We start from the raw sequence: 56,786 nt of genomic DNA on the forward strand, positions 1-56,786 counted from the left end.
TCCGCATTGGATAGCGTTGTCGCCATGAGCACCTCCGAGATCGCCACCGTCCTCGCGTGGCACGATGCACTCAACTCCCAAGACGTCGACACTCTGCTGCAGTTGTCGAGTGACGACATCGAGGTAGGCGGCCCCAAGGGCGCGAGCCAGGGACTCGCTGCCCTGCGCGAGTGGGCCACCAACGCCGGCATCACGCTCGTCCCCGGAAAGATGTACGTCCACCACGGCGTGGTCGTCGTCGAACAGACCGCAACGTGGGCGGCCGAACCGGACAAGTCAGCGACCCTGGCCTCTGCTTTCCGAGTCGTGGCCGACCAGGTGACGTCGACGTTCCGGCATCCCGATCTGGCGACGGCGCTCGCGGCGACGGACCTGTCCGAGAACGATCTGGTCTCCGACAACTGAGCGGACTCGACCGAGAAAGGGCGCTCGTGCTTCGTGCACGGGCGCCCTTCTGTGTGTGATAGGTCAGGGCCTCAGCTGAACTCGGTCCGCAGCGCCGCCACGACGTCGCGGGCGTGTGCCTCGACGGCGTCGTTGCCGGCGAGCTGAGCCGAGCGTGCGAGCCTGGCCCAGCGTCCGACCAGTGCGTCGGCGCGTGGAATCGAGAGATAATGTTCGCGGACGGCGGCGATACGCGAATGATCCTCGGGCAGGTACAGATAGGTACTGAGCCAGACCCAGATGAGTTGGGCCTCGACGATCCTGCGCCCCAATTCGGCCTCGTCGGCCAGGGCGGGCCACATCCCCACGACCTCGGCCCGCCAGGCATCGACCATCGCCGACGCCCGCTCTTCGGTCAGGTCGATGTTGCACAGGCAGCCGGGAAAAGACACCAACGCGTAGGTGATGTCGAGGAGGGCGTCGCGGTAGCCACCCCACTCGTAGTCGAGGAACTGCACGCCGTCGTCGTTGACGATGATGTTGTCGGGGCACAAGTCCGACGGACTGAAGGCACGGAACCGACCGCCACTGAACAGTGTCTGCGCGTGCTGAACCTGCTCGAGAATGTCCGAACTCACATCGATCCCGAGACTTTCCACCAACATCGCGGGAACACCGGTCACTGCGCGTCCCACCTGATCCGCAACTTCATCGGAGCAATGGGCAACCTCGGCTCGACGCAGCAGTGCGGTGAAGTCGTCCTCACGGCCGACGGTCGCGGCGTGCATGCGTCCCATTGCCTGAGCCATGGCCATCAACGTGTAAGTGACGGTGTCCGGGTCGGAGTCTTCGAGTCGGACGCTGATTGCGGTGGCGTCGCCGAGATCACTCAGGATCAGGAGGCGAGCATCGAGGTCGGACGCCAACAGTTCGGCGCCGGGGCGTGCGTCCTTGGCAAGCGCGTTGGCGAACTGATACGACACCGCTTCACGAAGGAATGCGGTCTCGACGTCGAAGTCACCTTCGGACGCGGCCGGGAGCGCTATCGCTGTTTTGGTAGCTCCCTGGAAGTTGTCGCGGACCTGCTTGATCACCAAAGTTCGGGGCAGGGAGAACGGGTTCTCGGCGACGCGAACGCGCAGCACGACGGTGCGGCCACTCCCCCCGAGATCTACGGGATCCACCAGGGTTACGGGTGCCCCTGTGCGGCGTGTCAGCAACTGCTCAGCAGCTGCGACGACTTCGGAAACGGGGTCTGCCAGTAATGCGGTCATCACCGACCAACTTACCCGTTAGTGACTCCGATCATGCCCAGCTCGTCCGCTCGCAGCGGAGAATTCAAGGCCTCACAGCAACAGAAATTGCCGACTACCTGCGGTGATGACAAAAGTCCCCAATCGCCACACCGGCACACAGTTCTCTCGAGAATTTTGCTGTCGGTGAGCAGAACTCCGAACCTGCGACGTCATGGAGTTTTGTCCTCGTCGACAAATCGAGAAATGCCTTTCAACGCTGCTTCGAATTCCTCGTCGGCCCGGGTTCTGAGCCAGAGAACAAGCACGCAGGCAGTGACGATCCCGAGCAGGTTGACAGCCAGTTGCAGAGACGACAACCCGGCGATCCGCCATTCTCCGTTTGCTGCCGCAACCACCGCGAAACCGGCGGCAGGAACCGTGGTGACAGAGATGAACACCCCGACCAAGGCAGCGGACTTCGACGAGACGAGTGCCAGCATCCCAGCCGCACCGGCAAGAAGCGCGACGACAAACGAAATGGGCCCGACCTTGTATACGAAATCGACCTCGTGGAGTGACTCGAGACTGACGACGTCCATCCATCCGAAGAACTTCACCACGAACGTTGCGGCAAGCGTCACGCCCATCGCGATGGGGAATCCGACGGCAAGCGCGAGAATCGAACGCCGACGCAACCGTCGATCCCGCCGTACGAGTGCGACTGCCAAAGCAGCCAGCGGACCGAACTCCGGACCGACGACCATGGCGCCGACGATCGTGATCTGAGAGTCGGTCACGACGCCGATCGCGGCCAGCAGACACGCAATGGTCAGGAACGCGACGAACAATCCGTTGAGAGTCGACTCTTCGCGAGTGCGGGACAGCAATTCCTCCCACACGACGGAATCCGCGGGATCACCAGGCACGTCACGCTCGGCTTTGCGCGCCGCCGCCGACAACACCGTCTCGACCGGTACGAGCGTCATTCCGCCGTCCTCGGCGACGCCGAGTTCGTTCAGGGCATCGACGACGTCGTTTGCCGCCTCACGGGCGACGTCGGCCTCCACCATGTCGCCGGCAGGATGAACCGCGACATCGCGCATCACGACGATGTGTGTCGCGCCCCGCTGCGACGCGAGCGCACCGAGAACTTGCTCGGTGCGCTCGGTCGGGCAGATCACCCGCAAATGCAGCATGGCGATCCGGTGTCGGCTCTACTTGGCTTCGCCGGTGTCGCCTTCGGACTTCTTGTCCTCTGACTTCTTCTCGGGCTTCGCGTCGATACCCGATTCCTTGCGCTGCTGAGCCGAGATCGGTGCCGGAGCATCCGTCAGCGGGTCGACGCCGCCGCCGGACTTCGGGAACGCGATGACCTCACGGATGGAATCCATGCCGGCGAGGAGCGCGGTGATGCGGTCCCAGCCGAATGCGATTCCGCCGTGCGGCGGCGCACCGAAGGCGAAGGCGTCGAGGAGGAAGCCGAACTGCTCCTGCGCCTCTTCCTCGGAGATACCCATCACCTTGAACACTCGTTCCTGAATGTCCTTGCGGTGGATACGAATACTGCCGCCGCCGATCTCGTTGCCGTTGCAGACGATGTCGTACGCGTAGGCGAGAGCGGAATCCGGATCGGTGTCGAACGTGTCGAAGAACTCCGGCTTCGGCGACGTGAACGCGTGGTGCACGGCGGTCCACGCGGAGTGGCCGAGAGCGACGTCACCGGATGCAGTGGCGTCGGCGGTCGGCTCGAACATCGGAGCGTCGACGATCCACACGAAGGCCCACGCGTCAGGATCGATGAGGTCCTTCTTGCGGGCGATCTCACCACGGGCAGCGCCGAGGAGAGCGCGCGTCGACTTCGTCGCGCCCGCTCCGAAGAAGATGCAGTCACCCGGCTGGGCTCCGACGTGAGCCGCCAGGCCCTCGCGCTCGGCGTCGGTCAGGTTCTTGGCAACGGGACCACCGAGAGTGCCGTCTTCACCGACCAACACGTACGCCAGACCCTTGGCCCCACGCTGCTTGGCCCATTCCTGCCAGGCGTCGAGTTGCTTGCGCGGCTGGCTTGCACCGCCGGGCATCACGACGGCGCCGACGTACTCCGCCTGGAACACGCGGAACGTCGTGTCCTTGAAGAAGTCCATGCACTCGACGAGTTCGATGTCGAAACGCAGGTCCGGCTTGTCGCTGCCGTAACGACGCATTGCCTCGGTGTAGGTCATGCGGTCGATCGGCGTCTTGATCTCGTGGCCGACGAGCTTCCAGAGCGCCGTCAGGATTTCCTCGGCGAGCAGGATGATGTCGTCCTGGTTGACGAAAGCCATCTCGATGTCGAGCTGAGTGAACTCGGGCTGGCGATCGGCGCGGAAATCCTCGTCGCGGTAGCAACGTGCGATCTGGTAGTAGCGCTCGATGCCGCCGACCATGAGGAGCTGCTTGAACAGCTGCGGGCTCTGCGGCAGTGCGTAGAAGCTACCGGGCTGAAGGCGCGACGGCACCAGGAAGTCACGGGCACCCTCGGGCGTCGAGCGCGTGAGCGTCGGAGTCTCGACCTCGACGAACTCGTGATGCGCGAGAACGCCGCGCGCTGCAGCACTTACCTTGGAGCGCAAGCGAATTGCGGAGCCGGGGCCTTCACGACGCAGGTCGAGGTAGCGGTACTTGAGGCGCGCTTCTTCGCCGACCTGATCGTCGAGCTGGAACGGAAGCGGTGCGCTTTCGTTGAGAACCTCGAGTTCTGTGGCGTTGACCTCGATCGCTCCGGTGGGGATCTCGAAGTTCTGGTTGCCCTCTGGGCGAACCTCGACCGTTCCGGTCACGCGAACGCAGTATTCCGCGCGCAGACGGTGCGCCTGCTCGGCCACGTCACCTGCCCGGAAAACTACCTGCGCAACTCCGGATGCATCACGGAGATCAATGAAGATCACTCCGCCGTGATCACGACGCCTGGCTACCCAACCGGTGAGCGTTACGGTCTGCTCTGCCTGCTCGGGTCGCAATGAACCGGCGAGATGTGTGCGCAGCACGGGATTCCTTTCGAACTACTTCCAATAACCGACGACCGACTACTTTGCCTGCGATCCTACGGAGCGAACTGCACAGAGCGGAAACGCGGACCCGCATCGCATGCGAAGCTATCTCCAGAAGTGACGGCAAGCACTTGTTCACGACAGCAGAAAGCGGACATAGATGACCTTCAACGAGGGGGCCCGCGGCGAAGCGGGACGCGTTCAGGTTCAAGGCGGCGGGGGTGGCGGTGGCCGCGGCGGCAAAATCGCGATCGGCGGTGGCGCGGGCGGCATTATCGTTCTGATCCTGGCGCTGTTGTTCGGCGGTGACCCCGGCTCACTCCTGGGTACGTCTACCGAGACTTCGAGTTCGTCGACCGGACTGTCGTCGGTCGACGAGTGCACCGGCGCTCAGGCAAACGCCGATGTGAACTGCCGCGTCACACTGACCGTCGGAAGCCTCGACGACGTTTGGGAACAGCAGTTGGTCAAGCAGACCGGCACGGCGTACGTGCGACCCGAAGTCATTCTGTTCAGCGGTTCGGTCAACACCGGTTGCGGCCAGGCGTCTAGTGACGTCGGTCCGTTCTACTGCCCGGCCGACCAGACTGCGTACTTCGACACGAGTTTCTTCCAACTACTCGTCGACCGTTTCGGTTCCAGCGCCGGACCGCTCGCACAGGAGTACGTGGTCGCGCACGAGTTCGGACATCACATCCAGAATCAGCTCGGCGACATCGGCCGCGCGCAGGCCGACCCGCAGGGTGAGCAGTCGGGTGCGGTTCGCACCGAACTCCAGGCCGATTGCTACGCAGGCGTCTGGGCACATTTTGCGGACACGATTCCCGATCAGGCGACCGGTCAACCGTTCCTGAAGCCCTTGTCAAAAGACGACATTCGCGACGCGTTGTCCGCCGCCTCGTCGGTGGGCGACGACCGTATCCAAAAGTCCACGACCGGTCGGGTCAACCCTGAAGGTTGGACACACGGCTCCTCCGCACAGCGTCAGGCGTGGTTCATGACCGGATACCAGACCGGCCAGATTTCGTCGTGTGACACGTACTCGGCGCGGGATCTGAACAACCCGCCCGACCTCAAGCGATAGCGAATCTCCGAAACCATCCCACCGACAATTTTTTCTGTCTTGACAGATTTAGTTGTCGGTGGGATGGTTTTCTCATGTTGGACGTAGCAGTCATCGATCGCCCCGGAGCTGCCGAGGCGTCGCTCGATCCGATTCGGCAACGGATTCTGGCCGAATTGGCGGTGCCGGGATCGGCATCCTCGCTGGCGCCCCGGATCGGGCTGACACGCCAGAAGGTGAACTACCACCTGCGCACTCTCGAAGACCACGGACTTGTCGAGCTCGTCGAGGAACGCAAGCGAGGCAACATGACCGAGCGAATCATGCAGGCCAGTGCCGCGTCGTACGTCATATCCCCTGCCGCCATGTCGGCGCTCGCCCCGGACCCGGGCCGGTTCCCCGATCAACTCTCGGCGCGCTGGCTCGTCAGTCTCGCAGCGCGGATCGTCCGAGAGGTCGGCGAACTGATCGCCGGAGCAACTGCAGCCGGAAAACCGTTGGCGTCCTTTGCCATCGACAGCGACATCACCTTTGCCACGGCGGCCGACCGTGCCGCCTTCGCCGGCGAACTCGGCGAGTCGATCAACTCACTCGTCGCCAAGTATCACGACGGCAATTCCGAAGGCGGACGCAAACACCGCCTCGTTGTCGCCCTGCATCCCAGCCTCACCACACCCCAAACCATCACAACCCAAGCGATCGACGCGCCCGAAACGGAGAAGTAGCAATGTCCGAGAAATTCGAAATCCGCCGCGAGGTGGTCGTCCCAGGAACCCCCGAGCAGATCTGGGCCGCCATCTCGGCCGAAACGGCCGGCTGGATGTTCCCCTCCCCTCTCGAGATCCCCGCCGACGGCAGCCGCCCGGACAGCCCGATCATCGCCACGTGGGAGCCACCCCGCGAACTCGCCATCCACATGCAAGGCCCCGACGGCTGGTTCAACAACCTTGAATACGTCGTCGAGGCCCGCGACGAGAGCACCGCCGTTGTCCGCTACGTCCACGCCGGAGTGTTTGCCGATGACTGGGACAACCAGTACGACGGCGCGAGCAAGCACACGGACTTCTACCTGCACAGTCTCGGCCAGTACGTGCGGTACTTCGCCGGCAGGCCCACCACCTATGTCTCGGCTGAAGGCCCGGAATCCTCTTCCGCGCCGCAAGCGATGGGAACGCTTCGCAGCGCCCTCGGAATCACCTCGGGCGCCGCTGTCGGTGACTCCGCGTCGGTGGAAGTCCCCGGAATCGGAACCGTCGACGCGATTGTCGACTACATCAACGACTGGTTCATCGGCTTGCGCACCCAGGACGCATTGCTGCGGTTCTACGGCCGAAATGCTTTCGGCGGCACCGTCGACGCGGCCCATCACCTCTTCGCAGAGGGTGCTGACGGTGGATCAGCAACGGCAGCGTGGCAGGGCTGGCTCGACGGCGCGTTCGCCTGAGTCGTCACACTCCCCGCTCTGCTGACACGCGACCGTCGTCGATCGCGGTCAGCAGAGCGGCGTGATCGCGAGCATTGCGCTTGGCGTAGGCAGCCGCGAACTCCCCGATCGCGAAATCGAATTCGGTTCCGTCACCGAGATATTCGGCGATCGCTATCCGATCGGACGAGCGAGCGTGTGCGTAGGCAAGGACCCTGGCGCACAGGCGCCCGTAGAGTTCCAGCCCCTGCGGCACCATCTCTTCGATGACTGCCGACCCTTTACCGTCACGCAGTTGACGAATGTAGAAATCGTGCTCACCCTCGTCGAGCCCCGGCCCTCGTTCCCAGCCGAGAAAGATGTCGCTTGTCGCTTGCATCAAGCGTTGCCCGTTGACGACGCGTTCCCCTTCGTTCTTGAAGGTCGGACCATCGACGTAGCCGGACAATACCGAGGGTTGCGCTTCCTTGACCTGCAGGATCAACGGATCGTCGTCGTCGACGCCTTTCATGAGGATCATCCATGCGCGTGTTCCGACGCTCCCGACACCGACAACCTTCCGCGCAATGTGCGTCATCTCGAAGCTTTCGAGCAACACCCGACGGTCCCACTGCAGCGTGCTCCGATACGACCGAACGCGCTGACGTAGCAACTCCTCGATCTGCGTGAGATCGGTCCCTGCGAACAACTCGTTTGCGGGCACGATCAGCGGCGGATCACTGATGAATTGCCGCCGGCCGTCGACGATTTCGGTGAACTTGCCTGCCGCCTGCACACTGTCGCGGCGACGAGCCTTGTCCAGCGTCGCTTGTGTGCGAGCAAGCATGCGCTTCTTCAGGTCGATCTGGAGAGCCTCGAGCCCGTCCTCGGGTGCGATGTGCGAGTACCAGACTGCAAGATTTCCCAATCCTGCCTGGGTGATCATGGTTTCCCGATACTCGGCCGCGCATCCGCGAACGATCTTCTTCCGCTCCTTGCCCGAAAATCCGTTGTCCTTTGCGGCGATCACCAAACTTGCGGCCAGTCGTTTCACGTCCCATTCGAACGGTCCCGGGTACGTTTCGTCGAAGTCGTTGATGTCGAACGCGAGCTTTCGCTCGGGCGTCGCATAGATACCGAAGTTGCTCAGGTGCGCGTCGCCGCAGAGTTGGCTGGCAAGACCCGAATCCGGACTGCGTGACAAATCGTCGGCCATCACCAGAGCAGCGCCGCGGAAGAACGAGAACCGCGATGCCGACATCCGCCCGTATCGGATGGGCACCAGGTCCTGTACCCGCGACTTCGCCTGCAATTCGAGCAGTGATATCGGATCACGGTCACTCTCTGCCAGATCCGCGAGCGCGGCCAATGGCGTATCTCTACGCGCCTGACGGCCGCGCGCCCGCCTTTCGTCGACCGTGAGATGCTCGGTACGCACTGCTGTCATCTGCCCGACCTTTCACTCGCAACGGCTATCGCTACGAACTCGACGCGTCGGGCGTCGTGCGGCCTCCTGATCCGCGCGCTGCGCGTACCAGGAGTTCCGGACTTGACACCAACGCCTTGCGCCACGGAAGTACCCCGTCGATCTCGATCTGAATCGACAGGCTCAGCACGGTCCGAATAAGAACGATCATGCCCAGAACTGCGGCGTCTGTCAGCGACGGCGACGACGTCACCGTCTTCACCAGATCAGCGGCGACAAGGATCTCGAGGCCGAGAAGGATGACCGCGCCCATGGTCTCGCGCAGAGTACGAAACGCCGAACTACCGTCCCGCGTTCGACTCCATGCGCGCACCGCGATCACGAATGCGAACACGAACCCGAGAACCATGGCGACAACACCGAGTACCTCGAACCATTCGGTGACCAGCTCGAAGAACCTGATTTTGTCCATGGTCATGATTCTCGAGGTAATGCACCGATAAGTCGAGGTGACACGACGGCGTCAGCTGAAGATCCGCTCGATGTCGTCGAGTCGCAGCTCGGTCGCGCGGGGAGAATAGCCCGAGCCCCACAGGCTGTCGTCGACGTAATGGACGTTCCCCGAGCGGACAGCGGGAAGACGCTCCCAGAGCGGGTTCATCGCCAACTGCGCGCGGACGTCCTGCTGGTCCTGGAATGCGCCCACGATGATCACGTCGCTGGTCACCTGATCGAGTTGCTCCGCTGTGAGTGTGCGCGTGAACTCCTCCGATGTAGCTCGTTCGCCGGGGAAACCGAGGGCGTCGAGAAGAGCGTCGACCTGGTTGTAGACGACACCGTTCTCGCCGGTGCGGAGGAGGGTCACCGACGGCAACGAACCGAGGGCGGAGAGTCGATCCTTGATTGTGAGGAGGCGGTCTTCCGTTCGCGCGTTCAATTCGGCCGCCGCGTCTTCGCGTCGGACCGCGACGCCCATCGAGGTGACCAATTTCTTCATCTCGTCCCACGTGAGGAACCCGTTGAAGCCGGCGAACACCGGCACGCCTGTGGCAGAGAGTTCGTCGTAAGACTTTGCTGCGTAAGCATTTCCGGCCGTCAGGAGCATGACGATCAGATCCGGCGACACGCCGATGATTGCTTCCTTGTTCCACGTTCCCGCCGTGCCGAGGTTCGGGATGTTCGCAGCCTCCGGCATCGTGCGCAACACCGCGTCACCGCTCACACCCTCGAGACCGAAGAAGCCGCCGACGATCTTCTCCGGCGGCACACCGAGGTCGAGCACCGTCGCCATGGCGCTGACATGGGCGATGACCATTCGCTGCGGATCCGAAGGGATCTCAACACTGCCCGTCTCGTCCTGCACCGTGACGAGACCGCCTGACTCCAAGCCATTTTCGTCACTGCTGCACGCTGCCAGCAAGGTCGCGGCCGCGGCACCGAGCCCGGCGCCGAGGAAACCCCTGCGCGTCAGCGCATCGACGATGCGTTTCCACTGCTCCTCTGTATCGAGTGCGGTGTTATCGAGTGCGGGCGCCAGGCAGATCGAGTTCGGCACAGTTCGGTCCATTCGTTCGAGCGGTCGAGAATCACCTCGATTGTGGCTATCGAACCGTCGAAACTGAACAGGATTTCGAGCCGACAACTATCGCTGTCCGGTCACACCTTCTTGACGACGCTCGACTTCAATTGCATCGGTCCGATGCCGTCGACCTTGCAGTCGATGTCGTGGTCACCAACACCCTGAACAAGACGGATGTTGCGAACTTTCGTACCTGACTTGATGCCGGTCGGACTGCCCTTCACCTTGAGCGTCCTTGACGACCGTCACCGTGTCGCCGTCCGCAAGAATGTTGCCTACGGCATCTTTCACCACACCCAGGTCCTCGCCGGCACTATCGGTCGGCGCCCACTCGTGCGTGCAGGACGGGCAGACCATCAACGCGCCCATCTCGTAGGTGTATTCGCCGGCGCATTCAGGGCAAGGGGGCAAGGTGTCTTCCACGCGGTTCATCCTATCCACCAGGCACCCGATCCCCATTTTTGCATTTCATGAGGCATTCTTGGGCCAAATATTGCATTCGATGAAACTTTGCACTCTGTGCAATTATGGATGAAATGGGAACCGAAACTCTCGGATTGCGCGAACGAAAACGAATTGCGACGAGGCAGCTGATCGAGCACACCGCCGTCGAACTCGTTCTCGACCTGGGCTATGACGAAGTGACCGTCGAGAAAATCTGCGAAGCCTGCAATCTGTCGACCCGCACGTTCTTCAACTACTTCCCCACCAAGGACGCAGCGATCGGTGGGCTCATGCTCGTCGTGCCAAGTGAGACGACCATGCTCACGCTCATCGGCGAGCACCCGGACGATCCGCTGCGCGGCGCCCTCGCGGTATTCGAGGCGGCGATGCAAATCGTCGACGAGCGACCCGATCTGCTCGCGCATCGACGCGAATTGTTCGAGCGTCATCCCACGCTGTTGCAACAACATCTGGCCACCTTCCACGATCTTGAAGACACGCTCACCCGGATCCTCACGCGGGAGTTGTCGAACAGAACCGAGTATCGCCGCCTGCACTCGGACACAGCCGCTGCCGACGAAGCCACAGCAACGGTCATCACCGCAGGCGCCGCGATGCGTTACGTCTTCCGAAAATGGCAGAACAGTGAACGGGCAAGCCCCAGAACAGATTTGCTCGATCCGGCACTACTCCTGATGGCTCGAATACTGAGGTCCGAGAGCTGATCCACACTCTCGCACCCGCCGTCACTCAACTAAGGAACTACATGTCCACTCGAGAAGCTGCGACCGTCGAGCCCGACGGCACGCATACCGACACCGAGGCCTCGCCGGACAAACGGTCGATCATCCTCGTTTTTGTCGGGCTGATGATCACGATGCTTCTGGCTTCGCTCGACCAGATGATCTTCAGTACCGCGTTGCCCACCATCGTGGGCGAATTGAACGGCGTCAACCACATGGTCTGGGTGACGACGGCATACATCCTCGCCTCGACCGTCATGATGCCGGTGTACGGAAAACTCGGTGACCTGATCGGCCGCAAGGGCCTCTTCATCGGCGCCATCAGCATTTTCATCGTCGGTTCGGTGATCGGCGGTCTGTCCCACGACATGACCACACTCATCGCTGGTCGAGCCGTGCAGGGACTCGGCGGCGGCGGATTGATCCTGCTTTCCCAGGCGATCATCGCCGACGTCGTCCCCGCCAGGCAACGCGGCCGGTACATGGGTGCGATGGGCGGGGTGTTCGCACTGGCTTCGGTTGCCGGTCCCCTACTCGGCGGCTGGTTCACCGAGGGCATCGGTTGGCGTTGGGCCTTCTGGATCAACATCCCCCTAGGCCTACTCGCCATCGCGAGCGCGATGGCATTTCTGCACCTGCGGAAGCCGAACCTCGGCAAGCCTCGCATCGACTATCTGGGCATGGTTCTCGTCGCGACGGCAGCGACGTGTCTGATCCTGTTCACTACCTGGGGCGGAAACACCTACGCCTGGGGATCGGCCGTCATCATCGGGTTGATCGTCGGCTGCGTCGTGACGGCAGTGGCTTTTGTCTTCGTCGAAAAGCGTGCCGACGAACCGGTGATTCCGATGCACCTGTTCGCTCAGCGCAACTTCGTGTTGACCACCGTCGCCGGCCTGATCATCGGAATCGCCATGTTCGGTGCGCTCGCCTACCTGCCGACCTACATCCAAATGGTGACCGGCAAGAACGCCACCGAAGCTGGATTGATGATGATTCCCATGATGGCGGGCCTGCTCGTCGCCTCCATCGGGTCCGGCCAGCTGGTCAGCAAGACCGGCCGCTACAAGATCTTCCCCATCGTCGGAACATCCATCGTCGCTGTTGCTCTGGTCCTGCTCTCACGTCTGACGCCGTCGACCTCACTGCTGGTCTTCGGTTGCTACATCGCACTCATGGGTATCGGACTCGGCCTCGTCATGCAGATCTTGATCTTGATCGTGCAGAACACCTTCCCCGCGGCCGAAGTGGGAACGGCCACCGCGTCGAACAACTTCTTCCGCCAGATCGGTGCGTCGTTGGGCAGCGCGATCGTGGGCAGCCTGTTCGCCTCGCGTCTGACCAATCTCCTGGCCGAGCGACTCCCGGCGAATGGCGGCGCGGTCGGTGGTGACGAGAACTCCTTGACCCCGGGAATCCTCTGGAAGTTGCCGAGCCAGGTTCGCGAGATCATCGTCGGTGCATACAACGACGCGCTGGCGCCGATCTTCCTGTACCTCGTCCCCTTGGTCATCGCGGCGGTTGTCCTGTTGCTCTTCGTCAAGGAGAAGCCCCTCGCGACGACGATCGATCGCTCGGCGCCCCCGCTCGAGTAATTGACTATCGTGGCGTGATGTCGCACGCACCGAATACGCCCAGACGCACTCTCGCTGTTCTGGGCGTATTCGGCGTTGTGGTGGTCGTAGTTGTCGCCGGCGCACTGTGGTGGTTCGCGCGCGGCGACGACGCTCTTGCCGGCGAGAATCTCGATTCGTTCCCGGCCGTCGACCACAGCATTCTCAGCGCTCAGCAGAGTGCGCTACTGGGCGTCCTCGAGCAGGAGTGGGAGTCAGGGAGTCCCGGCACCAAATACGCCGAGGGTGTCGAAGAATCGTGGTGTGCCGATTTCGTGAGCTGGTCGATGAACCAGATCGGCACGCCGTTCTCGAACCCCAACTCAGGGTCGTGGCGCATCCCCGGGGTGTACACGCTGCAGGAGTATTACGAGTCCGTCGACGCGTTTGTCCCCTACGGTCAGGACTACCAACCCAAGGTCGGCGACACGATCCTGTACGGCGACTCGAGCCCCTTCGGCCAACACGTCAACGTCGTTCTGGTCAACGACGCCGGCACTCTGACGACCGTCGGCGGCAACGAGAACAACAAGGTCATGCTCCATCGCATCGTCCCGTCGGAAGTCCCGGGGATCGTCGGGTTCGGCGTCATCTGAGCCCGAGCCCCACCGTCGTTGCTTGATGGTTCTTGCGATGTGCAGAGGTGAGGCTACAGATTGGGGGTTGCCGTTGGATGGCACTTGCTTTCAACCAATATTCGGATAATTCCGTGTTTCCGTCATTGACAGATATTGGACATCTGTGAAGAAGTTTCCCTGCCAACTAGATTCGTATCCAGCTGTCCCCCACCCAGAACAGGAATTCGATGCGCCCTGGTGAGCTCACCACTCTCGAGCAGATACAACTCATGGCCCGCGCGGCTGCTGCGCAGGCCATGAGTGCTCCGTCGATGCTCCGACTCCGGCTCGGCCGCTACCCCACTCGCACACCCGAGCTGCGCAAACGCCCACTCCCCGACACCAAGCTGTGCAGCGAAGCGCTCGATCACGCCAGAGGAACCCTCCCCCGCGGTCTTGAACCACAGCCTGCGCTGCTGGATCTGGGCCGACGCCTTCGCGCAGATCGATGCGATCGAGTACGACCCCGAAGATCTCTTCACTGCGTGCGCCCTTCACGATGTCGGACTGGGCGCAGAAGGATCGGCCGAGCACGGGTGTTTCACCTACATCAGTGCCGCAGACGCAGAAGAACTCGCGACCCGAGTGGGAACTTCGGAGAGGTCGGTACAGCGAATCGGCGAAGCGATCCGTCTGCACATGGATCTGACCGTCGACCGCGGCGCGGGCGCTGACGCCTATCTACTGCATGCCGCAGCGCATTTCGACGTTGCCGGTCGGCGTGCGCCCGAAATTCCGCGAGCAACTGTTGATGCAGCAATCGCGGAGTACCCGCGAACAGGGTTCACCGACGAGTTCACGCAGTCGATGAGGCGCGAGGTCCAGCTCCGTCCGCACTCTCGCGCGGCGACGCTCTGGAGATCGGGCATGGCACTGCCGCTCCGAACCAATCCCCTGGATTGGAAGAGCCGCTAGCTACGTCCAGTCCTCGAGCACCGCGGTTCGTGATCCTCCGACGTTCCCGGTATTCACCACGCCCACGGGTTCGATCAACATCACCTCCGCTTCCTCTTCGGCGATGGGACAATGCTCGACTCCGCGAGGCACAACGAACAATTCACCGGGCCCCAGCGAAACATCTCCGTCGCGCAGTTGGATTCGGATCTGCCCCTTTGTCACCAGAAACATTTCGTCGGTGTCGGTGTGGGAGTGCCAGACGAATTCACCTTTGATCTTGACGATCTTGATCTCGTAGTCATTGAGGCCCGCAATCTTCTTGGGCGACCAGTGCTCGGTGAACTGACCGAACTTCTCGCGGAGCGATACCGCTGTTGCCGAACTGTTCATGTTGTTCCTCCCTCGGGCGCGCCACCACTGCGATGACGACCCCGCCACTCTTCGTCACCCGAGGCAGCTGCGTCTTGTACGTTTCTGACATGGACCCCCGCGGCGCACAGATCACCGCGTGGGCACCGAGCCTCGCGGGAATCACCGAGGTCTTCCATGCCGATTTCGTCGGACACGCCTATCCCAAACACACGCACGATCAGTGGTCCCTGATGCTCGTCGACCGCGGCACGATTGCATACGACCTCGATCATCGCGCTCATGGCGCAGCACCAGAGATCGTGACTCTGTTGCCGCCAGGCATTGCACACGACGGAGTTCCGGTCACCGAGGCCGGATTTCGTCAACGAATCCTCTACCTCGACACGTCAGTTCTCGGCGAGGTCCTCATAGGCCCGGCGGTGGACAGCCCCGAGATTCGAGACCCTCTGCTGCGCCATCGCATCGATCAACTGCACTCTGCACTCGGCCCGGACGGCGAATCACTCGAGGCCGAAAGTCGCCTGGGGTTCCTCGCTGAAAGATTGAACGAGATCCTCACACCGGCCACAGGTCGATCCCTTCACACGCCGACCGTTGACGAACGCGTTGCCGATCAACTTCGGGACCTGCTCGATGCGCGACTCACAACGGGAATCACGATGCGGGAAGCGTCGAACATCCTGCAGCGGAAGCCCACGTATCTGATCAAGAACTTCGCGAAGCATTTCGGGCTTCCGCCTCACAAGTACGTGACGGGACGTCGAATCGATCTGGCGCGACGCGCAATCCTCGCCGGGCGCGAATTGGCGGACGTGGCCGTCGACGTCGGATTCCACGATCAATCCCACCTGTCGCGGCACTTCGTCAAGCATGTCGGGGCGCCGCCCGGCAAATACTCACTGAACGTGGCCAGTGGAGCGCGCTAGTCGCAGCACCTGGCACCGGTTTCGTCGAGCAGACACTGGTTCCGGTCAGCTGGAGTCTGTGTCCACTGAATGAAAACGGTGTCAGGTCCCAACGATCAAGCAGCCGTCTCGAGGTCGACCAGGAGGAAGTCCTCGCGCCGCGGCCCGTATTCACGATCGGTCAGCTGATACGAGCGCAACGCACGAGGTGCACGGGCCAACTCGTAGAACCGCTCGGAGCCAGGCACGAATTGCCTCGTAGCCCAACCCCAGTTCGGGCCGTGCGGAAACTTCGGGTCGGGCAGCATGTCGGACTCCATCGACATGAGCCGCAGGCGCCGAACTACCCCGGTCGTGGCGGCATCTGCGCCGAAGTCTATCCACGCCTGACGCGCGTTTGGGTCGTCACGAGGAGTTCCGGCAAGTAGGTGCAATGCACCCGCGACTTCGGCAACCGCCCACCGGCGCGGGTTGTCGACATTCCAGGAGAGTCCCCACCGGACGGTCTCCCCCAATTCTGGAGGAACAAACCACCGAAAACGCAGACCGTCGATGACTACCGGCGTGATCATCGTGTCGAGGTTCGCCGACGCACCGACCATTCGACCGGCTCGACCGCATCGTCCAGCCCGAGAACCACGCGAGCTGCATTGCGCCCTTGATCGAACAGGGACTGGCGAACCGTTGTCAGGCCGGCGTCCGATGCGGCTGTTGTGTCGTCCCATCCGACGACTGCGACATCGTCGGGCAGCGCGAGGCCGAGTTCACGGATCGCGTCCAGAACCCCCAGAGCCAGTTCGTCACTCATCGCCAAGATGACATCGGGCCTTCGGCTCTCGGGAACGTCGAGCAGGGACCGAGCCATCCGCGCACCCTCGCTCCGCTCGTTGACAGTGACGACCCCTACCCGCACCGAGGGCCAATCGAGGCCCGCGTCGCGGACGGCGCGCTCGTAGCCCTCGAGCCGATGGCGGGACACCGGAAAGAACGCTTCACCTGGATCCACGTCCATCCGAATCTCGGACCGACGCTCACGATCCCACGGAAGGCTGATCACCGCGGGCCGCTGCGCCCCCGACAACCCGACTGCCGCGATCGCGACGGCGCCGGCGACATCGTCCATCCCGACGAGATCCACACCCTCGTGCAACGGACCACCCTGGATGCATGCGGGTTTTCCGGTGCCGACAATCGCGTCGAGGATGGGATCGTCGAAGACGGTGGTCCAGACGACAAAACCGTCTACTGCCGCGTCGCGAACTCTGTCGACGTCTCCCGGTTTCCCCGAGTTCGGCAGCATCATCAGCCCGGCGTTCGCATCCAGGCACGCTTCGGCGACTCCCGAGAGGAATCGCCGAGCTACTGCGTCTTCGAAGGCGTACGTCAGCTTCTCGCTGAAGACGACCGCGATGTTGTTGAATTTCCCGCTCCGCAAGGACTGCGCCGCCCGGTTCGGGCCCGCGTACTCGAGCTCTTCGGCGGCGGCGAACACCTTGGCCCGCGTTGATTCAGACACGCGCTCGGGCTGCGCGAAGGAGTACGACACCGACATCACCGACACGCCTGCGGCCTTGGCGACGTCGGCCATCGTCGGACGACTCGAACGCTGCGCACGTATGGCCATGAGCATCAGCATAGCGAGTGAAAAATATCCATTGCGCAGGCGTGTATCGATACATGTATCGTTACACAACATGAGTGCTCGACTGCCGAAGGCAACCACGCTACGGCTGATGACACTGGCCGGAGCAGCCTTCGCCTACGTGACGGCCGAAATGCTCCCCGTCGGACTGCTCAGCGAAGTCTCAACGGACCTCGACGTCACCGAAGGGCGTGTCGGCCTACTGCTGACCTTCTACGCATACGGTGTCGCGGTCTTGACGCTTCCGCTGATTGGAGCGGTCAAAACCTGGCCGCGACGACGCGTCGTCGTTCTGACGGTGGCCACCCTCGCGGTGTCGCAACTGGTCGCAGCATTGGCCGTCAACTATCCGATGCTGGTGATCGGACGATTGCTCTGCGCTGCGACGCACGGAGTGTTCTGGGCTGTCGTTGCACCGGTCGCTGCCACCCTGGTTCCGCGCGGACAACAGGGCAAGGCCATCGCGATGGTGTATGCCGGTACGTCTCTCGCTTTTGTTCTCGGAGGACCCCTGTCTTCGGCGATCGGCCAGTCCTGGGGTTGGCGGACCGCGTCGGCGGCAATCGGTGTGGTGGCAGTGGGCATTGCTTTCTCACTGTATCGTGCGTTGCCAGAAATGCCGGTCGATCAACACCATCGGAGTAAGCGAGACAAACCGAAGCCGACACCGGCGATGAAACGGGCACTCGCCGTCATCTGCGCGGCAACGCTGTTTGCCGCCCTTGGGCAATTCGCTTCGTACACGTTCTTCACACTTCTGGTGGAGGAAAGCCTCGGCTCGTCCGGTGGCATCCGTACCGCGATGCTTCTGGTCTACGGCGCCGCCGGCGCCGTCGGAGTGTGGGTCGCCGGCAAGTACTACGACCGCCGACCGCGTCTCTTCACGCTCATCTCGATCGCGACGGTGGCAGGCGCGCTGGCCATCTTCTGGCTCTTGGCGCCGTCGATGGGAGCGTTCGCTGTCGTCGCCACGATCTTGTGGGGTGCGGCGTTCACCACCGTTCCGATCTGCCTCCAGTCCTCGGTTCTGCGCGCCGTCCCTATCGGGACCGACCGTGCCTCGGCCATCTACGTTGTCGTGTTCCAGATCGCGATTGCAACGGGCGCTCTGCTCGGTGCGGCCGTCGTCGACAGTGGCGGGCTCTCACATCTGGCGGGCATCGGGGTCGCTCTGATGATCGCTTCGTTGGCGATAGTCGGGTTCGGCCGACGCGCGTTTCCCCAGGAACCGGAACGGTCTACTCACTCCCCCACCGACGCGCCGGCCGGACTCTCGTCGTAGATCAGGGTGTATCGCCAGAACAGTCGTCTCCTGATCCGACTACCTGGCAGACACAACGCGGCCGCGCGCCGGACGTCAGCCATCGACTCCCCCGGTTCCGCGGTGGGAGCCGTCATCGCCTTCAGCGGCTCGGAGGCAACCCGTCGATGCTTGACGACGCCGACGACGGGATTGCACACGGTCGCCAACACCGACAGGAGTGCGTCGGTGGCTGTGGTCGATCGATAACACCCGACCACGACGAGCCGCCCGCCCGGTTCGAGCAGGCCGCTCAGCCGCTTCATCGACTCTTCGAGTGGAAGATGATGCAACGCTGCGACGACGGTGATCGCGTCGTACGTCGCCTCGGATGCAAAGTCCTCGATCCGCTGCGCGTCGATGATCACGTTCTCGTCGTCGACAAACCTTGCGCGCACGGCGGCCGAGGTTGTCAGGTCGGGTTCCACACCGACCACCACGTCGAACCGCCGACGCAAGAGGTCGATCAGATTGCCGGTCCCGCTCCCCACGTCGAGAGCGCGACCGGACCTGACCCCGCTCAGATTACGTAGAACCCACCGGCCGTAGTGATCGTTGTGACTCCACGGATGGCGTCGATTGAAACCGTCCAAGCGAGCAATCACACCCATACCCGACGGTATCAATCCGAGCCCGCGCACCGGCCGTCACAACCGCGGGTCGACCGGCTCCGATTCGAGAGCCAGCACCGCGAACACGGCCTGGTGCGCTCGCCACAAAGGTTCACGGTCGACGAGCCTGGATACCGCCTCCATGCCGAGCGCGTACTCGCGCAGCGCCATCGACTGCTTGTGTCCGAGGTTGCGATTGCGTAGCCGAGCAAGTGTCGACGGTTCGAGGTAGTCGGCACCGTAGATCAACCGTAGGTACTCCCGGCCGCGGACCTTGATCCCTGGCTGAACCTTCGCGTCGTACCCCCGCGGTCCGTGAATCTGATTCGCCAGCGGTTTGACGACCATCCCCTCACCACCGTCGCCGGTGAGCGACTCCCACCACTTCGTCGCTTCGAACACCGAGTCCTCGGAACCGAGATCGACCACCAGGCGACGTGTAGTGGTAAATCGACTCGGGTCGGCCGCGGCCAGGCGGTCCGAAATACCGAGGTGCCATTCGTGATCCCGTTCCCCGTACGACTGGCCCTCGGCCGCCAGAATCTGGAACGGCGCGATGGTGACGCCGTCCAGTCCGTTCGTCGGCCACACGTACCGTCGGTACGCCTCGCCGAAGCGCTCGATACTGGCGGCCCGAACAGTTGTCTGTTCGAACATCTCCGCCACGTCCAGGCCCCGCGACCCGGCCCGCGCCAGCACGGCCTCGCGAGCTGTGAGGTCTGATCGCCCGGCCGCCGCGACCGACGCGTACTGCGAGCGCAGCAGACCTTCCGCTTTGACGTTCCACGGCAACAGTTCGCAGTCGAGGAGCAGCCAGTCGGTGCCCACCTCTTCCCACAACCCAGCGGAGGTGACTGCGGCGGCGATGTCGTCGATCAACTGCTGAGTCAGGTCGTCGTCGAAGAACTGGCGGCCGGTGCGGGTGTGCACCATCCCGGTGAGCGCATCCGGTGCGTCGAAGCGGGACTGAGCAACCGATCGATCACGGCACACGAGCACCACTGCCCGCGAACCCATTTGCTTCTCTTCGCAGATCACTGTTCCGATTCCGCCGGCCCGGTATGCGTCGAACGCGGTCGACGGGTGTTCCAGATAGTCATCGGATTGGGCGCTCGCGCAGGGCGCCATGGTCGGCGGTAGGTACCGCAGCCATTGCGGCGCGACCGCGAATCGGCTCATCACTTCCAAGGCGCCGGCAGCGTTGTCGGTGCGAACGGACACTCGACCGCGCAGTTCGGTGTCGACGCCGGTCGTTTCGAGGACGTCGGCGAGATCGAGCACGTCCGGATCACGAGTCGGCGGTGCCAGCGGTACCACCGGCTCGTACCAAACCTGCTCCGCCGGAACCGACACGATCTCTCGTTCCGGGTATCGAAGAGCCGTGAGGGATCCACCGAACACACAGCCGGTGTCGAGGCACGCGGTGTTGTTGATCCATTCCACCTCGTGCACCGGCGTGTGACCGTAGAGGACCATTGCTGATCCTCGGTAGTCCTGCGCCCACGGGTATCGAACGGGTAAGCCGAATTCGTCCGTTTCACCGGTGGTTTCACCGTAGAGCGCAAAGCTTCGCACTCGGCCGGACGCCCTGTTGTGGTAGTCCTCCTTGAGACCGGCGTGCGCAACCACGAGTTTGCCGTCGTTCAGAACGAGGTGCGCGACGAGCCCGTCACAGAAGTCGACGACGCTGTCCCGGAACTCCGCCGACTCGGTGGCAATCTGCGCGAGGGTCTCGGCGAGTCCGTGACTGGCCGTGACCTTCTTACCGCGCAAGGCCTTGACGAGTTTGTTCTCGTGGTTACCCGGAACCGCTATCGCATGTCCCGCCGCGACCATCCCCATGACCAGACGCAGCACACCGACCGAATCCGGTCCTCGATCCACGTAGTCACCGAGGAAGACGGCAGTTCGCCCTTCCGGCGGCACCGCATCGACAGCTCTGCCGTCCGTCCCGTAGTCGACGGTGTAGCCGAGTTTCACGAGGAGCGTCTCGAGCTCGCTTCGACATCCGTGGATGTCACCGATGACGTCGAACGGACCACGCTCGACACGCAGATCGCTGCGGAGCGGGTGGCGCAAGAATGTGGCTTCGGAAACCGCGTCCTCACCTCTGAGGATGTGAACCGAACGGAAACCTTCCTTGCCCAACCCGCGAAGCGAGCGAGTCAGCTGTTGGTGCTGGCGGCGAATGACGTCGCGTCCGAACGTCCGATCAGAGCGTGCGTCGTTGCGCGCAGAACAGACCGATTCCGGAACATCGAGCACGACTGCCACCGGCAGTATGTCGTGCTCGCGAGCCAACGCGACGAGTCGCTTGCGCGCGGCGGGCTGGACGTTGGTCGCGTCGACCACCGTGAGGCGTCCGCGTCGCAAACGCTTGGCCGCGACGAACTCCAGCACTTCGAAAGCATCGGACGTCGACTCCTGTGAGTTCGGATCATCACTGACCCACCCTCTGAATGTGTCACTCGAGAGAGTTTCGAACTCACCGAAGTGACGCGCCGCAAAGGTCGACTTTCCCGAGCCACTGACGCCGATGAGTACTACCAGGGCGAGATCTGGAATCTCGTACATCGTCATGACGTTCGTGCCTCCTTCGTGAAGATTGCCATCTGTGTCGGCCCGCCAAGGACCGGATCAATTGCTCCGACAAATTCGAACTCCACGCAACAGCCGTGGACTCGGGCCGTTTCGGATGCCCAGTCGCGGAATTGGGTTCGGGAGAACTCGAACCTGTGATCGGGGTGCCTGAACTCTCCCGCGGCCAATGCCGGATACAGCACGTTGTAGTCGGCATTCGGAGTAGTCAGCAGCACATACTGCGGTGCTGCGTCCACGAAGACCGATCTGACCAGCGCCGGCAGGCGCGCCGTGTCGACGTGCTCGACCACCTCCATCAGCACGGCTGCGTCGAAGCCTTTCAAGCGTGCGTCGCGGTACGTCGCGGACGACTGCATCAAAGACACACGTTCACGTTGGGCGTCGGACATTTCGGAGAACTTCAATCTGCGTTGCGCCCGTGTCAGTTCGCGCGCGCTCACATCGACGCCGACAAGTTTGTCGAATTGAGCGTGCGGCATCAGCACCTCGATCAGTTTGCCTTCGCCGCAACCGATGTCGACAATCGTTCTGACGTGCAGTCGCTGAAGCGTCGCCAAAACTGCGTCGACGCGAAGCCGTGCCAGCGGCGGATCCGGTCGCGGTACTTCGATCTGCGCCTCTGCTTGTTCGGGAATCAGTCGATCGACCACCGATTCGACCAGGTCGCGTCGACGCGCCAGGTAGCGGGACATGATCAGCGCGGAATCCGGATGCGACGCCAACCACTCTCCAGCGACGCGGATCAACTTGTCTGCCTCGTCGGGTCCCACCCAGTAGTGCTTCACGTCGTCGAGGACCGGCAACAGCACGTAGAGGTGCCGAAGGGCACTCTGCACCGTGTGTTCCCCGGTGAGCGTCAACGACACGAAGTCGGAGTTTCCCCACGTCGGCAGGTGCGGATCAAGCTGCACCGGTATCGCGGTCACATCCCAGCCCAGCGGCTCGAACAACCGACGAGGCAATTCCGCATCGCCGCCACACGGAACCACCGGAATCGAGACGGTCAACGCGAGTTCGGTTCCAACGAGTTCCGGGTGCGACTTGCACGTTCCCGTCAACGCGGTGCGAAACAGCTTCGACAGAGCAACCGAGAGTATGGACGACGCCGCATACGGCCGATCATTGACATACTCACCCAGCGAAAAGTTGTCGCCACTCTTGCCGCGTCGATACCTACTCTGCACAAGTTCGATGGGGTCGACGTCCACAATCACTGCCACCGTGGTCTTTTCGGCTGAGGCCTCCGGGTACAGAACCGTGGCGGTGCCGATCGCCAAGTCGAAGCTTTGCACGCGGTCGGGATGTTTGTGCAGCAGGTAGCTCAACGCGGTCGCATCAGGAGTCTGCGGGGTCGGGGTGGACGTCAGTGTGAGTAGCACCAGGCGAATGTAGCCCGGCAAACGTCCGGGGCGCCTCCGATTTACGCGCCCGCGGCCGTCAGAACAAAGTGAGAGCTGCTCCCGCACCCACCAGTTCCCGGGGCGCCTCACGCGGCTCACTGCCAGCTGCACTGACGTCTCGATGCTCCGAACGACCACCCAACCCATGGCGCTCGACCAATGGCTCGACACGGCTTGCGAGCCAACGCTTGTATTCGGGAGTGACATACGCGCCCCGCCCGTACAGCTCGCGGTAGCGACGGATGAGCGCCGGATGTTCCTGAGCAAGCCAATTCATGAACCAACCCCGAGTACTCCCCCGCAGGTGCATCGGGAAGACCGTCACACTCGTCGCACCGGCTTCGGACAGTGCCTCGAACAGCCCGTCGAGATGACTGGTGGAGTCGGTGAGGAACGGAATGACCGGCGCCACCATGACATTGCACGAGAATCCCGCGTCGGTGATGGCGCGGATCATCTCGAGACGCGCCCGCGGCGACGGGGTACCAGGCTCGATCTGCTTCTGAAGTGCAGCGTCATTGATCGCCAACGACACACCGATTCCGACGTCGACCTGCGCTGCCGCCATTTTCAACAGCGGCAGGTCCCGTCGGAGCAGAGTTCCCTTCGTCAGGATCGAGAAGGGAGTTCCGGATTCGGTCAACGCGCGAATAATGCCGGGCATCAAGCGGTATCGGCCCTCGGCTCGCTGATAGGGATCGGTGTTGGTACCCAGTGCCACCGCCTCCCGTTTCCAGGACTTTCGCGCCAACTCTTTGCGGAGCACCGCGGCAATGTTCGTCTTCACGACCACTTGGGAATCGAAATCCGCGCCGGCGTCGAGGTCGAGATACTCGTGACTCGGTCTCGCGAAACAATATCGGCATGCGTGCGAGCAACCACGAAAAGCGTTGACGGTGAAGCTGAACGGCAACGTCGACTCTTCGGGCATCTTGTTGAGCGCGCTCTTGCAGAGCACCTCGTGAAACGTGATTCCCTCGAACTCGGGAGTCTGCACGGAGCGAACCAACCCGGCCCGTTCGAGTCCGGGTAGCGCTCCGTCATCTGCATCCAATGCCTGACCCGACCACCTCATGGCCCCAAGTCGAACACTTGTTCTAAGGTATGTCAAGATGGAGCGAATACCTGACCGTGCCTCACCACGGCCGGGAAGTTGTTGGCAGAATTCGGTGCATGTCGAACAGAATCAATATTTCGTCCGGTTCCGAATGGGAACCCAAGATCGGTTACTCCCGTGCCGTGCGCATCGGTAACCAGATCGCAGTCTCCGGCACCACCGCTCCTGGTGAGACCCTCACAGATCAGACCCGCGCAGCGCTCGAAACTATCAAGGCAGCACTTGCCGAGGCCGGCGCCTCGCTCGACGACGTCATCCGCACTCGCATATACCTGCGCGACATGACGCAGTGGGAGCAGGCCGCTCTCGCGCACGGTGAAGTGTTCGGCGAGATTCGTCCCGCCACGACGATCCTCGAGGTCAGCTCGCTGATCGACCCCGCTCTGCTCATCGAGATCGAGGCCGACGCGGTTCTCAGCTGATCGCCAATCCGGACATTTGTGAAATGGGCGCCTAGTCTGAGCCGATGAAACCGATGCGGCTGTATCCGTTGACGCTCGCGCTCGGCATCACCGCCGCTTTCCTCTCGCCCGGTTCTGCACTCGCAGAACCGGGCGAGAGTCTTTCGACGGCTTGCGGCAGCCAGTTGAGCAATGCCGAGGTGGGCCGGATTGCCGAACTCAGCGACGTCACGACCCTGAACGGTGCCGGACTGCCTCGGCTCGAGACCGCTGTCGAACGTCATCGTGAGATCACGTCGATCCTCGTCTCACACCACGATTGGCGAGGCTTGTTCTCCATCGGCCTGGACGCTGTCGAACACGAGGCGGTGATGCCGCTGCAGCGAGACCCTGCGGCCTTCGCCGATGACGAGTGGGCCCATTCCGTCAGCTTCGAATTGCTGCGCAGGTACCTGGTGAACGTCCATGCGGAGTTCACCGGCACTCCCACCGATCCGGCGTGGAGCAACTACTTCGCCCTGACACGTCAGTGCGACGCCAGTACAGCACGGGTCGCCATGGCCGGCTACAACGCGCATCTCACCGTCGACCTCGCTCACGCCGTCGCCACGTCCGGAACCACTGCGGAGGGTGTCCCCGATTTTTACAAGATCGTCGATTCCATTGCCGTCAAGGGTGGTTCGATCGTGACCCTCACCAAGGCCGAGTACGACGCCGATCTGGGGCCGCTCTGGCGGTTCTACTTCGTCGGCGAAGGACTCGACCGATTGGCCGGAAACTCGCAGCCCTCGGAACTGTTGCTCCGCGCCGCCGACAGCGGATACAACACCATCACGCTGGCCAACGGGTTCGCCCTCCAGAATCCGCAGACACGTCCCGGCGCAGAACAGGAGATCGACGCGCTCTGGCGTACTACAGATTCCGCTCTCGACATACTCTCGCGACTCGGCGGTCTCTGACATCTCACCCTCCGCTGCCTGAAACGGACACACCTGAGACAATGACCCCATGACGGGGCACTCGGCAGGGCAAGGCATGCAGAGTCCCGCCATGCGCCGGGTACGAGACCTGTTGCGCGGACCCGCAATTGTCTGCAGCGAACAGGCCACCATCCGCGAGGCCGCGAAGTTGATGACCGACGCGGGCCGCCGCGCTGTCGTGATCCCGACGGCTACAACCGGTTTCGGAATCTTCACCGAAGGTGACCTCCGTGCTCGCGTGGTAGTCGGTGGTATCGACAGCAATCAGCCGGTATCGACGGTGATGACGCCGTCAGCAGTGACAGTCGATCCGGATCGATTGGGCGCCGACGCCGTGACCGACATGCTCGAGTACGGATTGCGCCATCTCCCGGTCGTGACCGAGGCAGGCGCACTGATGGGCGTGCTCGAACTCAGCGACCTCCTGACTTCGGCCACCAATCAGGGTTTCGAACTGCGCGCAGCGCTCGCCACCGCACAGGACGACGCGCACCTGATCGAAACAGCCCGCGCGGTCCCTGTTCTGGTGACGGAATTGGTGGCGTCGCGGGTCTCACCGCTCGACATCGGCGCGACGCTGGCCGTGCTGATCGACGTGACTGTCAGGCGAGCCATCGAATTGGTGGTGGGCGGAGACGAGCGACCGGATTTCGCGTGGCTGTCGCTCGGCAGCGTCGCCAGACGTGAAGCGCTCCCCTCTTCGGATATCGACAGTGCGCTGGTGTGGGGCGGCGAATCTCATCACGAGGGAGCCGACGCCGCGAAGACCATCCACGACATCCTCGATCTCTGCGGGTTCCCTCGCGACACCAAGAACGCCGTCGCGACCCAGGCCAGGTTTGCTCGGACACTCCCACAATGGCGCACTGCGCTGCGGAAATGGGTGTCCAACCCGTATCAGGACCAAGCCCTGGTCATGTTGTCGATGCTGGCGGACGCCCGTGTCGTCGCAGGCGATCCGGCGTTGGATCCTCGCCCTGCGGCGTTGGATCAACTGCGACTGCACCCGGCCGTCATGCGACTGCTCCTTCGCGAAGCCGTCGGAGACAAGGCAAAGCTCCATTCGTTCAAGGACGTGATGACGCGTCGGACCGGAACCGTCGACCTCAAAGCCAGCGCCGTCCAACCGATCGTGAACATCGCTCGTTGGGCGGGGATTTCCGTGGGCGCCCGCACGAGTTCGACACTCGAACGCCTCAAGGCTGCAGCGGGAAGCGGTTTCCTACTCGACGACGACGCCCAGGTACTGATCGAATCTTTCGAGGTGTTGCAGCAGATTCGTGTCCGCCACCAGACCGATCAGTTCGCGGCAGGTCGGCCACCGACCGACGAAGTCGTGATCTCCGAACTCACTCCGCTCTCGAGGAGCTTGCTGAGCAATGCAGTGCGCGAGGTCGCGGGCGTGCAACGACGACTCGAATATGCCGCGTCCGCGTCGGCGCTACCCGACATCGATCCGTGAATCGCACTGCGCTCGAACAGGTTCTGGCGGCGGAGCGCCTCGAAGGCTGGGATCCGAGCGATGAACAGATCGCGGAACTCGAGGCCGTGATGATCGGGATGCTTTCTCGGCGTGAGTATTTCGAGCAGGAATTGGCGCGAGCCGTCGGCCTCTCGTCTGCGATTCCCCCGCGGATCCGCTGGCGACGATCAGCGCCGTACGTCTATCGCGGTACATCGGTTCTCGCGAACAATTTCGACGTACGAGATCCCGCCGCACTGCAATCACTCGAGTTCGCGGCGACCGCGCTTCGCCTGGGTGAGGCGCATCTCGGCAGCGACCTCGTACCGCACACGCGAGACACAGCCGAACTTCTCCTACTTCACCAGCACGTTTTCCAAGATCTGTACCAGTGGGCCGGCCACATCAGAACCGTCGACATCAGGAAAGGTGCGGCAACGTTTGCTCCGGTCTCGGCGATTCGGAACTACCTGTCCGAGGTGGAAGAGATCATCGCCGCCGTCGATTGGGTAGCGCTCGATAACGGCGCTGCGTCGTTCGCGCTCGCATCGGTGTACTCGACGCTCAATCATGCCCACCCGTTTCGGGAAGGAAACGGGCGAACCGGAACCCTCTTCCTGCACCGACTCGCCGCGGACACCCGGTATCAGCTCGACTTGTCGCGGGTGAGCAGAACCGAGTGGGTATCCGCGTCGAGGGATTCTGCGCCTTTCCGTCCCACCGGCACCCCGTCGCCTCGCCCGTTCATCGATCTGTTCAATCGCGCGCTGACTCGCTGACGCAGACATCTGCAACCGTTCCAGGCGGACTGAACACCGTAACTGCTGAGTGAGCACCGCTTCCGACACTCTGGAAGCGGTGCTCACTCTAAGACGACTGTGCTCACTCGACCATCAGCCGGGCAGCGCGAACTCTCCTGCGTCGGACCAACGCTGACGCTCGGCCCCGAACGCGACGGACTGCATCGCGCGGAACTCCTCGATCGAGCGCGAGTTCGACGCGAGGAACTCCTGATGCTCGGCCAGCGAGAAGCTGCCGTCCTCGATCTCGACGCCCCCGTCGCGGCCGGCGGCGGTGTCCGCGCGCAGATCCATCAACTCTTCCGGCTCGACGGGGTACCAGGAGATCCGGTCGAAGAATCGCAGCAACCACGGAGTGCCCTCCTCGAACGGCCCGGACTTCGCGGGGTGGCGGTGATTCCACACCTGCGTCGTACGTCCGACGAACTGGTACCCGCCCGGGCCTTCCATGCCGTAGATGCAGAGGTACGCCCCACCGATCCCGACGGCGTTTTCCGGGGTCCAGGTGCGGGCGGGGTTGTACTTGGTCGTGACAAGGCGATGACGTGGGTCGAGCGGCGTCGCGACCGGCGCTCCGAGGTAGACGTCACCGAGTCCGAGCACCATGTATTCGGCGCCGAAGACGGTGTCGAACACGTCGTTCACGGATTCGAGACCGTTCATCCGGCGGATGAACTCGATGTTCCACGGGCACCAGGGCGCGTCGGCGCGAACCCCGTGCATGTACCGCTGGATCGCTTCGCGCGTGGCCGGGTCGTCCCACGACAGTGGCATCCGCACAGTGCGACTGGGCACAACGAGTTCGTTGGCCGCCGGCAAGGTGTCCTCCGCCTCGGCGAGCATTCCCATCAGTTTGCCGACGGGCAGCACGTCCGGGTCGACGCGGACCTGCAGGCTGCGGATTCCCGGGGTGAGATCGAGTAGTCCGGCCGGCTTCTCGGCTTCGAGTCGCTGATGCAGTGCATGAGCACGCGCACGTAACGCCAGGTCGAGATTCATGTCGCCGTATTCGACCAACACGTTGTCATCGCCTGAGCGCCGGTACGTGACCGTGGTGTCGCCGTCACGACGGGCTATGACGCCGTCGTCGCCGTCACCACCGGAGGAATGAACAACCGAATTGGACGCTCGACGCGATACTCCGAGGTCACGCCGGGAGGCTGCCCGTTCGGCGCGGACCGGCACGAAGCGAATCTTGTTCCCGGGAGCCAACTGTCCGAGCTTCCAGCGATCAGCGGACACCACTGTGATCGGGCAGACGAAGCCGCCGAGGCTCGGTCCGTCTGGTCCGAGGAGGATGGGCGTGTCGCCGGTGAAGTCGAGTGCACCGATCGAATACGCGTTGTCGTGGATGTTCGAAGGGTGAAGTCCCGCTTCGCCGCCGGTGGTTCTGGCCCAGTCTGGTTTCGGACCTATCAACCGGACACCGGTGCGGTCGGAGTTGAAGTGGACCTCGTACTCCGTCGCGTACAGCGTGTCGATGTCGGAGCGGGTGAAGAACTCCGGCGCCCCGTGCGGGCCCTCGGTCACCGCAAGTTCCCAGCACGTGTGTATCGCCGGAACATGCTCGGCGGGAACAGCTCCCGCGACCCCGGTCGCCTGTCCGAGTTTGAGAACGTCTCCTGCCCGCAGAGTCCTACCTTCGTGTCCCCCAAACCTGCCCAGGGTGAAGGTCGACGCACTGCCGAGATAGTCGTCGGTCTCGATTCCGCCCTGTACGAGTACGTAGATGCGCAGTCCCGGGCCGCTGACCGTTCCGACGTCGAGCACCGATCCAGCGGGGACGAGAACGGGACGCCACTGACCGTGTACGACGCCGTCGACGGTCACCGACACCGGGGCACCTGTGATGCAGACCGTGGTGTCTTCGTCGAACGTCATGGCAGGTCCGGCCATCGCGCATTCGATGCCGGGGGCGCCTTCGGGGTTTCCGAGTGCGGTGTTTCCCAACCGAAACGACAGGTCGTCCATCGGGCCCGATGGTGGGACTCCGATCTGCCAGTATCCGACGCGTCCTGGATAGTCCTGAACCGTCGTCAGCATTCCGGGACGCACGATGGTCAGTTTTGCGTTCATTCGTCTGCTCCCGGCCGTGTGACGATCATGCGGACGGCCGTGGGATCGAAGCCGTTGCACGGGTTGTTGATCTGCGGGCAGTTGGACACGAGGACGAGCACGTCACGTTCGGCACGCAACGCGAGCCGCTTGCCTGGTGCCGACAGTCCGTCGACGATTCCGAGTGTGCCGTCGGGGTCGACCGGGACGTTCATGAAGAAGTTGATGTTGGACACCAGGTCCCGCTTACCGAGCCCCCATTTTGCGCCCTCGACGAGGAAGTTCTCGACGCACGCGTGCTGATGCTTGGTGTGGTGGCCGTATCGCAGGGTGTTCGATTCCTGTGAGCACGCGCCGCCGACGGTGTCGTGGTTTCCGACCTCGTCTGCGACCAGGGTCATGAGTGGAGTTCCGTCGTCACCGCGGAGCACGGAGCCTGTGGACAGAAACAGGTTCTTCTGGGCTGTGACCGTCGCTGCTGCCGAGTACCGAACGCTGTGATCGTCACCGGCGTAGACGAGGGTGTCGACGGCTTGATTTCCGTGTAGATCGACGATGGTCAGAACGTCACCGGCACGGACAACTGCGGACCACGGCCCGAATGCGTCAGCAATCTCGTCGAGGATCACCGTTCCGGGAACGAGGGCGGGGACATCCAAGGTGGTGGTCATGCGATCTCCTCCAGGTTCGAAGCCGTCCAGGCATCTTCGGTATTGAGCACTGCGCGTTGGTATTCCGGCCCGAGATCGTCAAGGCCGCCGAGTTCGTCGGCCGCGTTCCACGCGAGCACTTCGAGGGACGTGGTGGGAAACTGCGGCGCTGGATCGAGTGGGTGCGCGGTGTTGGCGATCATCACGATGACGGGCAGGTGGATCAGAAGGTCGACCGTTGCGCCCGAGCCGGCGGACCCCGTACTGGTGAGAGCGCCGTCCGCCTCGACGCGGACACCATGGAAGAAGGACAACGGCGGCGCAATGTCCTGCGGCCCGAGCCCGTTTTTCGCGGCAGCGACGGTGAACAGTTCACGACCGGCGGGTGAGGCACTGTGCAGCGAACCCTGCCCGTACTTCGCCTCGTTGGTGGCGCGTGACGTCGTTCCGCAGAACGCGTCGTGGTGACCCGACGTGTCTGCGACCACGGTCGCAAGTACTCGCCCCTGATCGGAGAGCAACGGGTGCCCGACGCCGAGATAGGCCTGCCATGGCACCTTGACGGTATCGGCGACGTTGAGACGCTCCCAAGGGGCGTCGGCGCGATAGAGCAAGATGTTTGCGCAGGCGCTGCCAGCGATGTCGCGAAGTCGCAATCGGGTTCCACGTGCGAGAACCTTGGTCGTGTACCGCCCACCCGGCACGGTCTCAGCCCAGGTCAGACGTTCGGGAGCGACGTCTTCGGGTGGGTTCGGCCAACGCGTTGCCGGCAATACGGGCATGGAATCGGTGATCGTTCCAGCTTGAGACCGGGCATGCTCGCGCGCTCCGGCGGTGGTCTGAGTACTCATGGTCAGGCTCCGATCGTGACGGGATTCGGGGTGGCGCGGCCACGTGGGAAGCAAGCGACTCCCAGCCCCACGACCAGCGCTACCGTGATGGGCGCGGCCCACTGCAGAATGGGGTACTCCCCGGTGGGGTTGAAGATCTCGGCTCGTGGCCAGGACAGGTTGATCACCATCAGCGCGCCGTACACAACCGCGGCGATGTTGACCGGAATTCCCCAGACGCCCAGGGAGAAAAGCTTTTTGCCTTCGGCGTCGAACTTGGGGCCGACTGCCGTGCGAGGCCATCCCTTGAGACGCTGAACCAGCAGCGGCACGGTCACCATGAGGTAGGCCAAGTAGATCAAGATGATGCATACGCTGGACAGGGTTGCAAAAATTGCCGAGTTGCCCACGTTGACGGCCAGGACGGCAATGCAGACCAGACCGATGAGGACGGACGGCGCGATAGGTGTTCCGGTGCGGGGGTTGACCTTTGCCAGTACCTGCGAGGCAGGAAGCCGCCCGTCGCGGGCCATCGAGAACATCAGCCGTGAAGCAGCAGTCTGAATGGCCAAGGTGCACACGAACACTGCGATCGAGACGTCGATCAACAAGACCGTGCCCCACGGGGAACTGAGAATCGATGTCAGTACGTACGGCAAACCTTCCGTGGCCAGGCGTCCGTCGGTGAGTGAGGGCGCTGCCATCAACGCGCCGAGGATCATCAAGCCGCCGCCGAGCGCGGAAGCGGACAGTGCAAGCCGGATCGTACGAGGTGCGACGCGTCGGGGGTTGCGGGTCTCCTCGGCCAGTTCGCCTGCCGAACCGAAGCCGACCATGACGTAAGCAGCCATCAGTCCGGACATGATCCACGCCCAGGCGTATCCGGGCTGACCGCCGGCACTGCCGGTGTCGAAGACGACGTCCGGTCCGCGCTGAGCGTGGGTGAAGAACATCCCGATCACTGCGATGACACCGACGATTTCGCAGGTCACGCCGATGTTGTTGATACGCGACATCCAGTTGACGCCGATGCAGTTGATAAAGGTGGTCAGAACCAGAAGTACCGATCCGAGCAGCACGGCGTTGGCGGCACCACTCGATGCGGTGAGTGCGCTGTCCTCGCCGATGATCTGGAACCCGCTCCACACATTGGGGAGCACGACCTGCAAGGCGATCGCGGCGGCCGATGCAGTGACGATCTGAGCGAGAATCATGAACCAACCGGCGAACCAGCCGACGATCTCACCACCCATCCGCCGCGACCACTGGTAGATGGCACCCGAAATCGGATATCTGGCAGCAAGTTCCGCGAAGTTGAGAGCGACCATGAACTGACCGATGAAGACGACCGGCCACGTCCAGAAGAATGCCGGACCCGCGAAACCGAAACCGAGGCCAAACAATTGGAAGATCGTGGTGAGGATGGAGACGAAGGAGAAGCCCGCGGCGAAAGACGCGAACTTTCCCAGCGATCGATGCAGCTGCTGCTCGTAGCCGAACTCCGCGAGGTCACCGTCGTCGTGAGGCGAAGAGGCGAGTGCGGATGCGGTGGTGGGCTGCGCAGCCGGGGTGGTTGCACTCAACGGCGTACTCCTTCGGCGAAGCGATTCAGAGGCGAATAACTGTCGATTGATAGTTTTCGCGAAATCCACTCGCCGCAGGTGACGCCCGCGTATACGATTCGCCTGATTCTGTAACAGGCTCGTTGAGTACGTTTCGAGCACGTGACCGAATGCTCACAGCGGCGGCCATCCCGCACGTAAGGCCGCAGCCTGCCACTATGGAAGGCGTGACCAACGCCGGCCCCGGACGACCCCGCCTGACCGCTCGCCGACGCCCGGGTGGCACTGCCCGGGCGGAGATCTTGGATGCAGCCGCTGAACTGTTCACCACCCGAGGCTTCGCCGCGACGTCCACACGCCACATCGCCGAAGCAGTCGGAATGCGTCAGGCGTCGCTGTACAACCATTTCGCCACCAAGGACGACATTCTGGTTGCACTGCTCGCCGACACCGTGACGCCGGCGCTCGACTTCGCGGAGAATCTCAGGCCACTCGACACCGCACCCGAGGTGAAGCTTTACGCACTTTCGTACATCGACGCGGCACAACTGATCACCGGACGGTGGAACCTCGGCGTCCTTTATCTCTTACCGGAACTGAGAAGTGACAGGTTCATGTCGTTCCGAGCCGATCGCGATCGGCTTCGCGAGCAATACCGGGCACTCGCCCAGGATGTGCTCGACGCGATTGACGATCCATCATCAACGCACCTGGCCGAGCTTCCGTTTCGCCTGGTAGAAAGTGTGATCAGCGCGCGAGCCGACGCGCTCGAAGGCACCCCGATTCCCGACGCCGCTGTCATCGCCGGGTCGGCGCTGCACATTCTTGGGTGGCGCCAGGATCTTGACCCCATCCATACGGAAGCGGCAACGATCATTGCGAACGCAGAAACGCCGAAATTGTCCGGGGCTGCATCAGCTCCGGACAATTTCGACGCATTGAGGACCTAAACGGCCACGAGACTAGACCGAGAGGGACTGTCCCGGGAAGATCAGGTTGATGTTCGGAACCTGGCTGGCGAGGTTCTCGAGCGAGATGCCGTGTGCAGCAGCGATCTTCGACAGGGTGTCGCCTGCCTTGACCACGTAGTTGCCGCTTCCGGTGCTTGCTGCCGGAGCCGACTCGACGGAAGCCTCAGCGGTGACGGGGGCGGCTGCGGCCTCGTAGTTGCCTGCGGTGGTGCCGGTGGTCAGGTACTGACCGCAGACGGGCCATGCGCCGACGCCCTGGCCTGCGAGAACGTTCTCGGCGACACGGATCTGCTCGGCCTGGCTGGCGTTGGCAGCGTTGCCCGATCCACCGAATGCGTTCCAGGTGCTCTGCGTGAACTGCAGACCACCGTAGAAGCCGTTTCCGGTGTTGGCGGCCCAGTTACCGGAGGACTCGCAGTTTGCGACTCCGGACCAGTCGTGGCCGGCTGCCGAAGCGGTGCCGGTGCTCATGGCGAGCGGGATCGCGACGACTGCGCCTGCGGTTGCAACTGCGCCGAGGGCGCGCTTGAAGGTGATGCTGGTCATTGGGTAAATCCTCTCCGCTACCGCGGACGAGGTCGGCCCGGACGCTTTCACGTCTAGTCGATCGACTCGTCTGTTTCACTCCTGCCCCGCGAAGGTTTCGGGAGTACCGGACCCGCGGGGCAGAAGCACGCAGTTGCGGGTCGGTGTTTGCCCGGTAGTTTCGGGCTGTCAACGACCGTAGGTGATGGTCACGGATTGGTCACGGGGCAGTTTTCCGGCACTGCCGTACCAGATTCAGTCGAGTTTCAAGAAATAACCACAGGTCAACTAGTTGATTCGAGGTTCAACCATACCGATCGTTATCCGTCCGTTATGTGTCAACCGTCACTGCGATTTTGTGACCCACCGCACCGAAAAAGGCCGTGTCGGACCACGAAGGAGCCCCCTTCGGATGTTAAGAGATTCCTGGCAACGGGCAAAAACCAACCGCCCCAATCGTTATGGAGAATCAACTGGTGATCATCGCAGTAGAAGGACCCAGCGCCGCCGGCAAGACCACTTGGTGCCGAGCCCAGATGACGAATGAATCGGTCGTCGAGGAATTCGTGGCCGAATATCAGCCCACCGGGTTCGAACCGGATGGAACCAACCTCGAAGTGCAGGCAAGTTACTGGACAACGGTCAATTCGAAGCGATGGTCGCAAGCGGAAGATCTCGAAGCGAGAACCGGTATCGCGCTCTGCGACAGCGACCCGCTGAAACTGCACTACAGCTGGTGTCTCGCTGCGGTGGGCGCAGCACCTCGGGAGCGATTCGAGTACGAGCTCGCGGCAGTCGAGACAGCTTTCGAGCACCTCGAACTGGGTTTCGCGGATCTGACCGTCATCTCGATACCGTCACCGGGGCAGCTTCTACTTCAGCGCGAAGGAGACCCCAGCCGCCGACGACGGCATTTCGAGCTTCACGCGGCGCTCGCCGAGCCCCTCACCCACTGGTACTCGGCGGTGAACAGGGTAGATCCAGGTCGCGTTGTGTGGCGCTTTCCGACACAGCTCGATCTTTCGCGCTGTCCCCCGCCTCGATCGGATCGCAGCGATCCGGGCCTCCTTCGCGCGATGATCAACGAGCTGCCGCCTCTCCCCAGGTAGGGAGTGGCTGCTCGATCTCAGCGCGCTCGTTCGACCCTGGCCTCGTCCCACACCGGCGACTCGCTCTCGTACACGTTCCCATCCGATCCGAAGACGAGGAACCTGTCGAACCCGCGCGCGAACCAGCGATCGTGCGTGACCGAGATGACCGTGCCGGCAAACTGAGCAATGCCCTGCTCGAGCGCGTCAGCCGAATGAAGGTCAAGGTTGTCGGTCGGTTCGTCGAGCAACAACATCGTGGCGCCGGAGAGCTCGAGGAGCAGGATCTGCAATCGTGCCTGCTGACCGCCGGACAGGTCGTCGTACTTCTGTTCCGCAGCTTGGGACAATCCGTAACGGTCCAGCGCGCGGCTCGCCGCTTCGCGTCCCATTCCGCTGCGGTGTTCGTCGCCCATGTGCAGGATCTCGAGCAGCGTGTTTCCGGTCAGATCGGGCCTGGAGTGTGTCTGCGCAAACAATCCGGGACGTACCCGGGCACCCAGCGTCGCATTACCCCCGTGCTCGACCGGCGCGATGTCGAGCGCCTCGACGGGCAGATGCTCGCTCCCCGGATCGGTCCCCCCACCCGCCAAGAGCCGAAGGAAATGCGACTTTCCGGATCCATTGGAGCCCAGCACGGCAACCCGATCTCCGTACCAGATCTCGGTGTCGAAAGGCTTCATCAATCCGGTCAGCTCGAGATCTTGACATACCAACGCGCGCTTGGCGGTTCGCCCGCCCGCCAGCCGAACCGTCACCTTCTGCTGAAGTGGAATCGCTTCGGGTGGCCCTGCCTCCTCGAACTTCGCCAACCTGGTTTGCGAGGCGTGATACCGCGCAGCGACGCCGTCGTTGAACTTGGCCTTTTCACGCAATCGCAGAACCAGGGCACGTAATTTCGCGTGCTCCTCGTCCCAGCGTCGGCGCAGTCCTTCGAATCGAGCGTTGCGATCCTCGCGGGCTTGGTGGTAGCTGGCCAGCCCAGCGCCGTGCGTCCACGACGTTGCGCCGCTGATTCCGGGCTCGAGCGTCACGATGTGGGTGGCCGCGTTGGCGATCAGTTCGCGGTCGTGGCTGACGAACAAAACCACTTTCGACGATTCCGAGATCGTCTTTTCCAGCCATCGCTTGCCCGGAACATCGAGGTAGTTGTCCGGCTCGTCCAGTAGGAGTGCGTCGTCGGGCCCAGCGAACAGTGCTTCGAGAACCAACCGTTTCTGCTCGCCACCACTGAGGGAGTTGGCCGCGCGCCACTTCGCACGGTCATAGGGAACACCGAGAGCCGCGGTAGTGACCTTGTCCCAGAAGTCTTCGGTCTCGTAGCCGCCCACGTCGGCCCAATCGGCCAGCGCATGCGAATACTTCATTTGAGTTGATTCCTCGTCGCGCTCGATCATCGCGGTTTCTGCCGTATCGAGCGCCAGTGCTGCGTCCCGGATCCGTGCCGGCGAGACGGACAACAGAAGATCGCGCACGGTGGACTCGTCGCGAACCTGGCCGACGAATTGCCGCATCACGCCCAGTGTTCCGGATCGAGTGACAGCGCCCTCGTCGGCGACGGCGTCTCCGGCGATAATGCGAAGCAACGTCGTCTTACCAGTCCCGTTGGGCCCGATCAGTGCAGTTTTTGCACCGTTGCCGACCCGAAAGCTGACACCGCTGAGCAGTTGCCGACCATCAGGGAGAAAGTAATCGACGTCGGCGATGTTGAGGTGGGTCACGCTGTCAAGAGAACCCTACCCACGACGATCTGCCAAACCATTATTCCTGCCTTCGGTCTCGAGCTCACTACCGTCACGGGATCGACCGACCGCATCGAGCGCCGCCAGATATCCGAAAACCATTGCGGGACCGATAGTTGCACCTGGACCGGCATAGGTATGACCCATCACCGGCGAGCTGGTGTTACCTGCCGCGTAGAGCCCGTCGATGACCGAACCGTCGGCGCGCAACGCTCGCGCGCGAGCGTCCGTGTTGATGCCGCCTTTGGTCCCCAGGTCTCCAGGCACCATCTTCGCGGCATAGAACGGACCCTTCGTAAGTTCTCCGAGGCTGGGGTTGGGCTTGTTGGTGCAGTCGCCGTAGTAGTGGTCGTATCTGCTTGTCCCACGGCCGAAGTCGCGATCGACTCCGTCGCGCGCGTGACTGTTGAATCGTGTGATGGTGGCGGACAGCGCATCGCCCGGCACTCCGATCTCGGCAGCGAGTTCGGCAATCGATCCAGCTCGCACAATCGCACCCGATTCGATCCACGACCGAGGTATCGGCCTGCGCGCCGGAACCCCCGCGAACAGGTAACGGTCACGGTACGTCTGATCGAAGATCAGCCAAGCCGGGATGTTCTCAGCGGGTCCTTCACCTCGGCCGTACTTTCCGCCGAACATGGCGTGTGCCGCTTCGACATAGGGAAGTGACTCGTTCATGAAGCGCTGACCGCTGGCGTTGACCATGAGGCTGCGAGGCAGCGAGCGTTCCGCCAAGGCGAACCACGGGCCTTTGGGCAGTGGAATCGACGGGGCCCACCACGCGTCGTCCATGTACGAAATTGCGGCGTCGACGCGTAGAGCTGCACGGATGCCATCCCCGGTATTGGTCGGTGCCCCGAGAGTCCACTGCGCGCTACTCGGCCGTCGCTGGTACTCGCCTCGCATGTCGTCGTTGTTGTCGAACCCGCCACACGCGAGGATGACACCGCATCGAGCGTGCATGGTGGTCTGCACTCCCCCGGACTCGAGTCGCACACCCACGACACGATCACTGTCGGTCACCAAATCCACAAGCCTCGTCCCGAGCTCCACCGTCACTCCGGCGTCCCGAACTCCGAGCATCAGTTCGGCCATGAGCGCCGGCCCGAGCCCGATCAGCTTCTTCCTCCGAGCTCTTGCGGCCAGAGATCTCATTCCTACCCGAAGCATCCGCACCGGACCCCGCCAATGCCGGATCCCCGTGCTCAGCCAACGGTAATCAGATTGTTGGACAACCATGTTGAGCGGAACCTTCATGTACGGCGGATGAAGTGTCGCAAGATCGTCGCCCAGAGCTCGCGCGTCGAACGGGCGCGGCTCGCACGAGCGGCCGCTTGCACGTCCGCCAGGTGCCTCGGGAAAGTAGTCGGAGTAACCCTTCACCCATTCGAGCTCCAACGCAGAGTGACGAATCAGGAAATCGAGGGCTTCCGGACCCCGATCGAGATACGTGTCGATTCGGTCGGCGTCTGCATCCTCTCCGACAATGCTCTTCAGATATGTTCGCGCAGAGTCGATATCATCTTTCGGTGCCTCGCGGCGAAGTATCGAGTTTCCCGGAATCCACACGCCGCCCCCGGACCGGGACGACGAACCGCCCCAGTATTCGGACTTCTCCACGAGTATCGTCGAGAGTCCGTTGCGGGCTGCGGTGATGGCTGCAGACATGCCGGCAGCCCCCGATCCGACAACAACGACATCCACTACGGGCACATCTACTACGGGCGGCACGGCGCCCTGAGAGTTCTCGTCCATCACTGGTCACGACCTTTCGTGTCATCTTCGTCCTGCGTGTGCCACCGGGATCCCCGAACTGCGTCGAGTGCCCCCTCGACGCACACGGGAAGTGATGCCCCGCGCTTGTGAGGGTTACGTATCCATTGCCGATAACCGAACTCCGCCGCTGCCAACATCAAATGAACGAGAAGTCCTGGACGGCTGTCATTTTCCGGATCGAGGTACATCCGTTGTGCCACCAACTCGACCAACCGATCACGATGCTCGGGCGCGATCAGGGCGACTCGATCCATCAGGTGCGGCGCGGTGCGGAACGCTGCTCGCCACTGATCGATCTCCGAGGACTCGAAAGCATTGGAGCGTTCCAGGATTGCCCGCGAGATCGCAAGATCAGCCGACTCGGATGCCGGGCGATCCTCGAGCAGCGTCACGATTCCGGCGCCGCCCTGCCTGACCGGATCCAACAGCAGATCCTCCTTGTTACGAACGTGCCGGAAGTACGTACTCGCCGATACCCCCGCTGCCGCCGCAATCTGCTCGGTGGTCACATCCTCGAAACCGTCACGCGCGAACAGATCGAATGCCGCACGTTGAATGTCTGCTCGCACCTGCAACCGCTGTCTCTCCCGTAGTGACATCAGCAACGTCCTCCCGCCTCGGCCGAGATCCGGCCATTCTCGATAATGCGAGTCTCACCTATTGTGACAGTCACTGTCAATATCCAATTCTCTGTCAGATATCAGCAGACCCGGGCACATCGTTGACAGGGCATTCGATGCCACGACAAGCTTCGAAGATGAAGCGATGGGGACCGAATCGAGACGTTTCTCCAACAATTTGTCGATGCGGGGCTTCAAGGCGCGGTCACCGAAGCGTATTTCGGTGGTCCACTCTGGCGCATGACCCTGCTCGCCCGTTTCGACGACCGAGCCCTTGGCCCCGACGGCGCCGTCATCTATCGAAATCGAACAGTGCTTCTCGTTCGGACCAAGTGGGAAAGATCATCGAGCAAGAGGACTACTACGAGGACACCGCCAGAATCGGTGACTTCGACAGGCGGCTCCGCGAAATCGAAGCCGGACGAGCCTGTGGCACAGTCGTGGGATGACAGACGTCAGGATTGACCGTCACCGAAAGCTGTCGGCGTTCCTGTCTTCCCAGAACGATGTCGAACTGGCCCGACTGGTCGACACCGTTCAAATCTCGAGTGTCGGCGTAGGTGGCGCCGCAGGAGTGATCAGGGTCTATGACAACAGGCTCAACGGCGTTCCGGTATTCACCAAACGCATCCCACTGAGCGTGCGGGAAATCGCCGAGGTGGGCTCTACTTCCAACCATTTCGATCTGCCGACGTTCTGCCAGTACGGCATTGGTGGCCCAAGCTTCAACGCCTGGCGAGAACTGGCCGCGAACATCGTGGTCACCGATGCCGTTCTGGCCGGCGAAACACAGTCGTTCCCAATGCTTTACCACTGGCGGATACTTCCCGGACGTTCGCCCGTTGCGGCCGAACACGCCGACATCGATTCCGTTCACACCGCCGGCGCCAGCCGTGAAGTGCGGACCCGTCTCGAAGCGCTTGCCGCTGCGCCGTGCAGCCTCGTACTGTTCTGCGAGTACATCGAACACCCGATCTCGAATTGGCTGGAAGACAACCCGTCCGCCAAAGCTGCCGAAGTCGAGCGACAGTTTTCGGAGATCGTGGCATTCTTGCGCGATCGACAGTTGCTGCACATGGACGGACATTTCGGCAACATGCGCACCGACATGGAGCGGATCTATCTCACCGACTTCGGACTGGCCACATCCCCACACTTCGACCTGTCGACTGCCGAGCACGACTTCGTCCGGCGCCACGCCACTCATGACGCCGACTACGCCGCCATGCTTCTGGTCAACTGGCTGGTGACCGAGGTCTGCGGGGTACCGAGGCCGACGAGCGGCGGACCAGTCGCCCGCAACCAGTACGTACGACGATGCGCCACAGGTCATATTCCAGGTGATGTGACACCAGAGGTGGCCGCGATCGTGACACGGCACGCGCCCGTCGCTGCGAGGATGAACGACTTCTACTGGCGATTGTTCGACGGCGACTTCGATGCGCCCTACCCGCATGCCGCGCCAGTTCCGACTTCCGGTCGAGCACAGGGTTTTCCCTGAACTGCCGTATTCACATCTCAGGGTTCATGTCATCCTCGGGACCGATGTGCTGGTCAGTGCCGGTAGGGCACAGTTCTCCTCATGATTGAACTGAGGGGATTGACCAAGGTTTACGGACCGACGAAAGCGGTGGACGACTTGTCGTTCACGGTCAAGCCGGGCATCGTGACGGGCTTCCTGGGCCCGAACGGTGCAGGCAAGTCGACGACGATGCGGATGATCCTGGGTTTGGATCAGCCGACGTCGGGTGCGGCGTTGATCGAGGGCAAGCCGTACCGCGAGCTCAAGACGCCGTTGCGGACGGTGGGTGCGTTGCTGGATGCGAAGTGGGTGCACCCCAATCGCAGTGCGCGTGCACATCTGCAGTGGATGGCTGCTTCGAACGGGATCCCGAAGTCCCGCGTCGACGAGGTGCTCGGGTTGGTCGGATTGTCCGAGGTGGCGGGCAAGAAGGCCGGCGGGTTCTCGCTCGGTATGTCGCAGCGTCTGGGGTTGGCGGGTGCGCTGTTGGGGGATCCGAAGGTGTTGTTGTTCGACGAGCCGGTCAACGGTCTCGATCCGGAGGGCATCGTCTGGATTCGTAAGTTCATGCAGCGGTTGGCGGCCGAGGGCCGCACGGTGCTCGTGTCGAGTCACCTCCTGTCGGAGATGGCGCTCACGGCGGAGCAGTTGGTGGTGATCGGTCGGGGTCGGTTGATTTCGGATTCGACGGTCGCGGAGTTCGTGGATCGTTCGTCGGAGTCGACGGTGCGCGTGCGCAGCCCACAATTGGACGCTCTCCATGCCGCATTGACTGCCCAGGGACTGACTGTCCGCGAGGAACATTCAGGATCGGAGCCGGTGTTGGTGGTCGTGGATTCGACCACCGATGTGATCGGTGGTTTGGCTGGTTCGCAGGGAATCGTGTTGCACGAGTTGGCTTCTGTGCAGGGATCGCTCGAGGATGCGTTCATGAAGTTGACCGGGGACGATGTCCAGTACCACGCATCCGGTATCGATCCGGGCGCCGGAGCCCACCACGCAAACACACAGCACGCTATGGGAGGTGCACTGTAATGGCTGTTCTCAGTGCTGAACGTATCAAGATCACCACGACCAAGTCGCCGCTGTGGTGCACGATCACAATCATCGTCCTAGGGTTGGGCGTCGCCTGGATGATCGGGCGTTCGTCGAGTTCGAGCATTCAGGCGTACAACGACGAAGCCGCATCAGGAACTCCTGATTTCGAGAAATTCCTCCCCACGTTCAACGACGCGGGGCTAGGAGTATCCGGATTCGGCGTCATGGTCCTGATGATCATGGCGGCGCTCGCGATCACCAGCGAGTACCGCTTCGGCATCATCCGTACCACCTTCCAGGCCATCCCGAGTCGGGCTTCGGTTCTGATCGCCAAAGCCTGCCTGATCGGGGCTTTCGGCGCGGTGCTGTCCTTCGTTCTCATGCTCGGCGCGGTATTCATCACCAAAGCTGCGGCAGGCTCTGAAGGTTCCACCAATCTGGCACTGGACAACGCCGACGCCTGGCGCGCCGTTTACGGCGTACCGATCTTCGCGTTCCTCTGCGTTGCCCTTGCCATCGCCGTCGGAGCACTCCTTCGTCAGTCCGCAGGCGCCATTGCACTACTGCTGCTGTGGCCACTGCTCATCGAGAGCCTGTTCGGCATGTTCGGATCCTTCGGCAGAAACGTCACACCGTTCCTCCCGTTCGCCAACGCCGACCACTTCCTCTCTTCGGGTTCGAGCACCAATTTCCATTGGGGCCCTTGGGGAAGCTTGTTCTACTTCGCAGCGTTTGTGCTGGTGATATTCGGAATCAGCATCGCCGTCGTCAACAAGCGCGACGCCTGACCGAGTCGCAAACCGACCAAGACCAAAACTGGCCGCACCGGAGCCCTTCCGGTGCGGCCAGTTTCGCGTTGACAGAACCCGCAGCGCTTGTCGATCACGCCAAGGAACAGGGCACGCGCGGGTTCGCGTCACTCTGCCCCGCGGACGCGGCACCTCGAAATAAGACCTGGTCGAGTTCCTGGCAGACTGACCTTACGCGTCAGCGTTCCAGTTGCGCGGCAAGCTCTTTCATCCAATCGAGGAATGCCTGCGGGCCGTCGAACTGGACGCCGTCGACAGCAGCCACTTCCGGTGCGATGTCGTCGCCCTTGACCACCAACGCTTCTCCACCCGAGGCAAGGACAGCGGCAAAGGCCGGTAGGTCACCCCGGTCGTCGCCCGCGTACGCGACGACGTCGACCCCTGCGGCCGCGATCGCGCGAAGGAGGCCTGTCCCCTTGTCCTCCTCAACGGGTGGGCGCAATTCCTCGACCAACTTGCCGGGCTCACGCCGCAACCCGGTCAGGCTCGCGATTTCTGTCGTCGCTGCTTCCACCAGGCGCTGCGCGACCGCACGATCCGCGGCCCGACGCCAATGCACGGCCACCGCAAGGCCTTTGCTCTCGACATGGATGCCAGGAACTGCCGGAGAGTCGAACAAGCGACGCAATTCGGCTTCTGCTTCGGCGACAGCATCACTGAACGCCGCGACGGCCGGAAGCACGTGGATTCCGTCGTCCGTCCAGGTCTCGACGCCGTAGGAACCCATGAGCACAACGGAATTCAAGCTGAGCCGCTCTCGCAAGAACGACACAGGCCGTCCCGAGAGCAAGCCGACAACACCGAGATGCTCGGCCAGGGTCGCAAGCACGTCTTCGGCGCCGGGCAGTAGCGCACTCGCCGACGGATCGTCGACGATGGGTGCAAGCACGCCGTCGAAATCCATCACCAGTCCACAGCGAGCTGGATCGGACGTGAGTCGGAGGATGACGTCCGAAGCGGTTCGCATGGTTCGAGTGTGCCAAATCGATCGCACTCGCAATACCAACACCGGAGCCGAATGTAATCTCTGCCACTTCGTCCAGGTTGTCCGGAACCGCTGAGTAGGTCGCGTCGTCTCCCTGTAAGGGCCCACAGTGGTCCGCTAAAGTTCTCACGACGCTTACCAACTGGGGGGTAATGATGAGCGAATTGACTGTCGCCACTGACGGCATCCGAAAGTACGGCTCGACGTCGACCGAAGCGGCAGGACGCATCGCGCAGGCCGCCGCCGTCGATCTGGGTGCAAACATCGCAGCAGTCGCACCGGCCGTGGGCCCCGTCGGGATCGAATTTCTCGAAGCATTCGCGCGCGCTCAGGCCACACACACCAAAGATGTTGCAGCACTCGCCACGTTCTACGCCGGCAACGCCGCGACGGCCGGTGCAGCCGCGCAGGCCTACGACACCACAGATCATGCAATCGCAACAGATCTGACCGCTGCGGCCGGATCGACGGGCACGACCGCGTGAGCACCGAAGACGACTCGACAACCGTCATCGAATTCCTTCACGGTGGCGCTCCTGCCCCGGTACTGCCGAACAATGTGGTCGAATCGATGCTCGCCGGCATACCGGTACCGGCACTCCCCGGAATCGAAGATCTGTTCGCGCCCTTGATCGAACTCGGGAAGAGTCTCGGCACAGGCACTTTTGCGGGCATCGATCCCGTCGGCATCTTCGATCAGGCGTCCACTCTCATCGACCACGCCATGGGACTGTCCCGAAGCGCGGTCGCCGACGTGGGCCAGACCTGGAACAGCACCGGCAGTGACGCCGCGACCGAACTGTCGCGATCCGCCCAGAACAGCGGCGCAGAATTGAGCGAACGCGGAACCGCGATATCGAAAACTGCTGCCGCCGCCGCGGAATCGGTGCAGCGAGGCAACGCGAATCTCGCGGCAATCGCGCAGTCCTTCGCCACCACGGTTGCAGCTGCCGCGCCCATCGCGTGGACACCACCAGGACAGGCGATGTTGCTTGCCTCGGCAGCTGAACACATGCAGGCAGCCGTCGCGGCGGTGACTCGGACGCGCGGGGAGATGCTCGGGCACACCGCAGCCATGAACGCCCTTGCCGGACCGATCCCCGTGCCGACCCCACCGACCAGTGAGGCACTCTCCAACCTGATCACTGCGGAGGCAATCAACAACGCCGCCCGTCAGATCGCCCAACCTCTGTCTGCCTCAACCGATGCCGGTGATGCGCCGTACTCCACCCACCCGGACTCCACTCAGCCAGGCACCGAGGCTGTTCGAACCTCGGCTGCACAGGCCGGCGCCGGGCTTCCGACCGGCGTCGCCAAGCTGTGGGGCGCAGGCAATCCGTCGACGTCACTCGCAGCCGGCGCGTCGCCGTCACCCAGTGCGACGGCAAGCTCTGGCGGAGCATGGCTGAGCGGAAGCGGCACTATCGGCGGAATGATGAGAGGCGCAGCGGGAGTTGCTGCAGCTCAACCGGTTCCAATAGCAACGCCCGGCCTGGGTGCACCGTCGTCGGTGGCCGGCAATGCTGGCATGTCGCCGGGCGGCATGCTGGGCGGTGGACCCCGCGGATCTCGGGACGACGAGTCGCCACGCACTACCCCGAGGTATCTCGTCACTGCCGGCGACGAGAATTCGATGGTCGACGATCTGCCGATGGTGTCGCCGCCCGTGCTCGGGGCTGACGATCCCGATCAGTACCTGTTCCGAGATCTCTGATCAAGACAAACCTCAGACGAAGCCCAACTCCCGCACCGCCGCACGCTCCTGCTCCAGTTCGCTGACGGACAGGTCGATCCGTTCGCGTGAGAAGTCGTCGATCGCGAGGTCGGGAACGATAGCGAACTCGCCATCGGCACAGGTCACAGGGAAGGAAGAGACCAATCCTTCGGGCACTCCGTAGGAACCGTCCGAACAGACGGCCATGGATACCCAGTCGTCCTCGGCGGTACCGATCACCCAGTCGCGGACGTGGTCGATCGACGCGCTGGCCGCACTCGCCGCAGAGGACGATCCCCGCGCAGCGATGATGGCGGTGCCTCGCACCTGCACAGTCGGGATGAAATCGTTCTCCACCCAGTCGCGGTCGTCGATCACCGCGAGTGCAGGCTCACCTGCGACAGTCGCGTGGGACAGGTCCGGGTACTGCGTCGCCGAATGGTTTCCCCAGACGGACACCTTGCGCACCGACGACGCACGAACCCCGGTCTTCTTCACCACCTGCGCGATCGCTCGGTTGTGGTCGAGACGTGTCAGCGCACTGAACCGAGCATCGGGCACGTCCGGTGCATTGTTCATCGCGATGAGCGCGTTGGTGTTGGCCGGGTTTCCCACGACCAGCACCTTGACGTCCGAGGCTGCGTTGTTGTTGATCGCCTTCCCGTGCGCTGTGAAAATCGCGCCGTTCGCACTCAGCAAGTCGGCACGCTCCATCCCCTTGCTCCGCGGACGTGCGCCGACCAGCATCCCGACGTTCGCGCCGGAGAAGGCGACATCGGGATCGTCGGTGATGTCGATGGAGCTCAGCAACGGAAATGCGCCGTCTTCGAGTTCCATCGCAACGCCTTCGGCAGCGGACACGGCGGCAGGAATCTCGAGCAGTCGAAGTTTGATCGGGACGTCAGCGCCGAGCATCTCCCCCGCAGCTATGCGGAAAAGCATTCCGTATGCGATCTGACCCGACGCTCCGGTTACCGTGACGGTTACGGGCGCAATACTCATTGCCGACTCCTCACCTGCCGTTTTCACGACTGTCCGTTCTACAACGCTGTAAGAACGGTTTCCACGCTAGTCGAGTAAACCGGCCACTTCGTGGTCTGTCAGTGTGGTTCTCGGCACTCGTCCCTCCGCCGTCACGAGTTCGACGGCGCGGTAGAGCGGACGCTCGGCGAGTCCGGCGCCGCGGGCTTCGGCACGCAACTGTTCGATCAGCACCGAGGACAACGCGGCAGCCGGTACCAACTCGCTGGCCGCCAGCGCGTCGGCGAGCTTGCGGAGTGCAAGGATCTCCAACTCGCGCCCACCCCCCGCGGTATACAGCGCGAGCGGGATCCGCACGGTGGACCGTCCGTCGCCGAACGTCAAGCTGACTTCGCTGATCCGGCCGGATCTCACCGTCAATGCCGCCGTGAGTACCTCGGCCACGTCGACGACGTTGGTTCGAAAACCAGCTTGCGCACGAACTCTGTTGCCGTACAACGTGATGTGCCGGCGCAGCGTCATCAGGATCGCCAGTGACGTCGGCACCGCGATGACGGCACCGACGATCACTCCAACGGTCGCCGTCGAGAACACACTGACGATCAACCCGACGACCACACCGAACACCACGACAACAACGGCGAACTTCTTCAGCCGCGGCGCGATCAATGCCACGGGAACCAGATCGAGCGAAACCGGTTCGGCCTCAGTGCTCAACGAGTTCCCCGAGCTTGTCGACAACCTGGTCGAGCGCCACTGTCTCCTGCTCACCTGTTGCCAACTGTTTGACAACGACAACGCCCTCTTCGAGTTCACGCTCGCCGAGAACCAAAGCGATCGCGGCACCCGAACGATCAGCTGCCTTCATCGAGCCCTTCACGCCACGGTTTCCGTACGCCAGGTCGACGCGAATCCCATTGGCACGCAACTGATGTGCGATCTTCACCAGTGCAGCCTTCGCCTCGGCACCCATCGGTACACAGAAGACGTCGACACGCGCCGGTGGCGCAACGGACTTGCCCTCGGCCTCGAGCGCGAGAACCGTGCGGTCGACGCCGATTCCGAACCCGATGCCCGAGAGCGGCTGTCCACCCAGCTGTTCCATCAGACCGTCGTAACGACCACCACCACCGATTCCGGACTGCGCACCCAGTCCGTCGTGCACGAATTCGAAGGTTGTCTTGGTGTAGTAGTCGAGGCCGCGGACCATGCGCGGGTTGACGACGTACGGAACGCCCAATGCGTCCAGGTGCGCTAGCACCTCGTCGAAGTGCGCCTTGCAGCTCTCGGACAGGTGATCGAGCATGAGCGGTGCGCCCGCAGTCATCTCACGAACATCCGGGCGCTTGTCGTCGAGCACGCGGAGCGGGTTGATCTCGGCCCGTCGACGCGTGTCCTCGTCGAGTGGGAGTGCAAAGAGAAACTCCTGCAGCAGTTCGCGATACTGCGGCCGGCAGGTGTCGTCACCGAGAGAGGTGATTTCGAGGCGGAAGCCGTCGAGCCCCAACGACCGGAATCCGGCGTCGGCGATCGCGATGACCTCAGCGTCGAGCGCGGGGTCGTCGATCCCGATGGCTTCGACGCCGACCTGCTGCAACTGGCGGTAGCGACCGGCCTGCGGGCGCTCGTAGCGGAAGAACGGGCCCGCGTAGCTGACCTTGACCGGCAACTGTCCACGATCGAGGCTGTGCTCGATGACCGCACGCATGACTCCGGCGGTTCCCTCGGGACGCAACGTCACCGAACGGTCACCGCGGTCGGCGAATGTGTACATCTCTTTGCTGACGACGTCGGTCGACTCACCGACACCGCGAGCGAACAGGCCGGTGTCCTCGAAGATCGGCAATTCGATGTGGCCGTATCCGGCCAACCTCGCGGCGCGCGTCAAACCGTCACGAACGGCGACGAATTCGGCTGACTGCGGCGGAACGTAGTCCGGAATGCCCTTGGGTGCAGAGAAGGTGCTGGCTTTACTCACGAGAGGTACTTTTCCTTATTCTTGTGCGCTGAGTCCAACGAGAAACGGATTCGAGCTTCGCTCGGCGCCGATCGAACTGTTTCCGCCGTGCCCGGGCAGGACCACTGTCTCGTCACCGAGTACCAATAGCTTGCGGGCGATCGAAGCGAGCAACTGCTCGTGATTTCCGCCGGGCAGGTCGCTGCGCCCGATGGAACCCTGGAACAGGGTGTCACCGGTGAACGCCAAATCGACGGGCCCGCTCTCGGTGTTCGCCTGGGTGCGGAACACCACCGATCCCTGCGTGTGCCCGGGTGTGTGGTCCACGACGAACGTCATTCCGGCCTCGGTGATCTTGTCTCCGTCGGCCAGTTCGATCACCTCGTCCGGCTCCACGAACGTCATGCCTTGAATGAATTCCTTCATCGTCGGGCCGATCCCCCGTGCCGGATCGCTGAGCATGTAGCGATCCTCGGGATGGATGTACGCGGGTACGGAATACCGCTCACAGACCTCGCGGGCCGACCACACGTGATCGAGATGACCGTGCGTCAGGAGTACCGCCGTGACCGACATGTCCTTGGAGTCCAAATATTCGAAGAGCGGCTCAGCTGCATCCTGACCCGGATCTACGACTACGCACTCGCACGCGTCGTCCTGAGCGAGTATGTAGCAGTTGGTTTGGAACATCCCGGCCGGAAAACCAGTGACGAGCACGGGGGCAACTCCTCTTCGAAGGGTGGAAACGAACAACACGCTGTCGGTTACAGCCTAAGCTGCTGCCCCGCCAGTAAGTTCTCAGGTTGCAATGGGAGACTCTGACGACGAGTAGAGCCGCTTGCCGAAGCCGACCCCCAGGGTGTCGCTCGGCCGGCCGACCACGATCCACCCGCGATACGGAGGACTACAGCAGTGCCGAGTAACGAGCAACGCCGCGAGGCGGCGAAACGCAAGCTCGAGCGTCAGCTCGAACGTCGCGCAGAACGTGCCCGCAAGCGCAAGCAGATGACGATAGCCGGAACTGCGCTCGGCGTGGTCGTCGTAGTCGGCGTCGTCGGTGGACTCATCTGGCTGAGCAATCGCAGTGACGACGACGCGAACACCACCAACACTGCTGCCGACGACTCGAGCCTCACGCCACAAACCGCGGGTGCAATGCCGGCCGGTCTGTCGACGCCACTGGCCGACACGGTTTCCTGCTCGTATCCAGCCGACGGCGCTACCGCGTCCAAGGCCAACAACCCTCCTCGTACCGACGGGATTCCCACCACCGCGCCGGACGCGACGCCGAGCATCAGCGTCGAGACCTCGCAGGGAAACATCGGGCTCACACTCGACGGAACGAAGTCTCCGTGCACGGTCAACAGCTTCGTGAGCTTGGCGCAGCAGGACTACTTCAACGACACCACCTGCCACCGCATGACGACGAGCCCCTCGCTCCAGGTGCTGCAGTGCGGTGACCCGTCCGGCACCGGCACCGGCGGACCGGGCTACGGCTTCGACAACGAATTCCCCACCACGGCGTATTCCACCACCGACCCGGCAGCGCAGGAGCCCGTCACCTACGCGCGCGGCACGGTTGCGATGGCCAACACCGGGGCACCCGGTAGCAACGGCAGCCAGTTCTTCCTCGTCTACGGCGACTCACAACTCCCCCCGCAGTACACGGTTTTCGGCACGATCGACGAAACCGGGCTCGCCACTTTGGACAAGGTCGCGGCCGGCGGATCGACGCCAGAGGGTGACGGCAAGCCGAATCTGACCACCGACATCAAGACAGTAAGGCTCGACTGATGCGACCTAAACCTGTGATGCGCTTTCCTGTAGTTATTGCCGCCGCAAGCGCCGCGGCGCTGCTTCTGGCTGGTTGTTCCAGTGATTCCGGTAGCTCGGACTCGCCGTCCAGCACCTCCAAGGCGAAGACGACAACGGCTGCCATGCCGCCGCTCGACATGTCACAGTTCGACGCACTCCCGCCTGTCCCGACTCCGGCCTCGGCGACCGTCGACTGCTCGTACCCGAGCGCGGCGGGTGCAGCAAAAACCGTCAATCCGCCGAACTCCACGGGTGTGTCCACCGAGGGAACCGTCAACGTCGCGCTCACGACTACGGCCGGCCCGATCGGGATGGAACTGAACCGGGCGGAAGCCCCCTGCACGGTCAACAGCATCGTGAGCTTGACCGAGCAGAAGTACTTCGACGACACCCCGTGCCATCGACTCGTCACCACACCCGGTCTACAGATCCTGCAGTGCGGCGATCCCTCGGGCAAGGGCACGGGCGGACCGGGCTATGGCTTCGACAACGAGTACCCGACCACTGCCTACCCGGCTAACGATCCGGCACTCTCCTTGCCTGCCGTCTACCCCCGCGGCACGCTGGCAATGGCCAACTCGGGTAAACCGGGCAGCAACGGCAGTCAGTTCTTCCTCGTCTACGAGGATTCGGTCTTGCCGCCCAACTACACGGTCTTCGGAAAGATCGACGACGCCGGCCTGGCGACGATCGAGAAGATCGCGGCCGACGGCGACGACGGTGGCATGGGAGCAACCGGCGGCGGTGCACCCAACACCCCGATCACCATCGAGACTGCAGTAGTCGCCTGACCCCCTGTGCGCCTTTATTAACCGCCCGCGGTTAATAAAGGCGCACAGCAGTTTACGAGGCAGAGGTCACGCGGTAGACGTCGTAGACGCCTTCCACGTTACGAACCACGTTGAGAACATGACCCAAGTGCTTCGGGTCACCCATCTCGAAGGTGAACTTGCTGATCGCCACTCGGTCACCTGAGGTGGTGACCGAGGCCGACAGGATGTTCACCTTCTCGTCGGCCAACGCCTTGGTGACGTCGGAAAGCAACCGATGACGATCGAGCGCCTCTATCTGGATCGCGACCAGGAACACCGATGTCGCTGACGGTGCCCATTCGACGTCGATGATTCGCTCCGATTGATCGTGGAGCGAGTTGGCGTTGGTGCAGTCGGTACGGTGCACGCTGACCGCGCCGCCACGCGTGACGAAGCCCAGAATCGAATCGCCCGGTACCGGCGTGCAACACTTCGCGAGTTTTGCCACCGTGCCCGGTGCTCCGGGAACCAGAATTCCGGAGTCACCCGTACTGCGGGTGCGCACCGGCATGGTCGACGGCGTCGAACGCTCGGCCAGTTCCTCCTCGACGGCGCCGACGCCGCCCAGATGAGCAACCAGTCGCTGCACGACGTGGTGCGCCGACACCTGACTCTCGCCTACGGCCGTGTACAACGCCGAGACGTCGGGATAGCGAAGTTCGTGCGCGATCGTGCTCATCGATTCGGCATTCATCAACCGCTGCAACGGAAGTCCCACACGGCGGACCTCCTTCGCGATCTGATCCTTGCCGGACTCGAGCGCCTCCTCGCGGCGTTCCTTCGCGAACCACTGACGGATCTTCGCCTTGGCACGCGGCGAGACGACAAACGTCTGCCAATCACGGCTCGGCCCGGCGGTGGCAGCCTTCGACGTGAAGACCTCCACCACTTCGCCGTTTTCGAGAGTTCGTTCCAGCGCGACCAGTCGGCCGTTGACCCTGGCACCGATGCATCGGTGCCCGACCTCGGTGTGCACCGCATACGCGAAATCGACGGGGGTCGATCCGGCAGGCAACGTGATGACGTCGCCCTTCGGCGTGAAGACGAAGATCTCCTTGACCGCGAGGTCGTAACGCAACGATTCGAGGAACTCCCCCGGATCGGCCGCTTCACGTTGCCAGTCGAGTAGCTGACGCATCCACGCCATGTCGTCGACCTCGGCGATGTCGCCCGCGTGCTTGCCCTTGGTCTCCTTGTACCGCCAGTGCGCGGCGATACCGAACTCCGCGGTCCGGTGCATGTCCTGGGTCCGGATCTGGACCTCCAGGGGCTTGCCTTCCGGTCCCACGACGGTGGTGTGCAGCGACTGGTAGACGCCGTAGCGCGGCTGTGCGATGTAGTCCTTGAAGCGTCCGGCCATCGGCTGCCACAGCGAGTGGACAACACCGACCGCGGCGTAACAGTCACGCACCTCTTCGCACAGAATGCGCACGCCGACCAGATCGTGGATGTCGTCGAAATCGCGGCCCTTGACGATCATCTTCTGGTAGATCGACCAGTAGTGCTTGGGCCGGCCCTCGACGATGGCATTGATCCGCGAGGCGGACAGAGTCGAGTTGATCTCGGCGCGAACCTTGGCCAGATAAGTGTCTCGAGAGGGCGCGCGATCGGCGACCAGTCGAACGATCTCGTCGTACTTCTTCGGGTGCAGGATCGCGAACGAAAGGTCCTCGAGTTCCCACTTGACGGTCGCCATTCCGAGCCGATGCGCAAGTGGTGCAATGACTTCGAGAGTCTCACGCGCCTTACGTGCCTGCTTTTCGGGCGGCAGGAATCGCATCGTGCGCATGTTGTGCAGACGATCCGCAACCTTGATCACGAGCACGCGCGGGTCCCGCGCCATCGCGATGATCATCTTGCGGATGGTTTCGCCCTCGGCTGCGGTGCCCAGAACGACCTTGTCGAGTTTGGTGACTCCGTCGACGAGATGAGCGACCTCGTCACCGAAGTCCTTGGTCAACTCTTCGAGTGAGTAACCGGTGTCCTCGACGGTGTCGTGCAGAAGGGCTGCGACGAGGGTGGTGGTGTCCATACCCAACTCGGCCAGAATGCTTGCGACGGCCAACGGATGCGTGATGTACGGATCGCCGGACTTGCGCCGCTGGCTCGAATGTCTGTCCTCGGCGACGTCGTACGCACGCTGGAGCAGCGCGAGGTCGGCCTTCGGATACAGCTCACGGTGGAGGCTGACCAACGGCTCGAGCACCGGGCGGATGGTGGCGTTGCGCTGACCGGTGATGCGTCGAGCAAGCCGAGCGCGCACCCTACGGGAGGCGGAAGCGGGCACGGCCAGATTCTGCCCACCCCGATTGCCGGTAGTTTGCGCAGATCCCGAATCGTCGGGCACCGCGGACTTCGATGGTGTCGTCTCCGGAGCCGGAACTGCACCCGTCTCCTGCGACACTGCACCCGAGTTCTGTGATCGATCAAGATTCGACGTCATGTCGCCACCTCCTACCACCGAGTTGGTTGAGGCAACCGCCCTGCATCGGGTAATTGCCCTGGAGGTCTAACTCGACCCCCAGGAGACAACTTTAATACTCAGACCTTCACCAGTGATGTCAGTGGGTACTTCAAGAAGCGATCTCGACCGCGCAGTTCCTCGATCTCGAGCACCACTGCGACGCCGACGACGTTCGCTCCACCCAACTCGACCAACTGTACAGCCGCCTCGAGTGTCCCTCCGGTAGCCAGAACGTCGTCGATCACCAGAACATTCCGCCCGGTGAGATCGAAGCCGTTTGCGGGAATCTCGAGAGTCGAGGATCCGTACTCGAGGCTGTACGAACGAGAGAGCACCGGCGGCGGCAGTTTGCCGACCTTCCGCACGGCAACGACTCCCGCACCCATCTTCGCGGCCGCACCGGCACCGAGCAGGAATCCACGAGCATCGACGGCGGCGATCGTGTCGGCGTCCGGAGCACAGGAGACAAGGGCATCGAGCACGGCCCCGAACCCCTCGGCGTCGGCGAACACCGGAGTCAGATCGGCGAACCGAACACCGGGACCGGGAAAGTTGTCAGCCCAGCGGGTCAGCCGAACAACGGCGTCCCCGGCAGCCCGGTGGATTGCGATCAATTCTTCAGTCGTGTGCAAGGCAACACCATTCGAGACGCTCATCTGCGTAGTACCCATCTGTCCATGTTCCAGCCGGTAGCGGCCCGAGTCGGATTGACCAACACTGCCGACATGCCTGGAGCTACAGCGACAGTTCGTAGTTGATTGAACAGTGGAATCGTAGGCACCTGGGTCCACAGGATGTTCTCCGCCTCCACCGAGAGTCCCAATTGCGCACTCGTGCTCGCATCCACGTTCAACTGATCGATGATCTGATCGATCCTGGCATTTCCGTACGTACCGAGGTTTGCGCCGTTGCCCGATCGCAGCGCTCCACCCGCGTCGATCATGCTCGCTGTTCCGCCTGCGCCGACTTTGCCTGCCATACCGGAAAGCACGGCGTCGACTCCCCCAGTCTGCAGACTCGCAGGATCGAAGCTGTCGCTACTTGCGTCCTCGACCGTGATTCCCGCCGGAGCACACGCGGCTTTCGCTTCGGAGACGATCTGCGCCCGAACCGGGTCCGGTGCGAGGTACCCGACCCGGACGGTCAACTGGTCGAGGTCGGCTTCCGACAACGACGTCTTCGCAGCCTCGATGTCGGCATTGGCGTACCGATCACCGTCGACCGCAGCGGCGTCGCTGTAAACGAGTGAATCCGGCGCCATCAGTCGCGAATCGACCACGCCGGAACCCAAACCCGCCTGCGGCGCATTCTCCGTCTGCCCGAACTTCTCGAACAGAGTCGTACGCGGAACACAATGCGCGAACGCTCGACGGGCGGCTTCGTCGCCCAGCGAACCAGAGGTCGCGAGAACGAACTGCTCGATCGACCGCGACGGAATCTGTTGGACGTCGAACCCGGACGGAGTACCGAGTTCGCCAGCCGAGCCGGAAGCGACGTCGACTACCTCGATCGAGTTCTTGTCGAGATCCTCGGTCAGATTCACACCACGTGGCCAGACGACGATGCGATCGGTCGCAGGCTTGTTGCCCCACCACCGCTCGTTCGCGACCAGCACCAGGCCGTCGTCGGTACTGTACGAGTCGATTCGATACGGACCAGCGGAGGGCAGTACGGAGGTGTCCACCTGACCTGGAGTCAGGTTCCACCCGGTGTTCCAGAAGTCCGCGATCTTCGACAACGCTTCGGTGTCACCGGCATTCACCGCGCTCACCACGTCGCTGACACCCGTGCGCTGCGTCACGACGTGTGAAGGCATCAACGCAGTCGCACCGAACAACGACCGCCAATCGGTGAACGATCGCCCGGGTTTGAAGAACACCGTCGCGTCCTTCGCCCCGCTCTGGCAGTCGATCCGGTCGATGTCCGCGTATCCGAGATTGTTCGCCGTGTCGAACATGGGCTTCACGGCACCATCGACGTCTTCGGTGAACTTGCCACTCGACGCCGCCCAGGTGAGGACGAGATCGTCACAGGACATCGGAATCCCGTCGGAGTACACGGACGCCGGATTGAGCTTGTACGAGACCGTGAGCACGTCACCGGGCAACTCAGACGCCGTTCCGATGTCGGTGTCGGAGACAGGTGCTCCGGCCGGGCCGGTGAACGTGAAGCCGGGAAGCACCCGGCCGAACGCGGCCATCGCCCCGGACACCGATCCAGCTGTCGTGTTGGCGTTGTACGTGGAGATGGAGTTGTCGATGGCATATCCGATGGACGGAACCTGCTCGGCGCTTTCCGAGCAGGCCGCCAACGAACCCGCAGCCACAGCGGTGGCCGCAACGAACGTCATCGATCGAACCAGTGTGCGTGTTCTTGGGAGCATGTTCAGTGCCCCTTCTTGTTTCGCTTTCCGGTCGGCCGCGCACCCGGCTGCGGAGCAACCGGCGCACGGCGTGCAACTGGTGCGCCGACGGCAACCGTCTGCGTACCCTTCTCGGCCAGCGTAGCCCGGCGCGAGAGCACCTTACGAGTGTGCGCGGCAACGGGTCCCCAGCGTTCCTTCATCGACACCAGGAGCGGCGTCGCGAAGAAGATCGAGGAGTACGCACCCACGATGATGCCGACGAGCTGAACGAGCGCAAGGTCCTTGAGTGTGCCGACGCCGAGCATCCAGACCGCGACGACCATCAGAGCGATCACCGGGAGCACACTGATGACGGTCGTGTTGATCGATCGCATCAAGGTCTGATTCACCGCGAGGTTGGCCTGCTCGCCGTACGTCCGGCGCGTCAGATGCAGAACACCGCGGGTGTTCTCTTCGACCTTGTCGAACACCACCACGGTGTC

At 62.8% G+C, this 56,786-nt stretch carries 53 protein-coding genes and 1 pseudogene (1 of these 54 running past the window's edge); 23 read left to right on the forward strand and 31 right to left on the reverse strand.

Features of this window, described 5'->3' with window-relative positions:
* Positions 1-24: 24 nt before the first annotated feature.
* Positions 25-405 carry a nuclear transport factor 2 family protein gene (locus ATN37_RS09510; RefSeq protein ID WP_003944973.1) on the forward strand — a complete coding sequence of 127 codons (381 nt, stop codon included), beginning with the start codon at positions 25-27 and terminating at the stop codon, positions 403-405.
* Between the two features lie 71 nt (positions 406-476).
* On the opposite strand, the gene ATN37_RS09515 is transcribed toward ATN37_RS09510, so the two are convergent.
* From ATN37_RS09515 to aspS, 3 genes are all read right to left on the reverse strand, one after another.
* A complete protein-coding gene (locus ATN37_RS09515) occupies positions 477-1,658 on the reverse strand; it encodes a kinase (protein WP_030536429.1) in 1,182 nt (393 codons plus the stop codon).
* A gap of 191 nt (positions 1,659-1,849) precedes the next feature.
* Positions 1,850-2,815, reverse strand: a complete 966-nt coding sequence (locus tag ATN37_RS09520) for a DUF389 domain-containing protein (protein WP_007728045.1) — start codon at positions 2,813-2,815, stop codon at positions 1,850-1,852.
* Positions 2,816-2,833: 18 nt separating this feature from the next.
* Positions 2,834-4,642: an aspartate--tRNA ligase gene (aspS, locus tag ATN37_RS09525; protein ID WP_081557837.1), complete on the reverse strand. Its 1,809-nt coding sequence runs from the start codon at positions 4,640-4,642 to the stop codon at positions 2,834-2,836.
* Between the two features lie 163 nt (positions 4,643-4,805).
* Here aspS and ATN37_RS09530 point away from each other — a divergent pair, with 163 nt between their 5' ends.
* From ATN37_RS09530 to ATN37_RS09540, 3 genes are all read left to right on the forward strand, one after another.
* Positions 4,806-5,729, forward strand: a complete 924-nt coding sequence (locus tag ATN37_RS09530) for a neutral zinc metallopeptidase (protein ID WP_003945028.1) — start codon at positions 4,806-4,808, stop codon at positions 5,727-5,729.
* Between the two features lie 74 nt (positions 5,730-5,803).
* Positions 5,804-6,433 carry a helix-turn-helix domain-containing protein gene (locus tag ATN37_RS09535; protein WP_007728048.1) on the forward strand — a complete coding sequence of 210 codons (630 nt, stop codon included), beginning with the start codon at positions 5,804-5,806 and terminating at the stop codon, positions 6,431-6,433.
* Between the two features lie 2 nt (positions 6,434-6,435).
* On the forward strand, positions 6,436-7,152 hold the full coding sequence (locus ATN37_RS09540) for a hypothetical protein (RefSeq protein ID WP_063316429.1): 717 nt from the start codon (positions 6,436-6,438) through the stop codon (positions 7,150-7,152).
* A 4-nt stretch (positions 7,153-7,156) separates the two neighbouring features.
* Here ATN37_RS09540 and ATN37_RS09545 read toward each other — a convergent pair whose 3' ends face one another.
* The 4 genes and pseudogenes from ATN37_RS09545 to ATN37_RS09560 all read right to left on the reverse strand — a co-directional run bounded on the left by ATN37_RS09545 (position 7,157) and on the right by ATN37_RS09560 (position 10,547).
* Positions 7,157-8,557 (reverse strand): DUF2252 domain-containing protein, encoded by a 1,401-nt coding sequence (locus ATN37_RS09545; RefSeq protein WP_007728051.1) that lies wholly within the window; start codon positions 8,555-8,557, stop codon positions 7,157-7,159.
* A gap of 31 nt (positions 8,558-8,588) precedes the next feature.
* Positions 8,589-9,008 carry a DUF1622 domain-containing protein gene (locus tag ATN37_RS09550; protein ID WP_081558809.1) on the reverse strand — a complete coding sequence of 140 codons (420 nt, stop codon included), beginning with the start codon at positions 9,006-9,008 and terminating at the stop codon, positions 8,589-8,591.
* 51 nt (positions 9,009-9,059) lie between these two features.
* The gene (locus tag ATN37_RS09555; protein WP_232330039.1) at positions 9,060-10,091 is read right to left on the reverse strand and encodes an ABC transporter substrate-binding protein; all 1,032 of its coding nucleotides are present in this window, start codon (positions 10,089-10,091) and stop codon (positions 9,060-9,062) included.
* Between the two features lie 101 nt (positions 10,092-10,192).
* Positions 10,193-10,547, reverse strand: a pseudogene (locus ATN37_RS09560) (zinc ribbon domain-containing protein YjdM).
* Between the two features lie 104 nt (positions 10,548-10,651).
* On the opposite strand from ATN37_RS09560, the gene ATN37_RS09565 reads away from it, so the two are divergent.
* The 4 genes from ATN37_RS09565 (at position 10,652) to ATN37_RS09580 (ending at position 14,447) form a co-directional block, all read left to right on the forward strand.
* Positions 10,652-11,284, forward strand: a complete 633-nt coding sequence (locus ATN37_RS09565; RefSeq protein WP_003944787.1) for a TetR/AcrR family transcriptional regulator — start codon at positions 10,652-10,654, stop codon at positions 11,282-11,284.
* 41 nt (positions 11,285-11,325) lie between these two features.
* The gene (locus tag ATN37_RS09570; protein ID WP_003944867.1) at positions 11,326-12,897 is read left to right on the forward strand and encodes an MDR family MFS transporter; all 1,572 of its coding nucleotides are present in this window, start codon (positions 11,326-11,328) and stop codon (positions 12,895-12,897) included.
* A 14-nt stretch (positions 12,898-12,911) separates the two neighbouring features.
* Positions 12,912-13,511, forward strand: a complete 600-nt coding sequence (locus ATN37_RS09575) for a CHAP domain-containing protein (protein ID WP_030536433.1) — start codon at positions 12,912-12,914, stop codon at positions 13,509-13,511.
* 417 nt (positions 13,512-13,928) lie between these two features.
* Positions 13,929-14,447, forward strand: coding sequence for an HD domain-containing protein (locus tag ATN37_RS09580; RefSeq protein WP_232330038.1), 519 nt, complete (start codon positions 13,929-13,931; stop codon positions 14,445-14,447).
* Here the strand turns inward: ATN37_RS09580 and ATN37_RS09585 are convergent, their stop codons facing one another.
* The gene (locus ATN37_RS09585; RefSeq protein ID WP_054781205.1) at positions 14,448-14,819 is read right to left on the reverse strand and encodes a cupin domain-containing protein; all 372 of its coding nucleotides are present in this window, start codon (positions 14,817-14,819) and stop codon (positions 14,448-14,450) included.
* Positions 14,820-14,908: 89 nt separating this feature from the next.
* Here ATN37_RS09585 and ATN37_RS09590 point away from each other — a divergent pair, with 89 nt between their 5' ends.
* The gene (locus ATN37_RS09590; protein ID WP_042919858.1) at positions 14,909-15,727 is read left to right on the forward strand and encodes an AraC family transcriptional regulator; all 819 of its coding nucleotides are present in this window, start codon (positions 14,909-14,911) and stop codon (positions 15,725-15,727) included.
* A gap of 95 nt (positions 15,728-15,822) precedes the next feature.
* Here the strand turns inward: ATN37_RS09590 and ATN37_RS09595 are convergent, their stop codons facing one another.
* Both ATN37_RS09595 and ATN37_RS09600 read right to left on the reverse strand, forming a co-directional pair.
* Positions 15,823-16,278 (reverse strand): hypothetical protein, encoded by a 456-nt coding sequence (locus tag ATN37_RS09595; protein WP_228232707.1) that lies wholly within the window; start codon positions 16,276-16,278, stop codon positions 15,823-15,825.
* A complete protein-coding gene (locus tag ATN37_RS09600; protein WP_228232709.1) occupies positions 16,275-17,330 on the reverse strand; it encodes a LacI family DNA-binding transcriptional regulator in 1,056 nt (351 codons plus the stop codon). Before ATN37_RS09600 ends, ATN37_RS09595 begins: the two co-directional genes overlap by 4 nt.
* Positions 17,331-17,400: 70 nt before the next feature.
* On the opposite strand from ATN37_RS09600, the gene ATN37_RS09605 reads away from it, so the two are divergent.
* Complete coding sequence (locus ATN37_RS09605; RefSeq protein WP_165639246.1) at positions 17,401-18,630, forward strand: MFS transporter; 1,230 nt, start codon at positions 17,401-17,403, stop codon at positions 18,628-18,630.
* On the opposite strand, the gene ATN37_RS09610 is transcribed toward ATN37_RS09605, so the two are convergent.
* Genes ATN37_RS09610 through ATN37_RS09625 form a run of 4 tightly spaced genes read right to left on the reverse strand, consistent with a single transcriptional unit; the run spans position 18,591 to position 24,335 of the window.
* On the reverse strand, positions 18,591-19,259 hold the full coding sequence (locus ATN37_RS09610; protein WP_064075381.1) for a bifunctional 2-polyprenyl-6-hydroxyphenol methylase/3-demethylubiquinol 3-O-methyltransferase UbiG: 669 nt from the start codon (positions 19,257-19,259) through the stop codon (positions 18,591-18,593). The genes ATN37_RS09605 and ATN37_RS09610 overlap by 40 nt on opposite strands.
* Positions 19,260-19,295: 36 nt before the next feature.
* A complete protein-coding gene (locus ATN37_RS09615) occupies positions 19,296-21,839 on the reverse strand; it encodes a polynucleotide kinase-phosphatase (RefSeq protein ID WP_218695060.1) in 2,544 nt (847 codons plus the stop codon).
* Positions 21,836-23,260, reverse strand: a complete 1,425-nt coding sequence (locus ATN37_RS09620) for a 3' terminal RNA ribose 2'-O-methyltransferase Hen1 (protein ID WP_218695062.1) — start codon at positions 23,258-23,260, stop codon at positions 21,836-21,838. Before ATN37_RS09620 ends, ATN37_RS09615 begins: the two co-directional genes overlap by 4 nt.
* 37 nt (positions 23,261-23,297) lie before the next feature.
* On the reverse strand, positions 23,298-24,335 hold the full coding sequence (locus tag ATN37_RS09625; RefSeq protein WP_003944842.1) for an Rv2578c family radical SAM protein: 1,038 nt from the start codon (positions 24,333-24,335) through the stop codon (positions 23,298-23,300).
* Positions 24,336-24,433: 98 nt separating this feature from the next.
* Here ATN37_RS09625 and ATN37_RS09630 point away from each other — a divergent pair, with 98 nt between their 5' ends.
* From ATN37_RS09630 to ATN37_RS09645, 4 genes are read left to right on the forward strand one after another with little or no spacing between them, the layout of a single operon-like run.
* Entirely contained in the window at positions 24,434-24,799 is a 366-nt protein-coding gene (locus ATN37_RS09630) for a RidA family protein (RefSeq protein WP_042448723.1), read from the forward strand.
* Positions 24,800-24,852: 53 nt separating this feature from the next.
* Entirely contained in the window at positions 24,853-25,737 is an 885-nt protein-coding gene (locus tag ATN37_RS09635; protein WP_218695283.1) for a DUF5995 family protein, read from the forward strand.
* Between the two features lie 49 nt (positions 25,738-25,786).
* Positions 25,787-27,220 carry a putative nucleotidyltransferase substrate binding domain-containing protein gene (locus ATN37_RS09640; protein WP_244993307.1) on the forward strand — a complete coding sequence of 478 codons (1,434 nt, stop codon included), beginning with the start codon at positions 25,787-25,789 and terminating at the stop codon, positions 27,218-27,220.
* Entirely contained in the window at positions 27,217-27,999 is a 783-nt protein-coding gene (locus ATN37_RS09645; protein WP_218695064.1) for a Fic family protein, read from the forward strand. Before ATN37_RS09640 ends, ATN37_RS09645 begins: the two co-directional genes overlap by 4 nt.
* A 114-nt stretch (positions 28,000-28,113) precedes the next feature.
* On the opposite strand, the gene ATN37_RS09650 is transcribed toward ATN37_RS09645, so the two are convergent.
* From ATN37_RS09650 to ATN37_RS09665, 4 genes are read right to left on the reverse strand one after another with little or no spacing between them, the layout of a single operon-like run.
* A complete protein-coding gene (locus ATN37_RS09650; protein ID WP_218695066.1) occupies positions 28,114-30,096 on the reverse strand; it encodes a 5-oxoprolinase/urea amidolyase family protein in 1,983 nt (660 codons plus the stop codon).
* A complete protein-coding gene (locus ATN37_RS09655) occupies positions 30,093-30,746 on the reverse strand; it encodes an urea amidolyase associated protein UAAP2 (RefSeq protein WP_218695068.1) in 654 nt (217 codons plus the stop codon). Before ATN37_RS09655 ends, ATN37_RS09650 begins: the two co-directional genes overlap by 4 nt.
* Complete coding sequence (locus ATN37_RS09660) at positions 30,743-31,576, reverse strand: urea amidolyase associated protein UAAP1 (RefSeq protein ID WP_064075360.1); 834 nt, start codon at positions 31,574-31,576, stop codon at positions 30,743-30,745. The genes ATN37_RS09655 and ATN37_RS09660 overlap by 4 nt, the downstream gene beginning before the upstream one ends.
* A gap of 2 nt (positions 31,577-31,578) precedes the next feature.
* Positions 31,579-33,138 (reverse strand): amino acid permease, encoded by a 1,560-nt coding sequence (locus ATN37_RS09665; protein WP_218695070.1) that lies wholly within the window; start codon positions 33,136-33,138, stop codon positions 31,579-31,581.
* 197 nt (positions 33,139-33,335) lie between these two features.
* Between ATN37_RS09665 and ATN37_RS09670 the strand changes: the two genes are divergently transcribed.
* The gene (locus ATN37_RS09670; protein ID WP_054188193.1) at positions 33,336-34,067 is read left to right on the forward strand and encodes a TetR/AcrR family transcriptional regulator; all 732 of its coding nucleotides are present in this window, start codon (positions 33,336-33,338) and stop codon (positions 34,065-34,067) included.
* Between the two features lie 12 nt (positions 34,068-34,079).
* Here the strand turns inward: ATN37_RS09670 and ATN37_RS09675 are convergent, their stop codons facing one another.
* Entirely contained in the window at positions 34,080-34,634 is a 555-nt protein-coding gene (locus tag ATN37_RS09675; RefSeq protein WP_003944949.1) for a transglycosylase family protein, read from the reverse strand.
* Between the two features lie 440 nt (positions 34,635-35,074).
* Between ATN37_RS09675 and ATN37_RS09680 the strand changes: the two genes are divergently transcribed.
* Complete coding sequence (locus ATN37_RS09680; protein ID WP_058038739.1) at positions 35,075-35,722, forward strand: hypothetical protein; 648 nt, start codon at positions 35,075-35,077, stop codon at positions 35,720-35,722.
* A gap of 17 nt (positions 35,723-35,739) precedes the next feature.
* Here ATN37_RS09680 and ATN37_RS09685 read toward each other — a convergent pair whose 3' ends face one another.
* From ATN37_RS09685 to ATN37_RS09695, 3 genes are read right to left on the reverse strand one after another with little or no spacing between them, the layout of a single operon-like run.
* On the reverse strand, positions 35,740-37,422 hold the full coding sequence (locus ATN37_RS09685; protein ID WP_218695072.1) for an ATP-binding cassette domain-containing protein: 1,683 nt from the start codon (positions 37,420-37,422) through the stop codon (positions 35,740-35,742).
* A 15-nt stretch (positions 37,423-37,437) separates the two neighbouring features.
* Complete coding sequence (kstD, locus tag ATN37_RS09690; RefSeq protein ID WP_165639240.1) at positions 37,438-39,201, reverse strand: 3-oxosteroid 1-dehydrogenase; 1,764 nt, start codon at positions 39,199-39,201, stop codon at positions 37,438-37,440.
* Entirely contained in the window at positions 39,201-39,821 is a 621-nt protein-coding gene (locus tag ATN37_RS09695) for a TetR/AcrR family transcriptional regulator (RefSeq protein ID WP_030536452.1), read from the reverse strand. Before ATN37_RS09695 ends, kstD begins: the two co-directional genes overlap by 1 nt.
* Positions 39,822-40,287: 466 nt before the next feature.
* On the opposite strand from ATN37_RS09695, the gene ATN37_RS09700 reads away from it, so the two are divergent.
* From ATN37_RS09700 to ATN37_RS09710, 3 genes are all read left to right on the forward strand, one after another.
* Complete coding sequence (locus ATN37_RS09700) at positions 40,288-41,343, forward strand: serine/threonine protein phosphatase (RefSeq protein WP_030536453.1); 1,056 nt, start codon at positions 40,288-40,290, stop codon at positions 41,341-41,343.
* An 81-nt stretch (positions 41,344-41,424) separates the two neighbouring features.
* Positions 41,425-42,399 (forward strand): ABC transporter ATP-binding protein, encoded by a 975-nt coding sequence (locus ATN37_RS09705; RefSeq protein WP_042919882.1) that lies wholly within the window; start codon positions 41,425-41,427, stop codon positions 42,397-42,399.
* Positions 42,399-43,190, forward strand: coding sequence for an ABC transporter permease subunit (locus ATN37_RS09710; protein ID WP_007732982.1), 792 nt, complete (start codon positions 42,399-42,401; stop codon positions 43,188-43,190). Before ATN37_RS09705 ends, ATN37_RS09710 begins: the two co-directional genes overlap by 1 nt.
* A 199-nt stretch (positions 43,191-43,389) precedes the next feature.
* On the opposite strand, the gene otsB is transcribed toward ATN37_RS09710, so the two are convergent.
* A complete protein-coding gene (gene otsB, locus ATN37_RS09715) occupies positions 43,390-44,178 on the reverse strand; it encodes a trehalose-phosphatase (protein ID WP_256933199.1) in 789 nt (262 codons plus the stop codon).
* 173 nt (positions 44,179-44,351) lie between these two features.
* Between otsB and ATN37_RS09720 the strand changes: the two genes are divergently transcribed.
* Entirely contained in the window at positions 44,352-44,681 is a 330-nt protein-coding gene (locus ATN37_RS09720) for a type VII secretion target (RefSeq protein ID WP_047269350.1), read from the forward strand.
* Positions 44,678-45,910 carry a hypothetical protein gene (locus tag ATN37_RS09725; protein WP_308125200.1) on the forward strand — a complete coding sequence of 411 codons (1,233 nt, stop codon included), beginning with the start codon at positions 44,678-44,680 and terminating at the stop codon, positions 45,908-45,910. The genes ATN37_RS09720 and ATN37_RS09725 overlap by 4 nt, the downstream gene beginning before the upstream one ends.
* A 12-nt stretch (positions 45,911-45,922) precedes the next feature.
* Here ATN37_RS09725 and ATN37_RS09730 read toward each other — a convergent pair whose 3' ends face one another.
* The 4 genes from ATN37_RS09730 to ATN37_RS09745 form a co-directional block, all read right to left on the reverse strand.
* Entirely contained in the window at positions 45,923-46,912 is a 990-nt protein-coding gene (locus tag ATN37_RS09730; RefSeq protein WP_042919887.1) for a malate dehydrogenase, read from the reverse strand.
* A gap of 66 nt (positions 46,913-46,978) precedes the next feature.
* Positions 46,979-47,608, reverse strand: coding sequence for a hypothetical protein (locus ATN37_RS09735; RefSeq protein ID WP_218695075.1), 630 nt, complete (start codon positions 47,606-47,608; stop codon positions 46,979-46,981).
* Complete coding sequence (hisS, locus tag ATN37_RS09740; protein WP_007732972.1) at positions 47,598-48,869, reverse strand: histidine--tRNA ligase; 1,272 nt, start codon at positions 48,867-48,869, stop codon at positions 47,598-47,600. The genes ATN37_RS09735 and hisS overlap by 11 nt, the downstream gene beginning before the upstream one ends.
* Positions 48,870-48,884: 15 nt before the next feature.
* On the reverse strand, positions 48,885-49,565 hold the full coding sequence (locus tag ATN37_RS09745) for an MBL fold metallo-hydrolase (RefSeq protein ID WP_007732970.1): 681 nt from the start codon (positions 49,563-49,565) through the stop codon (positions 48,885-48,887).
* A gap of 195 nt (positions 49,566-49,760) precedes the next feature.
* On the opposite strand from ATN37_RS09745, the gene ATN37_RS09750 reads away from it, so the two are divergent.
* Both ATN37_RS09750 and ATN37_RS09755 read left to right on the forward strand, forming a co-directional pair.
* A complete protein-coding gene (locus ATN37_RS09750) occupies positions 49,761-50,642 on the forward strand; it encodes a peptidylprolyl isomerase (RefSeq protein ID WP_003943303.1) in 882 nt (293 codons plus the stop codon).
* Complete coding sequence (locus ATN37_RS09755) at positions 50,642-51,454, forward strand: peptidylprolyl isomerase (RefSeq protein WP_374103512.1); 813 nt, start codon at positions 50,642-50,644, stop codon at positions 51,452-51,454. The genes ATN37_RS09750 and ATN37_RS09755 overlap by 1 nt, the downstream gene beginning before the upstream one ends.
* A 52-nt stretch (positions 51,455-51,506) precedes the next feature.
* On the opposite strand, the gene ATN37_RS09760 is transcribed toward ATN37_RS09755, so the two are convergent.
* The 4 genes from ATN37_RS09760 to secF all read right to left on the reverse strand — a co-directional run.
* Positions 51,507-53,918, reverse strand: coding sequence for a bifunctional (p)ppGpp synthetase/guanosine-3',5'-bis(diphosphate) 3'-pyrophosphohydrolase (locus tag ATN37_RS09760; RefSeq protein ID WP_003943344.1), 2,412 nt, complete (start codon positions 53,916-53,918; stop codon positions 51,507-51,509).
* Between the two features lie 98 nt (positions 53,919-54,016).
* Complete coding sequence (locus tag ATN37_RS09765; protein ID WP_165638376.1) at positions 54,017-54,595, reverse strand: adenine phosphoribosyltransferase; 579 nt, start codon at positions 54,593-54,595, stop codon at positions 54,017-54,019.
* Positions 54,592-56,322 (reverse strand): ABC transporter substrate-binding protein, encoded by a 1,731-nt coding sequence (locus ATN37_RS09770; RefSeq protein ID WP_218695076.1) that lies wholly within the window; start codon positions 56,320-56,322, stop codon positions 54,592-54,594. The genes ATN37_RS09765 and ATN37_RS09770 overlap by 4 nt, the downstream gene beginning before the upstream one ends.
* 2 nt (positions 56,323-56,324) lie before the next feature.
* Positions 56,325-56,786, reverse strand: the 3' end of a protein-coding gene (gene secF / locus ATN37_RS09775) for a protein translocase subunit SecF (RefSeq protein WP_007732958.1). The gene runs 762 nt beyond the window's last position; only the last 462 of its 1,224 coding nucleotides appear in the window; the start codon falls outside the window, past its right edge — the gene reads right to left on this strand; the stop codon is at positions 56,325-56,327.

Source organism: Rhodococcus sp. MH15, assembly GCF_019266045.1.
Classification (GTDB): domain Bacteria; phylum Actinomycetota; class Actinomycetes; order Mycobacteriales; family Mycobacteriaceae; genus Rhodococcus_F; species Rhodococcus_F qingshengii.

What these genes read in the sequence shown, in the direction of transcription:
- ATN37_RS09540 (WP_063316429.1), top strand. Translation starts at nt 6,436, where the DNA reads ATGTCCGAGAAATTCGAAATCCGCCGCGAGGTGGTCGTCCCAGGAACC.
- ATN37_RS09520 (WP_007728045.1), bottom strand. Translation starts at nt 2,815, where the DNA reads ATGCTGCATTTGCGGGTGATCTGCCCGACCGAGCGCACCGAGCAAGTT.
- ATN37_RS09730 (WP_042919887.1), bottom strand. Translation starts at nt 46,912, where the DNA reads ATGAGTATTGCGCCCGTAACCGTCACGGTAACCGGAGCGTCGGGTCAG.
- ATN37_RS09600 (WP_228232709.1), bottom strand. Translation starts at nt 17,330, where the DNA reads ATGGCCATACGTGCGCAGCGTTCGAGTCGTCCGACGATGGCCGACGTC.
- ATN37_RS09585 (WP_054781205.1), bottom strand. Translation starts at nt 14,819, where the DNA reads ATGAACAGTTCGGCAACAGCGGTATCGCTCCGCGAGAAGTTCGGTCAG.
- ATN37_RS09640 (WP_244993307.1), top strand. Translation starts at nt 25,787, where the DNA reads ATGACGGGGCACTCGGCAGGGCAAGGCATGCAGAGTCCCGCCATGCGC.
- ATN37_RS09610 (WP_064075381.1), bottom strand. Translation starts at nt 19,259, where the DNA reads ATGGGTGTGATTGCTCGCTTGGACGGTTTCAATCGACGCCATCCGTGG.
- ATN37_RS09710 (WP_007732982.1), top strand. Translation starts at nt 42,399, where the DNA reads ATGGCTGTTCTCAGTGCTGAACGTATCAAGATCACCACGACCAAGTCG.
- ATN37_RS09700 (WP_030536453.1), top strand. Translation starts at nt 40,288, where the DNA reads ATGACAGACGTCAGGATTGACCGTCACCGAAAGCTGTCGGCGTTCCTG.
- ATN37_RS09705 (WP_042919882.1), top strand. Translation starts at nt 41,425, where the DNA reads ATGATTGAACTGAGGGGATTGACCAAGGTTTACGGACCGACGAAAGCG.
- ATN37_RS09510 (WP_003944973.1), top strand. Translation starts at nt 25, where the DNA reads ATGAGCACCTCCGAGATCGCCACCGTCCTCGCGTGGCACGATGCACTC.
- ATN37_RS09760 (WP_003943344.1), bottom strand. Translation starts at nt 53,918, where the DNA reads ATGACGTCGAATCTTGATCGATCACAGAACTCGGGTGCAGTGTCGCAG.
- ATN37_RS09625 (WP_003944842.1), bottom strand. Translation starts at nt 24,335, where the DNA reads ATGAGGTGGTCGGGTCAGGCATTGGATGCAGATGACGGAGCGCTACCC.
- ATN37_RS09720 (WP_047269350.1), top strand. Translation starts at nt 44,352, where the DNA reads ATGAGCGAATTGACTGTCGCCACTGACGGCATCCGAAAGTACGGCTCG.
- ATN37_RS09545 (WP_007728051.1), bottom strand. Translation starts at nt 8,557, where the DNA reads ATGACAGCAGTGCGTACCGAGCATCTCACGGTCGACGAAAGGCGGGCG.
- ATN37_RS09515 (WP_030536429.1), bottom strand. Translation starts at nt 1,658, where the DNA reads ATGACCGCATTACTGGCAGACCCCGTTTCCGAAGTCGTCGCAGCTGCT.
- ATN37_RS09595 (WP_228232707.1), bottom strand. Translation starts at nt 16,278, where the DNA reads ATGATCACGCCGGTAGTCATCGACGGTCTGCGTTTTCGGTGGTTTGTT.
- ATN37_RS09565 (WP_003944787.1), top strand. Translation starts at nt 10,652, where the DNA reads ATGGGAACCGAAACTCTCGGATTGCGCGAACGAAAACGAATTGCGACG.
- ATN37_RS09660 (WP_064075360.1), bottom strand. Translation starts at nt 31,576, where the DNA reads ATGAGTACTCAGACCACCGCCGGAGCGCGCGAGCATGCCCGGTCTCAA.
- ATN37_RS09630 (WP_042448723.1), top strand. Translation starts at nt 24,434, where the DNA reads ATGTCGAACAGAATCAATATTTCGTCCGGTTCCGAATGGGAACCCAAG.
- otsB (WP_256933199.1), bottom strand. Translation starts at nt 44,178, where the DNA reads ATGCGAACCGCTTCGGACGTCATCCTCCGACTCACGTCCGATCCAGCT.
- ATN37_RS09530 (WP_003945028.1), top strand. Translation starts at nt 4,806, where the DNA reads ATGACCTTCAACGAGGGGGCCCGCGGCGAAGCGGGACGCGTTCAGGTT.
- ATN37_RS09590 (WP_042919858.1), top strand. Translation starts at nt 14,909, where the DNA reads ATGGACCCCCGCGGCGCACAGATCACCGCGTGGGCACCGAGCCTCGCG.
- ATN37_RS09765 (WP_165638376.1), bottom strand. Translation starts at nt 54,595, where the DNA reads ATGAGCGTCTCGAATGGTGTTGCCTTGCACACGACTGAAGAATTGATC.
- ATN37_RS09655 (WP_218695068.1), bottom strand. Translation starts at nt 30,746, where the DNA reads ATGACCACCACCTTGGATGTCCCCGCCCTCGTTCCCGGAACGGTGATC.
- ATN37_RS09650 (WP_218695066.1), bottom strand. Translation starts at nt 30,096, where the DNA reads ATGAACGCAAAACTGACCATCGTGCGTCCCGGAATGCTGACGACGGTT.
- ATN37_RS09615 (WP_218695060.1), bottom strand. Translation starts at nt 21,839, where the DNA reads ATGACGATGTACGAGATTCCAGATCTCGCCCTGGTAGTACTCATCGGC.
- ATN37_RS09755 (WP_374103512.1), top strand. Translation starts at nt 50,642, where the DNA reads ATGCGACCTAAACCTGTGATGCGCTTTCCTGTAGTTATTGCCGCCGCA.
- ATN37_RS09550 (WP_081558809.1), bottom strand. Translation starts at nt 9,008, where the DNA reads ATGGACAAAATCAGGTTCTTCGAGCTGGTCACCGAATGGTTCGAGGTA.
- ATN37_RS09680 (WP_058038739.1), top strand. Translation starts at nt 35,075, where the DNA reads ATGGAGAATCAACTGGTGATCATCGCAGTAGAAGGACCCAGCGCCGCC.
- ATN37_RS09605 (WP_165639246.1), top strand. Translation starts at nt 17,401, where the DNA reads ATGAGTGCTCGACTGCCGAAGGCAACCACGCTACGGCTGATGACACTG.
- ATN37_RS09675 (WP_003944949.1), bottom strand. Translation starts at nt 34,634, where the DNA reads ATGACCAGCATCACCTTCAAGCGCGCCCTCGGCGCAGTTGCAACCGCA.
- ATN37_RS09570 (WP_003944867.1), top strand. Translation starts at nt 11,326, where the DNA reads ATGTCCACTCGAGAAGCTGCGACCGTCGAGCCCGACGGCACGCATACC.
- kstD (WP_165639240.1), bottom strand. Translation starts at nt 39,201, where the DNA reads ATGGACGAGAACTCTCAGGGCGCCGTGCCGCCCGTAGTAGATGTGCCC.
- ATN37_RS09670 (WP_054188193.1), top strand. Translation starts at nt 33,336, where the DNA reads ATGGAAGGCGTGACCAACGCCGGCCCCGGACGACCCCGCCTGACCGCT.
- ATN37_RS09635 (WP_218695283.1), top strand. Translation starts at nt 24,853, where the DNA reads ATGCGGCTGTATCCGTTGACGCTCGCGCTCGGCATCACCGCCGCTTTC.
- ATN37_RS09535 (WP_007728048.1), top strand. Translation starts at nt 5,804, where the DNA reads ATGTTGGACGTAGCAGTCATCGATCGCCCCGGAGCTGCCGAGGCGTCG.
- ATN37_RS09695 (WP_030536452.1), bottom strand. Translation starts at nt 39,821, where the DNA reads ATGTCACTACGGGAGAGACAGCGGTTGCAGGTGCGAGCAGACATTCAA.
- ATN37_RS09770 (WP_218695076.1), bottom strand. Translation starts at nt 56,322, where the DNA reads ATGCTCCCAAGAACACGCACACTGGTTCGATCGATGACGTTCGTTGCG.